The 41,519-nt window shown below is 65.3% G+C and carries 37 protein-coding genes and 4 tRNA genes; 25 read left to right on the forward strand and 16 right to left on the reverse strand.

The window, feature by feature from the left end; translation table 11 throughout:
• The first annotated feature begins 136 nt into the window (after positions 1-136).
• From CSC78_RS17270 to CSC78_RS17295, 6 genes are read left to right on the forward strand one after another with little or no spacing between them, the layout of a single operon-like run.
• Entirely contained in the window at positions 137-694 is a 558-nt protein-coding gene (locus CSC78_RS17270) for a GspH/FimT family pseudopilin (protein ID WP_238391327.1), read from the forward strand.
• Complete coding sequence (gene pilV, locus CSC78_RS17275) at positions 691-1,176, forward strand: type IV pilus modification protein PilV (protein WP_162339110.1); 486 nt, start codon at positions 691-693, stop codon at positions 1,174-1,176. The genes CSC78_RS17270 and pilV overlap by 4 nt, the downstream gene beginning before the upstream one ends.
• On the forward strand, positions 1,173-2,000 hold the full coding sequence (locus CSC78_RS17280; RefSeq protein ID WP_162339111.1) for a prepilin-type N-terminal cleavage/methylation domain-containing protein: 828 nt from the start codon (positions 1,173-1,175) through the stop codon (positions 1,998-2,000). Before pilV ends, CSC78_RS17280 begins: the two co-directional genes overlap by 4 nt.
• The gene (locus tag CSC78_RS17285; protein ID WP_162339112.1) at positions 1,997-2,536 is read left to right on the forward strand and encodes a pilus assembly PilX family protein; all 540 of its coding nucleotides are present in this window, start codon (positions 1,997-1,999) and stop codon (positions 2,534-2,536) included. The genes CSC78_RS17280 and CSC78_RS17285 overlap by 4 nt, the downstream gene beginning before the upstream one ends.
• Positions 2,533-6,141, forward strand: coding sequence for a pilus assembly protein (locus CSC78_RS17290; protein ID WP_238391328.1), 3,609 nt, complete (start codon positions 2,533-2,535; stop codon positions 6,139-6,141). Before CSC78_RS17285 ends, CSC78_RS17290 begins: the two co-directional genes overlap by 4 nt.
• A gap of 3 nt (positions 6,142-6,144) precedes the next feature.
• Positions 6,145-6,576, forward strand: a complete 432-nt coding sequence (locus CSC78_RS17295) for a type IV pilin protein (RefSeq protein ID WP_274379371.1) — start codon at positions 6,145-6,147, stop codon at positions 6,574-6,576.
• Between the two features lie 161 nt (positions 6,577-6,737).
• Here CSC78_RS17295 and CSC78_RS17300 read toward each other — a convergent pair.
• Together CSC78_RS17300 and CSC78_RS17305 are read right to left on the reverse strand one after the other, a co-directional pair.
• Positions 6,738-6,814: transfer RNA gene (locus CSC78_RS17300), tRNA-Asn, on the reverse strand.
• A gap of 88 nt (positions 6,815-6,902) precedes the next feature.
• The gene (locus CSC78_RS17305; RefSeq protein ID WP_162339113.1) at positions 6,903-7,469 is read right to left on the reverse strand and encodes a GspH/FimT family pseudopilin; all 567 of its coding nucleotides are present in this window, start codon (positions 7,467-7,469) and stop codon (positions 6,903-6,905) included.
• Positions 7,470-7,621: 152 nt separating this feature from the next.
• On the opposite strand from CSC78_RS17305, the gene uvrB reads away from it, so the two are divergent.
• The 13 genes from uvrB (at position 7,622) to CSC78_RS17370 (ending at position 19,757) form a co-directional block, all read left to right on the forward strand.
• Positions 7,622-9,643, forward strand: coding sequence for an excinuclease ABC subunit UvrB (gene uvrB / locus CSC78_RS17310; RefSeq protein WP_162339114.1), 2,022 nt, complete (start codon positions 7,622-7,624; stop codon positions 9,641-9,643).
• 76 nt (positions 9,644-9,719) lie between these two features.
• A tRNA-Val gene (locus CSC78_RS17315) sits at positions 9,720-9,794 on the forward strand.
• Between the two features lie 316 nt (positions 9,795-10,110).
• Complete coding sequence (gene thrS, locus CSC78_RS17320) at positions 10,111-12,018, forward strand: threonine--tRNA ligase (protein ID WP_162339115.1); 1,908 nt, start codon at positions 10,111-10,113, stop codon at positions 12,016-12,018.
• A gap of 47 nt (positions 12,019-12,065) precedes the next feature.
• The gene (gene infC / locus CSC78_RS17325; protein WP_162339141.1) at positions 12,066-12,590 is read left to right on the forward strand and encodes a translation initiation factor IF-3; all 525 of its coding nucleotides are present in this window, start codon (positions 12,066-12,068) and stop codon (positions 12,588-12,590) included.
• A 355-nt stretch (positions 12,591-12,945) separates the two neighbouring features.
• Positions 12,946-13,143, forward strand: coding sequence for a 50S ribosomal protein L35 (gene rpmI, locus CSC78_RS17330; RefSeq protein WP_014160066.1), 198 nt, complete (start codon positions 12,946-12,948; stop codon positions 13,141-13,143).
• Between the two features lie 10 nt (positions 13,144-13,153).
• Complete coding sequence (gene rplT, locus CSC78_RS17335) at positions 13,154-13,513, forward strand: 50S ribosomal protein L20 (protein WP_162339116.1); 360 nt, start codon at positions 13,154-13,156, stop codon at positions 13,511-13,513.
• A gap of 220 nt (positions 13,514-13,733) precedes the next feature.
• Complete coding sequence (gene pheS, locus CSC78_RS17340; protein ID WP_162339117.1) at positions 13,734-14,729, forward strand: phenylalanine--tRNA ligase subunit alpha; 996 nt, start codon at positions 13,734-13,736, stop codon at positions 14,727-14,729.
• An 86-nt stretch (positions 14,730-14,815) separates the two neighbouring features.
• The gene (gene pheT, locus CSC78_RS17345; RefSeq protein ID WP_162339118.1) at positions 14,816-17,209 is read left to right on the forward strand and encodes a phenylalanine--tRNA ligase subunit beta; all 2,394 of its coding nucleotides are present in this window, start codon (positions 14,816-14,818) and stop codon (positions 17,207-17,209) included.
• A 56-nt stretch (positions 17,210-17,265) separates the two neighbouring features.
• A complete protein-coding gene (locus CSC78_RS17350; protein WP_055936063.1) occupies positions 17,266-17,565 on the forward strand; it encodes an integration host factor subunit alpha in 300 nt (99 codons plus the stop codon).
• A complete protein-coding gene (locus tag CSC78_RS17355) occupies positions 17,546-17,902 on the forward strand; it encodes a MerR family transcriptional regulator (RefSeq protein ID WP_055936060.1) in 357 nt (118 codons plus the stop codon). Before CSC78_RS17350 ends, CSC78_RS17355 begins: the two co-directional genes overlap by 20 nt.
• Positions 17,903-17,988: 86 nt before the next feature.
• A tRNA-Pro gene (locus CSC78_RS17360) sits at positions 17,989-18,065 on the forward strand.
• 102 nt (positions 18,066-18,167) lie between these two features.
• A complete protein-coding gene (locus CSC78_RS17365) occupies positions 18,168-18,638 on the forward strand; it encodes a cupin domain-containing protein (RefSeq protein WP_162339119.1) in 471 nt (156 codons plus the stop codon).
• An 87-nt stretch (positions 18,639-18,725) separates the two neighbouring features.
• Entirely contained in the window at positions 18,726-19,757 is a 1,032-nt protein-coding gene (locus CSC78_RS17370) for a TraB/GumN family protein (protein ID WP_162339120.1), read from the forward strand.
• Positions 19,758-19,778: 21 nt separating this feature from the next.
• On the opposite strand, the gene dxs is transcribed toward CSC78_RS17370, so the two are convergent.
• From dxs to CSC78_RS17395, 5 genes are all read right to left on the reverse strand, one after another.
• The gene (dxs, locus tag CSC78_RS17375; RefSeq protein ID WP_162339121.1) at positions 19,779-21,686 is read right to left on the reverse strand and encodes a 1-deoxy-D-xylulose-5-phosphate synthase; all 1,908 of its coding nucleotides are present in this window, start codon (positions 21,684-21,686) and stop codon (positions 19,779-19,781) included.
• A gap of 432 nt (positions 21,687-22,118) precedes the next feature.
• Positions 22,119-22,772, reverse strand: coding sequence for an HNH endonuclease (locus CSC78_RS17380; protein ID WP_162339122.1), 654 nt, complete (start codon positions 22,770-22,772; stop codon positions 22,119-22,121).
• A gap of 94 nt (positions 22,773-22,866) precedes the next feature.
• Positions 22,867-24,660 (reverse strand): acyl-CoA dehydrogenase C-terminal domain-containing protein, encoded by a 1,794-nt coding sequence (locus tag CSC78_RS17385; RefSeq protein WP_162339123.1) that lies wholly within the window; start codon positions 24,658-24,660, stop codon positions 22,867-22,869.
• 38 nt (positions 24,661-24,698) lie between these two features.
• Positions 24,699-25,172 carry an NDR1/HIN1-like protein gene (locus CSC78_RS17390; RefSeq protein WP_162339142.1) on the reverse strand — a complete coding sequence of 158 codons (474 nt, stop codon included), beginning with the start codon at positions 25,170-25,172 and terminating at the stop codon, positions 24,699-24,701.
• An 83-nt stretch (positions 25,173-25,255) separates the two neighbouring features.
• Complete coding sequence (locus CSC78_RS17395; protein WP_162339124.1) at positions 25,256-26,707, reverse strand: glycoside hydrolase family 30 protein; 1,452 nt, start codon at positions 26,705-26,707, stop codon at positions 25,256-25,258.
• A gap of 221 nt (positions 26,708-26,928) precedes the next feature.
• Here CSC78_RS17395 and CSC78_RS17400 point away from each other — a divergent pair, with 221 nt between their 5' ends.
• The 4 genes from CSC78_RS17400 to CSC78_RS17415 all read left to right on the forward strand — a co-directional run bounded on the left by CSC78_RS17400 (position 26,929) and on the right by CSC78_RS17415 (position 35,133).
• Positions 26,929-29,688: a TonB-dependent receptor gene (locus CSC78_RS17400; RefSeq protein WP_162339125.1), complete on the forward strand. Its 2,760-nt coding sequence runs from the start codon at positions 26,929-26,931 to the stop codon at positions 29,686-29,688.
• 130 nt (positions 29,689-29,818) lie between these two features.
• A complete protein-coding gene (locus CSC78_RS17405; protein ID WP_238391329.1) occupies positions 29,819-32,362 on the forward strand; it encodes a glycoside hydrolase family 3 protein in 2,544 nt (847 codons plus the stop codon).
• A gap of 124 nt (positions 32,363-32,486) precedes the next feature.
• On the forward strand, positions 32,487-33,941 hold the full coding sequence (locus CSC78_RS17410; protein WP_162339127.1) for an MFS transporter: 1,455 nt from the start codon (positions 32,487-32,489) through the stop codon (positions 33,939-33,941).
• Positions 33,942-34,092: 151 nt separating this feature from the next.
• Entirely contained in the window at positions 34,093-35,133 is a 1,041-nt protein-coding gene (locus CSC78_RS17415) for an alpha/beta hydrolase (protein WP_202924215.1), read from the forward strand.
• A 7-nt stretch (positions 35,134-35,140) separates the two neighbouring features.
• On the opposite strand, the gene CSC78_RS17420 is transcribed toward CSC78_RS17415, so the two are convergent.
• From CSC78_RS17420 to CSC78_RS17430, 3 genes are all read right to left on the reverse strand, one after another.
• Complete coding sequence (locus CSC78_RS17420; protein ID WP_162339129.1) at positions 35,141-35,452, reverse strand: hypothetical protein; 312 nt, start codon at positions 35,450-35,452, stop codon at positions 35,141-35,143.
• A gap of 136 nt (positions 35,453-35,588) precedes the next feature.
• Entirely contained in the window at positions 35,589-35,915 is a 327-nt protein-coding gene (locus CSC78_RS17425) for a putative quinol monooxygenase (RefSeq protein ID WP_162339130.1), read from the reverse strand.
• A 160-nt stretch (positions 35,916-36,075) separates the two neighbouring features.
• Positions 36,076-36,465, reverse strand: coding sequence for a hypothetical protein (locus CSC78_RS17430; RefSeq protein WP_238391330.1), 390 nt, complete (start codon positions 36,463-36,465; stop codon positions 36,076-36,078).
• Between the two features lie 338 nt (positions 36,466-36,803).
• Here CSC78_RS17430 and CSC78_RS17435 point away from each other — a divergent pair, with 338 nt between their 5' ends.
• The gene (locus tag CSC78_RS17435; protein ID WP_162339132.1) at positions 36,804-37,052 is read left to right on the forward strand and encodes a hypothetical protein; all 249 of its coding nucleotides are present in this window, start codon (positions 36,804-36,806) and stop codon (positions 37,050-37,052) included.
• Here the strand turns inward: CSC78_RS17435 and CSC78_RS17440 are convergent.
• From CSC78_RS17440 to CSC78_RS17450, 3 genes are all read right to left on the reverse strand, one after another.
• On the reverse strand, positions 37,049-37,333 hold the full coding sequence (locus CSC78_RS17440) for a hypothetical protein (protein ID WP_162339133.1): 285 nt from the start codon (positions 37,331-37,333) through the stop codon (positions 37,049-37,051). The two genes, CSC78_RS17435 and CSC78_RS17440, sit on opposite strands and share 4 nt — an antisense overlap.
• Positions 37,334-37,453: 120 nt before the next feature.
• Positions 37,454-38,164 carry an rRNA pseudouridine synthase gene (locus CSC78_RS17445; protein WP_162339134.1) on the reverse strand — a complete coding sequence of 237 codons (711 nt, stop codon included), beginning with the start codon at positions 38,162-38,164 and terminating at the stop codon, positions 37,454-37,456.
• A gap of 68 nt (positions 38,165-38,232) precedes the next feature.
• A tRNA-Phe gene (locus tag CSC78_RS17450) sits at positions 38,233-38,308 on the reverse strand.
• Positions 38,309-38,485: 177 nt separating this feature from the next.
• On the opposite strand from CSC78_RS17450, the gene CSC78_RS17455 reads away from it, so the two are divergent.
• The gene (locus tag CSC78_RS17455; protein ID WP_162339135.1) at positions 38,486-38,938 is read left to right on the forward strand and encodes a DUF6491 family protein; all 453 of its coding nucleotides are present in this window, start codon (positions 38,486-38,488) and stop codon (positions 38,936-38,938) included.
• A 102-nt stretch (positions 38,939-39,040) separates the two neighbouring features.
• On the opposite strand, the gene CSC78_RS17460 is transcribed toward CSC78_RS17455, so the two are convergent.
• From CSC78_RS17460 to ftsY, 3 genes are all read right to left on the reverse strand, one after another.
• On the reverse strand, positions 39,041-39,310 hold the full coding sequence (locus CSC78_RS17460; protein ID WP_162339136.1) for an oxidative damage protection protein: 270 nt from the start codon (positions 39,308-39,310) through the stop codon (positions 39,041-39,043).
• A 35-nt stretch (positions 39,311-39,345) separates the two neighbouring features.
• Positions 39,346-40,431 carry an A/G-specific adenine glycosylase gene (mutY, locus tag CSC78_RS17465; RefSeq protein WP_379609451.1) on the reverse strand — a complete coding sequence of 362 codons (1,086 nt, stop codon included), beginning with the start codon at positions 40,429-40,431 and terminating at the stop codon, positions 39,346-39,348.
• A 96-nt stretch (positions 40,432-40,527) separates the two neighbouring features.
• On the reverse strand, positions 40,528-41,519 hold a 992-nt coding region (ftsY, locus tag CSC78_RS17470; protein WP_238391331.1), incomplete at its 5' end, for a signal recognition particle-docking protein FtsY.

The following is a 41,519-nucleotide window of genomic DNA, read 5'->3' on the forward strand; positions in this document are numbered from 1 at the left end:
AGGGTAGCCGGGGCCTCGAGCAGGGTGCCATTGGCTGGAAGTCGCCATTGGGGTGGCGAATCGCGCCGTTCATTCGGGAAGAACTGGCCGGAGCCCCAGGTTGAGGCTAGGGTAAGCCGTCAACAAGGGGAAGGGTATGTCCGTCTCACACCCAAGCGATGCCGGCAGCGGAGGCGCAGTGCACCGTCGCCGGCAGCGCCAGAGGGGCTTCACACTGATCGAGCTGATGGTGACCATCGCGGTGATCGCGATCCTTTCGGCCATCGCCGCACCGTCGATGGTCTCGCTGATGAACTCCAACCGCCTTTCCAGCACGGCCGGCGAACTGACCGCTGCCGCACAATTGGCGCGTGTGGAGGCCATCCGGCGCAATTCGCCGGTGCGTCTGTGTCGGAGCACCGATGGCACGACGTGCTCGAACGGGGCCGACTGGGGGGGCTGGGCCATCGTGGGAAACAACAACCTCGACGATAGCGAGGAAGTTGTGCGGGGTGGCCTGTTCCCGGGCAACGTGCAACTCGCAGGGCCCGCGGGCGGCATCACATTCAATTCGGCGGGGCTGATTCCTTCGGCGCAAGTGCTCACCGTCTGTATCCCGACGACTCGTCCCGTTGAGAACCAGCGGGTGATAACCATAAGCGTGGCAGGACATATCACGACCGAAAGGGCAGATGGAGGAGGTGCTTGCTCATGAGTCATCGCATCCACAGTGTTGCGGCTTCTCGTCGCCGGCCATTGCCAAGCGCGCGGTCTTTGCGCGGTATCAGCCTGATCGAAGTGCTGGTGGCCGTGGTGGTGTTGAGCATCGGCCTGCTCGGGGTGGCCGCCATGCAATCCGTCGCCCTGCGCGGCGGCCAGAGTTCGCTCGAAACCAGCCAGGCGGTCATGCAGACCAACGCCATCCTCGATGCCATGCGCGCCAACCGTGCTGCCGCGGAGGACTACAACACCGACGGCATGATGTGTGCCGCGGAGGCCGGCAGCAGTGTGGCCGAGAGCGACCTGCAGACCTGGATCACCGATCTTAAGAACAACATCGCCAATACCGACGACGATGACACGACATGCGGCCAGATCACTGGCTGCCCGGAGGCTTGCGTCATTACCATTCAGTGGGATGACTCGCGTGCCGGCGGTGGCAACGAGCGGCGAGTGGTCACGAGGACGACCATATGACATCGCGCCGTCTTGCCGCTGGCTTCAGCCTGATCGAACTGATGGTGGCCTTGGTGCTGGGCTTGCTGGTCACCGGCGCTGCCTTCGCGATCCTGCAGTCCAATCAGGCCACCTATCGCTCGAACGAAGGCTTGAACCGCATCCAGGAAAATGCCCGTATCGCGTTCGAGTTGATGTCTCGCGACATCCGCGCCGCCGGTGGCAGTGCCTGTTCACGGTATTCGGAAATCATGGGTGCCAACGCGGAAGCTGCTCAGTTCAGCGGTTCGCCCATCCAGGGGGATGCCACCTCGCTGCGCGTGTTCTCCGGCGACGATACCGCCTACCGTGTGGAGAGTACGACGTCCAGTTCCGTCACGCTGGATGACGAGGAACTCGATACTGCCTCCGACGCGTTTTCCGTCGGAAACCTCATCATGCTGTGCAACAGCAGCCGTACTCACGTCGTCGCAGCCACTGGCGTGACCGGGATGACCGTCAGTTTCGATGGTCTGCCGGACTACCCGGTGACCGATGCTGCTCTGCTGCCGTCAGTCGTCTTGGCTCGTTTTCGCGACGTGCAATGGTTCGTGCAGGAAAATGGTCGCGGAGGCAGTTCCCTCTACATGTCGCGTTTCGGCGGGGCGGCCGAGGAAGTGATCGACGGCGTGCAGGACATCGATTTCGGTTATCGCCAGCGTGGCCAAGCCAACTACGCCGATACGCCGGGTGACGATGTGGTGGCCGTACGGATCAACATGACCTTGCAGGGCGCGGACGTCGATGGCCGCGACCTGACGCGGCAGGTATCCAACATCGTCAGCTTGCGGGGGCGCACGCTATGAAATCCGATCGTTCCCGTTCCGTCGGCATGAGCCGCGATCAGCAGGGTATCGCCTTGATCGTGGTGCTGGTCCTGCTGGTGGTGACGGCTATCCTCGGCCTGGCGATCATGCGCAGTTCCGCCATGCAGGAGCGCATGGCCGCTAACCTGCGTGACCGTAGCATTGCTTTCCAGGCGGCCGAAGGTGCGCTTCGATTCGCGCAGGATCAGGTGCTTGGTGCAGGGGACTGGGATCGCCGCATTCCCACGGCGGCGGACTGCACGTCTGACAGCATCTGCCCCAGCGGCTCCGTGCCCGCATGGCGTCAGGTACCCGACGATAGCTACGACAACCAGATGGTCGCGGAGAATCCCGAATACTGGATCGAGTACATCGGCACCGGCCCCGGCCAACCCGGTGGTTGCGATACCACTTCAGGCTCCACGCTCAATTGCGCCAATCCCTTGTACCGCGTGACCGCACGCAGCCGTGCCGCAGGCCGCGCCGACGTGCTTGTGCAAGCCACCGTCATCAGTCGCATCCCGGATGAGCCATGAACACTTTTTCTTCTTCTTCTCTGTGCTCGCCTCGTCAGAATACCAGCCACCGTCCGTGGTGGAGCACACCTGTGGCTTTCCTGGCGACACTACTGGCTCTCCCAGTCAATGCCGGCGTCGCGATTCCGGACGAGCCGATGACCACCGGTACACGAATACCGCCGAACATTCTGCTGGTGCTCGATAATTCTGGCTCGATGTCCAATGATTACATGCCGGACAGTGTGCCAAGAATTGCCGGCACTGCCGATAACAGCAACGGCGACACGATGGCGTTGCAAGCCTACACCCGCAACACCATCTACTACGACCCGCGCAAGACGTACTTGCCCTGGGTGAACCCCGATGGTTCCGAAATGACGGGTGGCAAGAGTTATGCCGCCGCCTACAGCGACGCCAACAGGGTTTGGCCATTCGCTACCGCGACCATCAACCTGTCAAATCAGATCAGGACGTTCTACTACCCCAGAAATCCGAATGATCCGACGACGTTCGGCAACGTTTCCGGCTACTACCGTTACCAGATCCTTACCAACGGCGTCGTTGAACGTTCGGAGTGGGGTGGCGTTGCCAGTTTCACCGTCGCGCCTGACTATCCCGTCGCGAACGTTTCGGGGGCAAATGGGAGCTTCAGGACGGATTTTCCAGTCTTCACGGTTCCAGCCAACGCGAACCGTGTAACCATCACGGCCACTACAGCGGGCAATGTCGACCTGTTCATGAGGGTCAATGCCACCCCGACAGCCGCGAACTCCACGAGTAACGTGGCCAACGGTAATGCCACCAAGACCATCGTCCGCAACAATCCGGCGACCGGCGAACAGATCAACGTGGGACTTCGGGGCAGAAACAACTACAGCGGCGTGACGCTGACCATTACATATCAGCTCGATAGATGTAGTGGATATGGTTGGGTGAATTGCACCACGGCGACTCCGACCGGACGTAGCGCTGCAGCGGAATTGGAGAATTTCGCTACCTGGTATTCCTACCACCGCACTCGTTATAAGGTCGCGAAATCAGGCGCCGGGCGCGCATTCGCCCAGATCGGCACCAATTATCGCGTCGGCTATCGCAATATCTGGAACGACATGCCGACGACCACCGCTGTCATTCCCGGCGGGGGCGTATGGCCGGCAGGGGGCCGGTGGAGAGATCATCCGATGTCACCTGCGAAACCCATTCCGGTGACGCGCAACCAAGGCTTGTTCGATGATCCGAATGGCACCAACGGTGCAGACAACAACCGAACTGCCTGGTTCCAGCGCTTGTATTCCGAAAATGGCGGCGGCGCCACACCGTTGCGCTCCGCAATATGGAATGCTGGCAATTACTTCGCCACGGACCATGCATCGGACGGCCCTTGGGGCCCTGGCGAGCCGGTGGAGCAATTCAGCTGCCGCCAGAGCTACATGATCCTGACCACCGATGGTTACCGTAACGACTCGGATGCCGCGACCTACGATTACACGAATGAAGGCCTGGACAAAAAAGTCGGCGAGCAGGATGGTTCTTTCCCTCGGCCATACAAGGGCGATAACCAGGCCGATACCTTGGCCGATATCGCCATGTATTACTGGAAGACCGACTTGCGCGAGGATCTGGCAAACAACGTGCCGGCGTCGATCGACGACCCGGCCAGCCACCAGCATATGGTGACGTTCTCGGTGTCGCTGGGCGCCGCGGGTAGCCTGGATCCGGAAACGGATTTGCCGGCTATCACGGATGGTACAAAGAGCTGGCCAATCTCTGTCAACAATAAAGCCAGCAGCATCGACGATCTGTGGCATGCGGCGGTGAACGGGCGTGGCAAGTACGTACTGGCCAACGATGCCGACAGGTTCACCAAGGCCTTGCTGGACGCATTGACTGAAATCGAGCGACGCAGCAGTTCCTACTCCAACGTCGCGTCCACGTCCGTATCGCCGGAGGCCAGCACGCTGGTGTTCAACGCCAGCTACGAGCAGGGCAGTTGGAAAGGTGGTCTGAGGGCCAGCAGGGCGTCGGACGGCGCTGAGATGTGGAATGCGAGTGTCGGCAGTTGGAATGCGCGTAATGTCCTGACTTCCGAAGACGGCACAGGACACACTTTCCCGACTGATAATCAGAGGACTGCTCTCGCCAGGACCGGTGGCACGTTCAACTATCCGGTAACTGGCGCGAAGAATGCCGACTACATCAAGGGCGATACGAGTCTGGAAGGCAACGAAGCGCCGCACCTGCGCAGGCGTACCAGCGTGTTGGGCGACATCGTCAATTCATCGCCCGCGTATGACGCGGAAACCAATACGCTCTATGTGGGCGCCAACGACGGCATGCTGCATGCCTTCGACGCGAGCAGCGGCGAGGAACTGTTCGCCTACATTCCCAGCATCATCAACTTGGGCCTGCTGTCCACCCTGAGCCGCGGCGACTACGCACACAGGTATTTCGTCGATGGTCCTATCGCAGTCAGTCGTCGCTCTCTGACGCCGGGCGGCGAGAACATCCTGGTCGGGAGCTTGGGGCGTGGCGGCAAGGGACTGTACGCGCTGGACGTCACCAATCCCGCATCGATGGCGGCCTCAAACTTCAAGTGGGAGCGTGCTGAAACCACAAGCAACAACATGGGCTTGGTGCTCAGCAAGCCGTTGCTGGCCAGCGTGAATGCCGGCACGCGCACGCCAGCCGTGGTCGTTGGCAATGGTCCCAACAGTACCAATGAGCGCGCCGTGCTGATCGTGCTGGACCTGGATACGGGCAGCGTCATTCGCGAAATCGATACTGGGGTTGGAAGTGCGCTTGCACCCAATGGCCTGTCCTCGGCGACGGGCGTCTATGGCGTAGATGGCAAGACGCTGGCCTATGTCTATGCCGGCGACATGCAAGGCAACGTCTGGAAGTTCGACATGACCTCCTCTACCCCGGCTGATTGGACCGCTACCCGCCTGTTCACGGCGCAGGACGAAGATGGAAATGCGCAGCCCATCAGTGGTGGTGTGGCGGTGGGTGTCCATCCGCTCACACGGAAGCGCTGGGTCTTCTTCGGCACCGGCCGCTACCTCACCGCTGAGGATGCCCAGCCAGGAAGCACTGACGTACAGAGCATGTACGGGTTCATCGATGAAAATACTACCCGCACACGTGATGAGCTGACCGAACGATCCATCCAGGTGACGGAGGGCAATGTGCGCGCATTTGAATCGCGCGCAGCGCTGCCGTCCAGCTCGAAGGGCTGGTATCTGGATCTTCCTGTCAGCGGTGAGCGGATCGTGCAGGACGCACAGTTGGCGGGCCGTTTCCTGGTTACTGCCAGCATCATCCCCTCGGGTGGTGCCTGCAGTTCCAGCGGTACCGGCTACATCAATGCGCTGGATGCCTTCACCGGCACCAGCGGCAGCCTCTCGTATTTCGACTTGAATGGCGATGGAGCTACGGAGGATACGGCGGTTACTGGCGGCTTGCCGGTGGGATCGGTGAACCTGGGTAACGGCATGCCTACCTTGCCGAATCTATTGCGCGGTTTGCTGGGGGTTGGTGGCAGCGGTGGCGCCGGATTGAATACGGTGCGTACGGCGGCGCCGCGCTGGGACCGCGCCTCATGGCGCGAGATCCGCAGGGACTGACACATGGAGAGCGAACATATGATGGTTTCCGTCAAGGCCGCGCCACGTGCGCTAGCTGGGTTCACCTTGATCGAACTGATGGTGGTGGTGGCCATCATCGGCATCCTGGCCTCGATCGCCTTGCCCAGCTACCTCGAACACGTGCGAAAGGGCCGGCGGGCTGCTGGCACTGCCTGCTTGTTGCAGGCAGCGCAGCAGATGGAGCGCTTCTACACCACGGCACTGGCGTACGACGCTGATGACAGTCCGACCGTCTTTACCTGTGATGCTGACGCGAGCAGGTTCTACACGGTCTCAGTGGATACCGACAGTTTGGCACCAAGGACTTACTTGCTGATTGCTACCCCGCAGGGAAGTCAGGCGAGTGATCGCTGTGGCAACCTCTCGATCGATCAGGCCGGCAATCGCTTGCCCACGACGCAAGGCTGTTGGTGAGAAAAGCCTAACGCTTTAGCATGTCGCGCACGCGATACGTCTGGGTCCGGTCATCGTCGGTGGCGAGACCTGTCATTTGAGGTCGCTGTATCGCCATCGCCGCTGGGGTGGAGAGGGCAACAAAAAAGCCGCATCTTTCGATGCGGCTTTTTCTTTTGATCTGGCGCCCGAAGTTGGACTCGAACCAACGACCCCCTGATTAACAGTCAAGTGCTCTAACCGGCTGAGCTATTCGGGCGGGGCGCGTATTGTAGCCAGCGATTCCCGTGGCGACAAGCCTCAGGGGCTGAGGGCATGCGGGATCTGGCGCCCATGGCGCTGGATCATCAGCACGGCGTCTTCAGGTTGCCTCGCACAGCGCGTGGGCGGCCTGTGTTGTTCAGGACAACGCTGCTTGCCACGCGGCCGTCGTAGCAGATCCGGATGGTCAGGTTGGTGCCGTAGCTCATCCCGGTCGGCTGATAGCGGACATGCCGGCGCCCTTGGCTGGATACCACCCGGATGCTCGGCGCGCTGGGCGCCGGCTCGTTCCGGTAGATGTCGTTGCTGTCGTCGGGCTCACGGTTCCCGTCCGGGTCGCGGAAGGACAGCCAATGGCCTCCCCAGTCGGTGCCGTTGCGGCAGTTGCCGGCGCCATCACTGGGGCAGACCACGACCGGCACGTTGTGGCTGATGGCGGTCATCCGGGCCGAGGCGAAGTGGGACATCAGCAGGTTCGTCATCGCGCTGGCCTGTTGGCGGGCCCGGAACTCCCGCAGCGACGGCAGGCCAATGGCGACCATGAGCGCCAAGACAGACAGAGTGACGGAGATTTCCACCAGCGTGAAGCCATGGGTGGATACGGGACGACGTACGTGACTCCCCTGATGGGGCGGCGAAGGCATCCGTGCCATCGACAACTCCTTGCGGATAGGACGGGATCAGGTTCGCGGCGCTGCCCCATCGCCCGCCATCAGGTCCGGGCCTGTCCGCATGTAGGGATTCGCCGCGGCGGCTGTCACACGCCCATCGCTATACTCGTCCGCTTGTCTCCGGGTTGTGCGCCATGACCGACCGTTTCCAGCTCGTTTCCCCCTATTCCCCGGCCGGCGACCAGCCGCAGGCGATCAAGAAACTCACCGAGAATTTCGAGGCGGGCCTGGCGAAGCAGACGCTGCTGGGCGTGACGGGCTCGGGCAAGACCTACACCATCGCCAACGTGGTGCAGCAGGTGCAGAAGCCGACCTTGATCATGGCGCCCAACAAGACGCTGGCGGCGCAGCTGTATGGCGAGTTCAAGGCGTTCTTCCCGCACAACGCGGTCGAGTACTTCGTCAGTTATTACGACTACTACCAGCCCGAGGCCTACGTGCCTTCGAGCGATACCTTCATCGAGAAGGACAGCTCGATCAACGAGCACATCGAACAGATGCGGCTGGCGGCGACCAAGACGCTGCTGTCGCGACCGGATGCGCTGGTGGTGGCCACCGTGTCCGCCATCTACGGCCTGGGCGCGCCGGAAGACTACCTGTCGCTGCGGCTGATCCTGTCGCTGGGCGAGCGGATCGACCAGCGCGAACTCATCCGCCACCTGACCCAGCTGCAGTACACCCGCAACGAGTACGAACTGCAGCGCGGTACGTTCCGCGTGCGCGGCGAGATCATCGACGTGCACCCGGCCGAAAGCGATGCAGAAGCCATCCGCATCGAACTGTTCGACGGCGAGGTCGAGGGGCTGAGCCTGTTCGATCCGCTCACCGGCGAATCGCTGCGCAAGCTGCAGCGCTACACCGTCTACCCCAAGACCCACTACGCCACGACCCGCGAGCGCGTGCTGGCGGCGATCGATACCATCAAGGTCGAACTGAAAGACCGCCTGGAGAACCTGTACGCGCAGAACAAGCTGGTGGAAGCGCAGCGGCTGGCGCAGCGCACCCAGTTCGACGTGGAGATGATGGCGGAGGTCGGCTTCTGTTCCGGCATCGAGAACTACTCGCGCCACCTGACCGGCAAGGCGCCGGGCGAGCCGCCGCCGACGCTGTTCGACTACCTGCCTGCCGATGCGCTGCTGGTCATCGACGAGTCGCACGTGACCATTCCGCAGATCGGCGCCATGTACAAGGGCGACCGCTCGCGCAAGGAGACGCTGGTGGAGTTCGGGTTCCGCCTGCCGTCGGCGCTGGACAACCGGCCGCTGCGCTTCGAGGAATGGGAGGCGCGCTCGCCACGCAGCATCTATGTCTCCGCCACACCCGGCCCTTACGAGCTGCGCGAGTCCGCCGGCGAGATCGTCGAGCTGGTGGTGCGCCCCACCGGCCTGATCGACCCGGAAGTGGAGATCCGCCCCGTCGGCACGCAGGTGGACGACCTGTTGTCGCAGATCAACGAGCGCGTGTCGTGGGGCGACCGCGTGCTGGTCACCACGCTGACCAAGCGCATGGCCGAGAACCTGACCGAATACCTCGGCGAACACGGCATCAAGGTGCGCTACCTGCACTCTGACGTCGATACGGTCGAACGCGTGGAGATCATCCGCGACCTGCGGCTGGGCAAGTTCGACGTGCTGGTGGGCATCAACCTGCTGCGCGAAGGCCTGGACATGCCGGAGGTATCGCTGGTGGCGATTCTCGACGCCGACAAGGAGGGCTTCCTGCGCTCGACCGGCTCGCTGATCCAGACGATCGGCCGCGCCGCGCGCAACCTGCGCGGCAAGGCCATCCTGTATGCCGACAAGATCACCCGGTCCATGCAGGCGGCGATGGACGAAACGGCCCGCCGTCGCGAGAAGCAGGTGGAGTACAACCTGGAGCACGGCATCACGCCGAAGTCCGTGGCCCGTCCCATCGTGGATATCCTGGAGGGCGCCCGCAGCGAAGCGACCAGCGAGGGCAAGTCCGGGCGGGGCAAGTCGCGTCGGGTGGCCGAGGAGCCGGCCGAGTACGGTGTGATGGATCCCGCCCAGGCGGTGGCCCGCATCAAGGCGCTGGAGCAGCAGATGTACCAGCACGCGCGCGACCTGGAATTCGAGGACGCCGCGCGCCTGCGCGACCAGATCCAGCGGCTGAAGGAAGCCAGCCTGGGCGGCTGATACGCCGGATTGCATGCCCCGGTTGTCGGCGACCCTCCTTCCGGGCTAGAATTCGCGCCCCTGCAAAGGGCAGACCGGGCGGTTAGCTCAGCGGTAGAGCACTACCTTGACATGGTAGGGGTCACAGGTTCGAACCCTGTACCGCCCACCACGCTTCCACAGCGTGGATTCCGGACTTCTGGGGCCAGCCCGATGCGCCATCTTCCTCACGAGGTGGTCCGCGGCAACGCCGGCCGAGCGTGCGACATGAGCACTACCACCGCCTGAATCTGGTACTGCCCGAGGCACTGCATCCCGTAGGCGCCCTCGTGGCGCTTTTTTGTTGGCCGCAGGACGGCGAGGGAATCGGGAATGGGGAGTAGGGAATCGTCGCAACCACCGCGCTGGGTCCCGATGCTCCCCTTGAATCCCGCCCGCTTTTGCCGCCGCCGATTCCCCACTCCCGATTCTCCATTCCCGGCCCTTACATGATCACCATCACGCTCCCCGACGGCAGCCGCCGCGAGTTCGACAATCCTGTCTCCGTCATGGAGGTCGCGCAGTCCATCGGCGCCGGCCTGGCCAAGGCCACCGTGGCCGGCGCGGTCGACGGCGTGCTGGTCGACGCCAGCGACGTCATCGACCACGACGCGTCGCTGCGCATCATCACGCCGAAGGACGAGGAGGGCGTTGAGATCATCCGCCACTCCTGCGCCCACCTGGTCGGCCATGCGGTGAAGCAGCTGTACCCGGACGTGAAGATGGTCATCGGCCCGGTCATCGCCGAAGGCTTCTATTACGACATCTACAGCGAACGCCCGTTCACGCCCGAGGACCTGGCGGCGATCGAACAGCGCATGCAGGAACTGATCTCGCAGGACTACGACGTCATCAAGAAGATGACGCCGCGCGCCGAGGTCGTGGACGTGTTCAAGGCCCGCGGCGAGGACTACAAGCTGCGCCTGATCGACGACATGGGTCCCGAAGTTACCGCGATGGGCCTGTACTACCACCAGGAATACGTGGATATGTGCCGCGGCCCGCACGTGCCGAACACGCGTTTCCTGAAGGCGTTCAAGCTGACGCGCATCTCCGGCGCCTACTGGCGCGGCGACGCCAAGAATGAGCAGCTGCAGCGCATCTACGGCACCGCCTGGGCCGACAAGAAGCAGCTTGAGGCCTACATCCAGCGCATCGAGGAAGCCGAGAAGCGCGACCACCGCAAGATCGGCAAGCAGCAGGAGCTGTTCCACCTGCAGGAAGAGGCGCCGGGCCTGGTGTTCTGGCACCCGAAGGGCTGGGCCATCTGGCAAGTGGTCGAGCAGTACATGCGCAAGGTCTACCGCGACAGCGGCTACCAGGAGGTGCGCTGCCCGCAGATTCTCGACGTCGCCCTGTGGAAGAAGTCCGGCCACTGGGACAACTACAAGGAAAACATGTTCTTCAGCGAGTCGGAGAACCGCACCTACGCGGTCAAGCCGATGAACTGCCCGGGCCACGTGCAGGTGTTCAACCAGGGCCTGCACAGCTACCGCGACCTGCCGATCCGCTACGGCGAATTCGGCGCCTGCCACCGCAACGAGCCGTCGGGTGCGCTGCACGGCATCCTGCGCGTGCGCGGCTTCACCCAGGACGACGGCCACATCTTCTGCACGGAAGACCAGATCGAGGCCGAGGTCACCGCGTTCCACCAGCAGGCGCTGAAGGTCTATTCGGACTTCGGCTTCGAGGACATCCAGATCAAGATCGCCCTGCGCCCGGAATCGCGCCTGGGCGACGACGCCACCTGGGACAAGGCCGAGGCCGCCCTGCGCGCCGCGCTGCGCAGCTGCGGGGTGGAGTGGCAGGAACTGCCGGGCGAGGGCGCCTTCTATGGTCCCAAGATCGAGTACCACCTGAAGGACGCCATCGGCCGGACCTGGCAGCTGGGCACCATGCAGGTCGATTTCATGATGCCGGGCCGCCTGGGCGCCGAGTACGTGGACGAGAACAGCCAGCGCCAGCACCCGGTCATGCTGCACCGGGCCATCGTGGGCTCGATGGAGCGGTTCATCGGCATCCTGATCGAGCACCACGCTGGTGCATTCCCGTCCTGGCTGGCCCCCCAGCAGGCGGTGGTGATGAATATCACCGACGCCCAGGCCGATTATGTGGCCGAGGTCCGGAAAACCCTTGCAAATCAAGGCTTCCGGGTGGCGGCGGATTTGCGGAACGAGAAGATCGGCTATAAGATTCGCGAGCACACGCTGCAGCGGGTGCCTTACCTGCTGGTGGTCGGCGACCGCGAGAAGGACAATGGCGCCATCGCCGTGCGTACGCGTTCAGGGGAAGATCTTGGCAGCATGTCCGTTGCCGCCTTTGCCGAACGTTTGCGGAACGAGCACGCTGCACACTAAGTTCCGGCCCCTGGTCGACCGGTACAACCCTCCCTGGAGACTGCAACATCAGCACCCCTGACAACAAGCAAAACCGCAAGAACCACGAAATCCGCGTGCCGCGGGTGCGCGTGATCGGTTCCGATGGCGAGATGATCGGCGTGCTTTCGCGCGACGAAGCCCTGGCCAAGGCGGAGGACGAAGGTCTGGATCTCGTCGAGATCCAGCCCAACGCCGAGCCGCCCGTCTGCAAGATCATGGACTTCGGCAAGTTCAAGTTCGAAATGCAGAAGAAGGCCAACGAGGCCAAGAAGAAGCAGAAGCAGGTCGAGATCAAGGAACTCAAGTTTCGCCCGGTCACCGACGAGGGCGACTACCAGATCAAGATGCGCAACATCCGCCGCTTCCTGGAAGAGGGCGACAAGGTCAAGGTCAACATCCGCTTCCGTGGCCGCGAGATGAGCCATCAGGAGCTGGGTCGCGAGATGGCCGCGCGCATCGAGGCCGAGCTGGGCGACGAGATCGTCATCGAGTCCCGTCCGCGCCTGGAAGGCCGCCAGATGGTCATGATGATCGCCCCCAAAAAGAAGTGATGTCGGCGGCGGAGCCGCCGACATCACCCGTTCCCCTCGCCCCGCATGCGGGGAGAGGGCAAAGGGTGAGGGGAAGGCGCCGCAAGGCGCCTTTCGCTTTTGGCGCCCTCCGGTTCCCTCGCTAAGTAGCCGGATTTGCAAGAGAAAACGCCAGCGGGCATAATACGCGGCCCGGTACGCCGGGAGGCTGCTCGCAGCCGATGGACCCGTCGCAGGTTCCGTTCTGGAATCAACGACTTACAAGCCGATATGGGCATGGATGGAAAGAGTGGCCTTTCAATCTTCGCGGCGAAGCCGCAAAGCATTGAAAGGGCGCCGCCCGGATCAGTGACATAAACCCGTCAAGGACATAGCAATGCCCAAGATCAAGACCCACCGGGCGGCGGCGAAGCGTTTCCGCAAGACCGCCTCCGGCAAGTTCAAGGCTGGCCACGCCAACCGTAGCCACATCCTCACCAAGAAAGCGACCAAGCGTAAGCGCGGCCTTCGTGCGACGAACATCATTCGCGCCGAAGACAGCGGCCGTCTGAACCGCATGCTTCCCTACCTCTGAGGACTGAGACATGGCACGAGTTAAGCGTGGCGTGATGGCGCGTCGCCGTCACAAGAAGATCCTCACCCTGGCCAAGGGTTACTACAACGCGCGCCGCAAGGTGTTCCGCGTCGCCAAGCAGGCGGTCATCAAGGCGCAGCAGTACGCCTACATCGGCCGCAAGCAGAAGAAGCGCAACTTCCGTTCGCTGTGGATCACGCGTATCAACGCGGCGGCGCGCATCAACGGCCTGAGCTACAGCCGTTTCATGAACGGTCTGCTGAAGGCTGGCATCACCCTGGACCGCAAGGTGCTGGCGGACATCGCCGTGCACGATGCGGCCGGTTTTGCGGCCCTGGCTGAAAAGGCGAAGGGCGCACTCGCGGCGTAAGCCGCGTCTCCACCGTACAGCACTCCGGCAGTCCATCGCCGGGAACACGTGGGGAAGGGCGCGAGTCCTTCCCCATTGTTTTTTGTGGGTTGCCGTCATTTCGGCGAAAGCCGGAATCCATCTTGATCTTCGCGCGCAAGGCCGCCAGACGCGAAGCGGATGCAACGGCAGAATGGATCCCGGCTTTCGCCGGGATGACGACACGAGGCCCGATCAAGAAATGAGCGAAATCGAATCCCTGTCCACCCAGGCACTGGCCGACATCGCCGCCGCGCAGTCGCCCGAGGTGGTGGAACAACTGCGCGTCGCCCTGCTCGGCAAGAGCGGCAGCATCACCACGCAGCTGAAGCAATTGGGTGCATTGCCTGCCGACCAGCGCAAGGCGGCCGGCGAAGCCATCAACCGCGCGCGCGATGCGATCGGTGAGGCCTTGTCGATGCGCAAGTCCGTGCTGGAGGACGCCGCGCTCGACGCGCGCCTGGCCGGCGAGACCATCGACGTGACGCTGCCCGGCCGATATGGCGCGCGCGGCGGCCTGCATCCGATCAGCCGCACGCTCGAACGTATCGCCGACATCTTCGGTCGCCTGGGCTACGAACTGGCCGACGGTCCGGAAATCGAGGACGACCAGCACAATTTCGAGGCGCTGAACTTCCCGCCGCACCATCCGGCGCGCGCCATGCACGACACGTTCTACTTCGGCGACGGCCGGCTGCTGCGCACGCACACCTCGGGTGTGCAGGTGCGCTACATGGACACGCACCAGCCGCCGCTGCGCATGATCGCCGCCGGCAAGGTCTACCGCAGCGACAGCGATCAGACGCATTCGCCGATGTTCCACCAGGTGGAAGGCCTGCTGGTGGACGAGCACTCGACCTTCGCCGATCTCAAGGGCACGCTGGCCGAATTCGTTCGTGCGTTCTTCGAGCGCGACTTCGAGATGCGTTTCCGTCCCAGCTACTTCCCGTTCGTCGAGCCCGGCGCCGAAGTCGACATCGCCTGGCAGCAACCCGATGGCAGCACGCGCTGGCTGGAAGTGCTGGGCTGCGGCATGGTGCACCCGAACGTGCTGCGCAACTGCGGCATCGATCCGGAGCGCTATACCGGCTTCGCTTTCGGCCTCGGCGTGGAGCGCTTCGCGATGCTGCGCTACGGCGTCAACGACCTGCGCGCGTTCTTCGAGAACGACGTGCGGTTCCTGAAGCAGTTCGCGTAAGCGACCTTCGACGCGGCGCCTTTCCGGCATCACGACATCCGACACATGGCAATGGCGGGCCGGGCCCGCCCTACGGTAACGAGACGATGAAATTCTCCGAAAACTGGCTGCGCAGCCACGTCCCCACCCAGGCTTCCCGCGATGAGTTGTCCGCGACGTTGACCGCCATCGGCCTGGAGGTCGAAGACGTCACGGCGCTGGGCGATGGCCTGGCGAACGTGGTGGTGGCGCGTATCGTCGAGTGCGCCAAGCATCCCGAGGCCGATCGCCTGCAGGTCTGTCAGGTGGATGCCGGACAGGGCACCCTGCTGCAGATCGTCTGCGGCGCGCCGAACGCGCGTCCGGGCCTGCTGGCGCCGCTGGCGATGGTCGGCGCGAACGTCGGGGGCATCGCCATCAAGGCGGCGAAGCTGCGCGGCGTGGAATCCAACGGCATGCTGTGCTCGGCCAAGGAGCTCGGCATCGATGCCGATGCCTCCGGGCTGCTGGAACTGCCGGCGAATGCGCCGGTCGGTACGGCGATCGGCGACTATCTGGGTCTGCCGGACGCCAGCATCGAGATCAAGCTGACGCCGAACCGCGCCGACTGCTTCAGCGTGCGCGGCATCGCCTACGACGTCGCCGCCTCGCTGGGCAGCGAAGTCAAGCCTTTCGACACCACGCCCGTGCCGGCGCAGAGCCCGTCCGTACTGAGCATCGAGCTGGAGGCGGGCGAGCGCGTACCCCGCTTCGCCGGTCGCGTGATCGAAGGCGTCGACGCCACTGCGCCGTCACCGGTATGGATGACCGAGCGCCTGCGCCGCAGTGGCGTGCGTCCGATCAGCTTCCTGGTCGACGTCACCCAGTACGTGATGCTGGAGCTGGGGCAGCCCATGCATGCCTTCGACAAGGACACGCTGGAGGGCGGCATTGTCGTGCGCCCCGCGCGCAAGGACGAGACGGTGGCGTTGCTGGATGGCCGCACCGTGACGCTCGATGACGAGTTCCTGGTGGTCACCGATGGTTGCGGCGGCCGCGCTGCGCGTGCCGTTGCGCTGGGCGGGATCATGGGGGGGCTCGACACCAAGGTTACCGACACGACCCGCAACGTGTTCCTGGAAGCCGCGCACTGGATTCCGTCGGCCATCATCGGTCGCAGCCGCAAGCTCGGCCTGCATACGGACGCTGGCCATCGCTTCGAGCGTGGCGTCGATCCGGAACTGCCGCGCATCGCGGTGGAATACGCCACCCGCCTGATCCTCGAGATCGCGGGAGGCACGCCCGGCCCGACGACGGTGGTCGAGCATGCGGAGCATCTGCCCAAGCCGAGCGCCATCCTGCTGCGGCGCGCGCGCATCGCCCGCGTGCTGGGCGTCGATATCCCGGATGCGGAAGTCGAACGCATCCTGCGCGCGCTCGGCCTGCAGGCGGCCGCGGTTGCCGAGGGCTGGAGCGTGGTCGCGCCGAGCCGGCGCTTCGACATCGCCATCGAGGAAGACCTGATCGAGGAACTTGCGCGCATCCACGGCTACGACCGCGTGCAGACCACGCTGCCGGGTGGAGCCACCCGTGTCGCGGCACCGAGCGAAACGCGGGTCGAGGACGGCGTGGTGCGCCGGCAACTGGCGGCACGCGATTACTTCGAGACGGTGAACTTCGCCTTCGTCGACGCGCACTGGCTGGCGCAGTGGGGGGCTGACGAAGGGGCCGTACCGCTGGCGAATCCGCTCAGCGCCGAACTGGCGATCATGCGCACCCGCCTGCTGCCCGGCGTGGTGGCGGCGTTGCAGCGCAATGCGGCGCGCCAGGCCGGGCGCGTGCGCCTGTTCGAGATCGGCAACGTGTTCCAGGCACCGGCGCAGCCTGGCGATGCGCCGGTCGAATCGCTGCGCATCGCCGCCGCGATCACTGGCGATGCCGCGGCCGAGCAATGGGGTGTGCCCGCGCGCAAGGCCGACTTCCACGACCTCAAGGGCGACCTGGAGAGTGTGGCTGCCCTGGCGGGTGCGACGCTCGAGTTCCGTCCTTCGCAGGCGGCGCACGGCCATCCGGGCCGTTCCGCTGATATCTACCGTGACGGCGCCCGCATCGGCTGGATCGGCCAGCTGCATCCTCGCCTGCAGCGCCAGCTGGACCTGGACGCCGACGTGGTCGCGTTCGAACTGGACCTGGCGCCGCTGACCGTCCGCGCGCTGCCGCGTGCGGCGGAGCTGTCGCGGTATCCGTCCGTCCGTCGGGACCTCGCGTTCGTCGTGGCCGAGGACGTGTCGTGGGCCCAGCTCGCGGCGACGGTCAGGCGCGCCGCCGGCCCGCTGCTGCGCGACGTCCAGCTCTTCGACCGCTACGTCGGGCAGGGGGTCGAATCGGGTCAAAAGAGTCTCGCTATGGGCTTGATTTTGCAGGACAACTCACGCACTCTCACCGAAGGCGACGTGGCGCAGGTAGTGGCGACTGTCGTGGCCGCGATCGACGAAGCGCACGGCGCGAAGATCCGCGGATGAATGATATGAAGGCAGTGGCGAGGCCGGCGACGGCCGCAATGGGGACGCAGTAATCCATGGCATTGACGAAGGCGGAGATGGCTGAGCGTCTGTTCGACGAGGTCGGCCTGAACAAGCGCGAGGCGAAGGAATTCGTCGATGCGTACTTCGACGTGCTGCGCGAGGCCCTGGAGCAGGGCCGGCAGGTGAAGCTGTCGGGGTTCGGCAACTTCGACCTGCGCCGCAAGAACCAGCGCCCGGGCCGCAATCCGAAGACCGGCGAGGAGATCCCGATCTCGGCACGGACGGTGGTGACCTTCAGGCCAGGCCAGAAACTCAAGGAGCGGGTGGAAACGTATGCTGGATCCGGGCAGTAACCGCGAGCTTCCGCCGATTCCGGCCAAGCGCTACTTCACCATCGGTGAGGTGAGCGAGCTGTGCGACGTCAAGCCGCACGTGCTGCGGTACTGGGAGACCGAGTTCCCCAGCCTGGAACCGGCCAAGCGTCGCGGCAACCGTCGCTACTACCAGCGCCACGACGTGCTGATGGTGCGCCAGATCCGCGGCCTGCTGTACGAACAGGGCTACACCATCGGCGGTGCGCGCCTGCGTCTGGAAGGCGAGGGCGCCAAGCAGGAGTCCGCCATGAGCGCGCAGATCGTGCGCCAGGTGCGGATGGAGCTGGAAGAAATCCTGCAGTTGCTCCGCCGGTGAGGCTCGACGGCGCTCCCGCTGGGAGTCGCCGAGGAATTCCGGCTATAATGCGCGGCCCGTCGCAAGGCGGGCCGATCCGCGAGATTCGGGGCGTAGCGCAGCCTGGTAGCGCATCTGCCTGGGGGGCAGAGGGTCGTCGGTTCAAATCCGGCCGTCCCGACCAATCGCGGTTCGACATCAAGCCTGCGCCGATGCGTGGGCTTTTTTGTGCCCGTCGTTCGCCGCGGGCGAGGACGGTTCACCACCACCGGCTGCAGGATCGTCCATGACTTCGATGACCGACGCGTTGATCCGCGACCTGCAACTGACGCCGCACCCGGAAGGCGGCTACTTCCGGCGCGTCTACGAGTCGGCCAAGCGCACCGAGGTCAACGGCATCGAGCGTCCCGCACTGACGGCGATCAAGTTCCTGCTGCCGGAAGGCGTGGTGACCCGCTGGCATCGCGTCGACGCGACCGAGGTCTGGGACTGGCATGACGGCAGTGCCATGGAACTGTCGATGTTCGATCCCGACCAGCGCACGCTGACCCGCGTGCAACTGGACACGTCCGCGCGTGGCGGACAGTCGAACCAGGTCGTGCCGGCGGGCGTCTGGCAGAGCGCGCGCTCATTGGGCGAGTTCACCCTGGTGGACTGCTCGGTGTCCCCGGGCTTCAGCTGGCAGGGATTCGAGCTGATGCAGAGCGGCAGCGACGTCGCGCGCACCTTGCGCGAAGCGGGCGGCAAGGTCGCCTGAACGGATCCCCCATCGGCTGTGCCGCAGTGCGTACCACGGCCGCCTTGCACGGGCACACTCGCGGCTCTTCCGTCTGGAGTCGCCGGAATGCGTTTGCCGTTCTACGGAATGCTGTGGCTGTCGTTGCTGGCCTGGTCAGCGCCTGCGGATGCGCAGGAGGCGCCGGAGAACGCATCGGCGCTTGCGGCAAAAGACGGCGTGATCGACATGGATGCGGTCGTCGTCGCCGGCGTACAGCCGGGTCCGGGCTTGTGGAAGGTGCGGCGGGGCGATCATCTGCTTTACATCCTGGGTACCCAGTCGCCGCTGCCGAAGAACATCACGTGGCGGTCGGACGAGGTCGATCAGGTGCTGCAGCTTGCCGATGAGGTCCTCGCATCCCCGGGGATCACGGTCGATGCCGATGTCGGCTTCTTTCGCGGGCTGACCCTGCTTCCATCGGCACTGAAGGCATCGAAGAACCCGGACGGACAGAAGCTGCAGGAGGTACTGCCGGCGGATCTCTATGCCCGCTGGAGCGTGCTGAAGCAGCAGTACGCGCGGCGCGACGGAGGGATCGAGAAGAAGCGTCCCCTGATCGCCGCCTACCAGCTTTATACCGAAGCGCTCTCTGATTCCGGCCTGCGCGAAGGGGGGGTCATCGATCCCGTCATCGACGCGGTACTGAAGCAGCGCAAGATGAAGCGCACGCCGACGCTGCTGAAGATCAAGCTGGAGGATCCGCGCGCGGCGCTGGCGGATTTCCGCAAGGAAAGCCTCAAGCCCGAAGACCTCGTCTGCTTCAGCAAGACGCTCGATGTCATTGAGCGCGACCTGCCGCAGGTCGCGGCGCGCGCTAACGCGTGGGCGGTCGGCGACTGGCCGGCGCTGCGATCCGGCGCCCGCCAGGATTGGCAGCAGGCTTGCGCCACGGCCTGGTTCAACACCGAGACGGCACGCAAGCGCGGCATCTCCGATATCGAGTCGCGCATGCAGGCGCGCTGGATGGAGGTCGTCGAAGGTGCGTTGCAGAAGAACCGGATCACCTTCGCCACGCTGCCGGTCTGGCAGCTGGTCAAGCCGGATGGCTACCTGGCCGCGTTGCAGGCCAAGGGATACGAGATCGAAGCGCCGGAGTGATCCGGCGCCGCACTTGCCGACTCAGCCCGCCGCGGTCAGCGGCGGCTGCGTAGCGCCCAGTGCAGGCCAGCGCTTCAGCACGCTGGCACGGATGCCGGCCGCATCGATGCCCGCTTCGGCCAGCAGGTCTTCGCGGCTGGCGTGATGCTGGAATTCGTCCGGCAGGCCAAGGTGCAGCACGGGTAGCGATATGCCCTCGGCATTGAGCAGTTCGGCCACGCCGGAACCCGCACCGCCCATCACCACGTTGTCCTCGATGGTGACGAAGCCTTGATGCGTCTTCGCCAGGTCGAGCAGCAGTTCGCGGTCCAGCGGCTTCACGAAGCGCATGTTCACCACGCTCAGGCCCAGCTCGCGCCCCACCTGTTCGGCGGCCGCGACGGTGGAGCCGAACGCGAGCAGCGCGACGCGGTTGCCGCGCACGCGCAGGTCCGCCTTGCCGATGGGCAGGGTATCCAGCGTCGTCTGCAGCGCCACGCCGGGGCCGGTGCCGCGCGGGTAACGCACCGCGGCCGGGCCATCGAAGTGGTAGCCGGTGCTCAGCATCTGCCGGCATTCGTTTTCATCGGCCGGTGCCATCACCACCATGTGCGGCACGCAGCGCAGATAGCTCAGGTCCAGGTTGCCAGCGTGCGTGGCGCCATCCGGGCCGACCACGCCGCCGCGGTCGATGGCGAACAGCACATCGAGTTTCTGGATGGCGACGTCGTGCACTAGCTGGTCGTAGCCGCGCTGCAGGAAGGTCGAATAGATCGCCACCACCGGTTTGCTGCCTTCGCAGGCCATGCCCGCCGCCAGCGTCACCGCATGCTGCTCGGCGATGGCCACATCGAAGTAGCGCTCCGGATATTCCTTGCTGAAACGCACCAGGCCGGAGCCCTCGCGCATCGCTGGCGTGATGCCCAGCAGTTTCGGTTCGGCGGCGGCCATGTCGCACAGCCAGTCGCTGAAGATGTCGGTGTAGGTCGGCTTCTTGGCGCCGCCCTTGCTGACCAGGCCCTTCTCCGGATCGAACGGACCGACGGCGTGGTAGCCGATCTGGTCGCCCTCGGCCAACTCGTAGCCCTTGCCCTTGGTGGTCAGGATGTGGAGCAACTGCGGGCCCTTCAGGGTCTTCAGCGTCTTCAGCGCGCCAACCAGCGCCTCGACATCGTGGCCGTCGATCGGACCGGTGTAGTGGAAGCCCATCTGTTCGAACAGCGTGGAGGGAACGAACATGCCCTTCCAGTGTTCTTCCCAGCGTCGCATGAAGCGCGCCGGTGGCTTCTTCTTGTCGCCCAGCAGTTTCTTGCCGCCCTCGCGCAAGGCGTTGAGCGTGCGGCTGCTGCTCAGCCGGCCCAGCATCTTGGTGAGGCCGCCGACGTTCTCGGAGATCGACATCTGGTTGTCGTTGAGGATCACCAGCAGGTTCGGCTCCGGCTCCATGCCGCCGGCATGGTTGAGCGCTTCGAACGCCATGCCGGCCGTCATCGCGCCATCGCCGATGACGGCGACCACCTTGCGGTCGTCGCCCTGCTGCTGCAGTGCGATGGCCATGCCGAGCGCCGCGGAGATCGAGGTGGACGAGTGGCCGACGCCGAAGGTGTCGTACTCGCTTTCCTCGCGCTTCGGGAACGGCGCCACGCCGTCCTTCTGCTTCACCGTGTGGATGGTGTCGCGGCGACCGGTCAGGATCTTGTGCGGGTAGGTCTGGTGGCCGACGTCCCACACCAGGCGGTCGCGCGGGGTGTCGAACAGGTAGTGCAGCGCCACCGTCAGTTCGATCACGCCCAGGCCCGCGCCGAAATGTCCGCCGCTCCTGCCGACCGACTCGATCAGGTAGCCCCGCAGTTCCTCGGCGATGGCGGGCAGTTCGGACTCGTCGAACTGGCGCAGGTCGGCCGGGACGTGGATGCGGGAAAGACGGGGATAGCGGTCGGGGGCGATCATCGGCAGCAGGCTGGTTCTGAGCCGGTATTGTCCCCCCCGGATGTGAAGTGGGGCAAGCAAACACGTGAAGCCGGCGTGGACCCGGCCCGGGTGGTTCAGGAAGGTTCTCGCGGCGTCGTGACGCTCAGGCAGACAGCTTGGACTTCCTGGGCAACTGGGCCTTCAGGAAGGCCATCTGGTCGGCCAGGGTGAGCGGGCGCGCTTGCGATCTGCCAGTGGCAGATCGCGCGTCAGCGAACGCACGCGCGCAAGTGCGGGCGGGGCATCCTGGCAATGAATCACGCCGAGAGCTTCGACTTCTTCGGCAGTTGGGCCTTCAGGAACGCCATCTGGTCGGCCAGGGTGAGCGGGCGCGCTTGCGATCTGCCAGTGGCAGATCGCGCGTCAGCGAACGCCCGCGCGCAAGCGCGGGCGGGGCGTCCTGGCAATGAATCACGCCGAGAGCTTCGACTTCTTCGGCAGTTGGGCCTTCAGGAACGCCATCTGGTCGGCCAGGATGTTGCGGTTGGACAGGATCAGGTGCTCGATCCAGCTCGGCCGGTACGGCACGGCAAGCAGCGGCATGTGGGCCTGCTGCGGGGTGCGGTTGCTCTTGCGCGAGTTGCAGTGGAAGCACGCGGTCACCACGTTTTCCCAGATGTCCTTGCCGCCCTTGGACAGCGGCAGCACGTGGTCGCGGGTCAGGTGTGGGCGGGAGTATTCGTGCCCGCAGTACAGGCACAGGTGGGCGTCGCGGGCGAACAGGGCGGTGTTGGTGAGCGTCGGGGTGGGCGAGAGGGCATGCGCACGCGCGTGGCCGCGCGAGGCCACGATGGGATGCAGCTCGATCAGGCTCTGCTCGCCGGTCAGGCGGGAGACGCCGCCATGCACGTGCAGGCAGGGGTCGCCCAGCGTCCAGGCGACCGCGCCGCGCGCGTACAGGCAGGTCGCGTCCTGCCAGTTGATCCAGTCGAGCACGCGCCCATGCGCATCGAGCGACAACAGTCGCAGGGCGGCGGGGTGGGGGCGGGGGGACGACGGCGACGGGACCGGCGAGGAAAGGGAACCGGTCTGGACCAGGTGAAGCTGAGCGCTGTCTGCTTCCATGGAGAAGCAGGTTATACCCAAATGTTGACGAAATGTGTATCCGGCGCGGCTTTTGTCCGGAGGAGCGCGATACCCGCGCTCCTCCGATACCGGGTCAATCGCCGAAACGCGCGTCGTCCATCGCCATCAGCGTGTCCGCGCCGGACTCGATGGCGGCGGCATGGGACAGCGTGCGGGGCAGGATGCGGGCGAAGTAGAAGCGCGCGGTCTCGCGCTTGGCCTGCTTGAAGGCATCGCCATGCGGGGACGCGGCTGCGGCCGCGACACTGCGCGCCCACCAGTAGGCCAGCACCACGTAGCCCGAATAGAACAGGTAGTCCGTGCTTGCCGCGCCGATTTCCTCTGGATTCGCCGCCGCGCGCTGCAGGATGTTCTTCGTCAGTCCCGCCCATTCGGCGGCCTTCTGCTGCAGCGGATCGATGAACTCGGTCAGCGACGCATCGTCCTTGTGCTGCTGGACGAAGGCGTGCACGTCGGCGAGGAACAGCTTCAGGCCGGCAGCCTGCGTTGCTGCGGTTTTGCGACCCATCAGGTCGAGTGCCTGGATGCCGGTGGTGCCTTCGTACAGCGTGGTGATACGGGCATCGCGCGCCAGCTGTTCCATGCCGTGTTCGTGGATGTAGCCGTGGCCACCGAAGCACTGCAGCGCGTGGTAGGTGTTCTCGATGCCCCATTCGGTCTGGCAGGCCTTCGAGATCGGCGTGAGGAAACTCACCAGCGTGTCGGCGCGTTCGCGTTCCGTCGGATTTTCCGCGTGGTTGGCGATGTCGATCAGCGTGCCGGCATGCAGGGCGAGCAGGCGGCTGCCTTCCACCAGCGACTTCACCGTCAGCAGCATGCGCCTTACGTCCGGGTGGACGAGGATGGGATCGGCCGGCTTGTCGGGAAACTTCGCGCCGCTGAGCGAGCGTGTTTGCAAACGCTCGCGCGCGTAGCGCAGTGCGTTCTGGTACGCGCGTTCGCTCAGGCCGATACCCTGCAATCCGACGCCGAGGCGCGCCGTGTTCATCATGGTGAACATCGCCTGCAGGCCCTTGTGCGGCTGGCCGACCAGATAGCCTTGCGCGCCGTCGAAATTCATCACGCAGGTAACGGACGCCTTGATGCCCATCTTGTGTTCGATCGAGCCGCACGACAGCGCGTTGCGCTCGCCAACCGTGCCGTCGCGCGCCACCTTGAATTTCGGCGTGACGAACAGCGAGATGCCCTTCGCGCCCGGCGGCGCGTCCGGCAGCTTGGCCAGTACCAGATGCACGATGTTGTCGGTCAGGTCGTGCTCGCCCGCCGTGATGAAGATCTTGGTGCCGGTGATGGCGTAGCTGCCATCGGCGTTCGGTTCGGCCTTGGTCTTCAGCAGACCGAGGTCGGTACCGCAGTGTGGTTCGGTCAGGCACATCGTGCCGGTCCAACGGCCTTCGACGAGCGGCTTGAGGAAGATCTCCTGCTGCCACGCCTCGCCGTGGTGCTTGAGCGCTTCCACTGCGCCGTGCGACAGCAGCGGGAAGTTGCCCCAGGCCAGGTTGCTGGCGTTGACCAGCTCATTGAGCGGCACGCCCATCGTGTGCGGCAGGCCCTGGCCGCCCAACTCGGGCGAGGCCGTCAGCCCGGTCCAGCCGCCTTCCACGAACTGCGCGTACGCCGCCTTGAAGCCCGGCGGTGTGGTGACCTCGCCGGTGGCCTTGTCGAGCTGGCTGCCGATCTCGTCGCCCACGCTGTTCAGGGGGGCGAGCACGGTTTCGGTGAAGCGCGCCGCCTCGTCCAGCACGGCATCGAGGATGTCGCGGGTGGCGTCGGTGTAGCCGAGGCGCTGGAACAGCGGTTCGACGCCCAGCACGTCATACAGGGCGAAGCGGAGATCGGTCAGGGGAGCTTTATAGGACGCGGGCATGCGGGTTCTCGGAATCGCGGATGTGGGAAAGGCCGCGCTCAGCGCAGCACGCCGTCCAGGCCGGGGACGGGATTGAGGGTGCTGCGGGTATCGATGTCGAAGCTGCGCTGCTTGGCTTCGTCCGGCGTCGCCGCGGCAGTGCCCTTCAAGGTGTAGGGAAGGGTGCGACGGCCGGCGAGTGCGTCCGCCACCCCGATGCGGCCGGCGCTGCTGGGTGCGAAGGTCACGGTGACGACATCCGCGGATTCGGGACCCACCGACAGGCCGGGCGTGGCGCGAAGCTTGCCGGCGTCCTGGTCGCCGACCTGCACGTCGACCTCGACGGTGTCGAAGCGCATCGGGATGCTGCTGTAGTTCTGCAGTCGCAGGTCCACCGCCCATTGGCCGTCGGCCTTCACTGTCAGTTGCTGGACGCTGACGGCCGGGTCGGAGACGCGGCGGACCACGCCATCGCCGCAGCCGCCCAGCAGGGCGGTTGCCGCCAGAAGTGCCAACAGGGAAGTACGTCGCATCATGCCGCGGCTCCATGAGGGAATGCGGCAGGATACTACGGCGTATGGCGGCCGGAATGACAGTCCGGCCGGTCATGGACGGATCAGTCGTGTTGCGCTGCGGCAGGCTTCCACACGAAGGTGGCGACGCTGCGCGCGGGCAGCGTGTAGTCGAACGACCGGTCGCCTTGTCCGACGCTGAAGCGACGGGTCTGCTTCGCCGAGTTCGCGACGAGGAGTACCAGCGAACCGTCATCGGCGTTGAGGAACGCGACGTTGTCCAGGTCGTCCCCGGACTCGCTGGACGCGATCCGGTGCGCGCCCGGTCGCACGAACCGGCTGGCATGCGCCAGCGCGTAGTACTCGTCGGTGCGCGTGATGTCGCCCGTGCGCGAGTCGATGGTCACCACGCCGCGGCAGGTATCGCAGCCGCCGGCGTAGGGGCCGTTCTTCTCGTCCAGTGCCAGGTTCCAGAACAGCGCGCCGCGTGCCCAGTGGCGAGCGCTGCGGATGATGATGTTCTTCATCTGCAACGGCAGGCCGCCGCTGCGCACCGGCTCCCAGTCACCGCCGGAGCACTCGGTCATGTAGGCGTCCTTGTCGGGGAACGCGTCGTGCACGGGCGACTGCGCGGCGACGTCACCGCCATAGCAGTGCCAGGCGACGGCGGCAACATGCGGGTTCGCCTTCGCGTCGCCCAGCACGCCCAGCGGTTCCTGCGGTTTGTCCCAGTTGTGGTCCCAGTCGAAGATCAGCGGACCGTTGCCGCGCGCGGCGATCATCGGACCCAGATGGTCGCCGATCAGCCGCGCACGCGCCGGCGCGTTGAGCCGCATGCCGGGATAGTCCTTGGGCTCGTAATCCGGTTCGTTCTGCACGGTCAGCGCGAAGATCGGGATGCCCTCCGCCGCATACGCATCCACGTACTTCAGCAGGTAGCGCGAGAACGCGTCGTAGTACTGCGGCAGCAGCGTGCCCTGGATCAGGCTGTTGCTGTCCTTCATCCAGCCGGGTGCGCTCCATGGCGAGGCCATGATCTTCAGCTGCGGATTGATCGCCAGCATCGCGCGTGCCACCGGGATCACGTCGCCGCGGTTCTTGTCGATGCTGAAGTGCTCCAGTTCCGGATCAGGCTTGCCATCGGGCGTGTCGGCGAGGCTGTAGTGATAGCGGGAAAAATCCGATGCGCCGATGGTCAGGCGGGAGAAACTCAGGCCCAGGCCATTGCCGTCGCGGCCGAACAGCTCGTTCAGCAATGCCTCGCGTTGCCGAGGATCCAGCGTGTGCTGGATCAGCCATGCCGACGAGTCGGTGAGTGACGCGCCGAAGCCGACGATTTCCTGGAAGCGCTCGCCGTCATCGACCTCGATGCGCGGGGTCGCCAGGACCGCACCGGACTCGAATCGCGCAGGGGTTGACGCGGCGAGGGTGGTCTTGTGGTCGGCCGTCGTGATCCATACGGCGACGTCCTGAGCATGCGCCAGAGGCGTGAGTGCCAGCAGCAGCGGGACGAACAGGTGGCGGAAGCGGAGTCGTAACGGGGCGCATCGGCGCATCGGGATTCCTCATAGGAAAGGGTCTGGATATGACGCGAATTCCTGGTGGAATCCACGCAAAGCGGGTGCTGCAACGCAGCGAAACTTCGTTGTCCGGTCGCCGAACGGCAAGCGAATTCAATGCTGAGTGCGACAACATGTCGCACGCGTTAGGAATTTGTTGACAGTGCATTGGAGCTTCGATATGACAGCGCTGTCAACACGGGTCGGAGAGGGACCACATGAAGTACTCGAATCACATTTCCAGCGCATCGTCGCGTCGCGCGCCTCGCAAGCAGCATCTGGCTGTCGCGTGCTGCATGGCGCTGGCGCTTCCGATGGCCGCAAGCGCCCAGCAGGCTGCGTCCTCGGCCGATCCTTCCGTGGAAACGCTCGACGCCGTCAAGGTCACCGGCATCCGGGCTGCCATTGCCTCGGCAGTGGAGACGAAAAACGAATCCACCTCCATCGTCGAGGCGATCTCCGCCGAGGACATCGGAAAACTGCCGGACATCAGCATCGCCGACTCGATCTCGCGTCTGCCGGGCCTGACCATGCAGCGCGTCGACGGACGCGCGCAGGTGATCCATATCCGCGGCATGTCCGAGCAGTTCGCCGGCACGCTGCTCAATGGTCGCGAACAGGTCACGACCGGCGACAACCGCGGTGTCGAGTTCGACCAGTACCCAGCCGAACTGGTCAGCGGCGTAACCGTGTACAAGACACCGGATGCCTCACTGGTCGGACAGGGCCTGTCCGGTACCGTCAACATGCAGACCGTGCGGCCGCTGGATTTCAGCGAACGCAGGATCGTGTTCAGTGGCCAGGGGGAGTCCAACTCGCTGGGCGACCTGACGGCCGGTGGCGACGACAAGGGCTATCGCGTTTCCGCGTCCTACATCGATCAGTTCGCCAATGACACGGTCGGCCTCGCCATCGGCGTGGCACGCATGAATTCCCCTTTCCAGGAAAAGCATTACAAGTCCTGGTGGTGGGCCAACACCGACATGTGGGGCACGCCGCAGGACGGCAAGCCGGCCGATGCGATCGCTTTGCAGGGAGCCGAGGGCTGGGTCAAGTCGCGCGACATGACGCGCGACGGCGTGATGGCGGTGCTGGAATTCAAGCCCAGCGACACCTGGCACAGCGTGCTGGATGCCTATCACTCCAAGTTCGACCAGGGTGAGTGGATGCGGGGCGTGATGTGGACCAACGATCCGTGGTGGAACGGTGGGGCGGCGGACTACTCCAACGTCGGCACGACGGACTACCACGGCACGCCGGTCGTCACCAGCGGTACCTTGAGCGGTATCCAGCCCCTGGTGCGCAACGACGACAACCGGCGCGAATCGAAGCTCGATTCCTTCGGCTGGAACAACGAATTCAAGTTGGGAGCATGGACCCTGGGAGCCGATGCGAGTTACTCGCGCGCCGAAATCGAAGAGTCCAAGCTGGAGGCCTACGCGGGCATGCTGGGCGGAGTGACGACGGATTTCCGCATCCCGTTGTCGCCGGGTTATGCCCACTATGCGTTGCCCGACATGTCCGATCCAAACGCCGTATACCTGAGCGATCCGCAAAGTTACGGGCGTGAAGCACGCCTCGAGGACTCGCGGCAGAAGGACGAACTGAAGGCCTTCCGGCTCTCGGTCAACCGTGCGGTCGAGTCGTCCGATTTCCTTCGCAGTTGGGATGCGGGCTTCAACTACAGCAAGCGGACCAAGAGCAAGAGCGCTGACGTGTACTTCGGCCTCCTGCGGAATGATCGCGAACCCACCCTGGTCGATCCGTCTCTGCTGCTGGCGCCGACCGATCTCGGCTTCGCAGGAATGGGCCGGGTGCTGACATTCAATCCCCGCGCGCTGCTGTCCCGTTACTACGATGTCGCCCTGAACGAGGACAACAACGACCTGCAGAAGGACGCGATCACCGAAGAGCAGATCAAGACTTTCTATTTCAAGGCCAACCTGGACATGGACATCACGGATGCCGTGCGCCTGCGCGGCAACGCCGGCGTCCAATACATCCGCACCGAGCAGACATCCCAGGGCGTCTATTTCGACCCGACCGGCATGCACATCGGTTCGGCAGGGGCATCGTACGGCGACATCCTGCCCAGCCTGAATCTTGTGCTGGACTTCGGAAACGGCTGGAACGTGCGGTACGGCATGGCCAAGGAACTGATGCGTCCGCGCATCAACGACATGGGCGCCTACGCCAGCGTCGGCCTGTCGGATGGCAGTACTGGTCCCCGCGTGTGGTCCGGCAGCGGCGGCAATCCGTCGCTGGAACCGTATCGCGCCAATGCGATCGACCTCTCGATCGAGAAGTACTTCGGTGTCGCCAGCTACGTGGCACTAGCCGGCTTCTACAAGAACCTCGATTCGTACGTTTATACCCGGAACATTCCTTGGGATTTCTCCGGTTACGATTACACCGGCGCCGCGCCGCCGTCGAACTTGGGCGAATTCTCCACACCGGCCAACGGCACCGGCGGTTACATGCGTGGCGTCGAAGTCAGCACCGCACTCGGTGGCGACCTGATCAATCCGGCGCTGGATGGCTTCGGCCTGCTGGTGAACGCCTCCTACACCGAGTCGTCGATCGATCCGGATGGTCCCGACCAGGGTTCCAGCACCGACACGTTCCCCGGCCTGTCCAAGATCGTCGCCAATGCCACGGTCTACTACGAGAAGCATGGGTTCTCGGCGCGAGTCAGCCAGCGCTATCGCGACAAGTACCGCGGCGAATACAGCAGCCTGTTCGGCCAGCGCGTGTACCGATACACGCTCAGCGAGCGCACCGTCGACCTGCAGCTGGGCTACGACTTCCCGGAATCCAGCCGTCTGTCGGGCCTGTCGCTCCTGCTCCAGGTGAACAACGTCAACAACGAGCCTTTCCGCACGGAAGTCAGCTCCGGCACGCATCCGGACCTGTTCTTCCCCGAGGAGTACACCGAGTACGGCCGCCAGTACCTGCTCGGCTTCCGCTACAAGCTGTGATCGCCGCACGTCATCGATAACCGCAGTACCTGACGGGATGCGGGGCCTGGCCCCGCGTCCCGTCGGACTTTTCGTCCAGGCGCGGATCCTGTCGGGGATGCTGTACGCGCCGCCATTCCGGGAGAAACGAGTGAATCCGATCCGAGTGACCCTGCTGGGGGCCAGTCTTCTGGCGTGCCTGTCGTGTACGGCGCAGAAGGATCCAGAACAGAAACCCGCCAGTGCAACGGCGAACGATGCCGCTGAACTGAAGGACTGGCCTGCGCTGAAAAGCAGCTTCGCCAAGGATCCAGCCATCGAGGCACGCGTGGCGGAGATCCTCGCCAGCATGACGCTGGAACAGAAGATCGGGCAGATGGTACAGCCGGAGATCAAGGCCATCACGCCGGCCGACGTGCGCAAGTACTACATCGGCTCCGTGCTCAACGGTGGCGGCTCCTGGCCGGCGATGAACAAGCACGCCAAGGTCGAAGACTGGGTCAAGCTCGCGGATGCCTACTACGACGCGTCCATGTCCACTGACGCGAAGATCCCGGTGCCGGTGATCTGGGGCACCGACGCCGTACACGGCCACAGCAACGTCTACGGCGCGACTATCTTCCCGCACAACATCGGCCTGGGGGCCGCGCACGACGTCGAACTGATTGAGCGCATCGCCGAAGCCACCGGCCAGTCCACGCGCGCCACCGGCGTCACCTGGACGTTCGCGCCCACCGTCGCCGTTGCACAGGACGCACGCTGGGGCCGCACTTACGAAAGCTATTCCTCGCAGCCGACGCTGATCCGCGAGTACGCAGCCGCCTACGTCAAGGGCATGCAGGGCCTGCTCGACAAGGACGGCAACGTCGTCGCCACCGCCAAGCACTTCATCGGCGATGGTGCCACCGACGGCGGCAAGGACCAGGGCAATGCCACGGTCACGCAGTCGACGATGATCAACGTCCACGGCCAGGGCTACTACGGCGCCATCGAGGCCGGCGTGCAGACGGTCATGGCGTCCTTCAACAGCTGGAACGACGTGGCCGCCGGCAAGGACTACGGCAAGATGCATGGCACACGCGACCTGCTGACGGTCGCGCTGAAGGAGAAGATGGGCTTCGACGGCTTCGTCGTCTCCGACTGGAACGGCATCGGCCAGGTCACTGGCTGCAGCGATGACAGTTGTCCGCAGGCCATCAATGCCGGCATCGACATGGTGATGGTCCCCGACAAGTGGAAGACCTTCATCGGCAACACGATCGCGCAGGTGAAGTCGGGCGAAATCCCGCAGGCGCGCATCGACGATGCCGTCACCCGCATCCTGCGCGTCAAGCTGCGCGCCCGCCTGTGGGAGCACAAGCCGTCGGCCAGCCAGTTCGCCGGCAAGCCGGAATCGCTGGTGCATCGCGATCTCGCGCGTCGTGCTGCACGCGAATCGCTGGTGCTGCTGAAGAACGACGGCGGTGCATTGCCGCTGAAGAAGGGCCAGCGCGTGCTGCTGGTGGGCAAGAGCGCCGACAGCATCTCCAACCAGACCGGCGGCTGGTCGCTGACCTGGCAGGGCACCGACAACACCAACGCGGACTTCCCGAATGCCGACAGCATCGCCGCCGGCCTGCGCGAGCAACTGGGCGAGGCGAATGTGCTGTTGCGCGACAACGCCGAGGGGGTGGATCCGGCCAGCTACGACGTCATCGTCGCTGCCATCGGCGAAACGCCGTATGCGGAAACGAACGGCGACATCGTGCCGTCCGACACGATGGCGCACAGCCGTCGCCATCCGGAAGACCTGGCGACGCTCAAGGCCGCGGCCGCCACCGGCAAGCCGGTGGTCACCGTGTTCCTGTCCGGCCGCGCGCTGTACGCCAACGATCTGATCAACCTGTCCAACAGCTTCGTGGCCGCATGGCTGCCGGGCACGGAGGGCAAGGGCGTCACCGACGTGCTGGTGGCCGGCGCCGATGGCAAGCCGGCGAATGACTTCCGCGGCAAGCTGACGTTCCCATGGCCGGCCGTTGCCTGCCCGAAAGCCGACAGCACGCCGCAATTCGCGCTGGACACCGGCCTGCGTTACGGCGACAGCAGCAAGGTCGGCAAACTGCCGGAAGACAGTGCGGCGAGCTGTGGCGACGCCACGGCGATGGGCGTATTCAACCAGTCCGACGTCGCACCCTTCAGTCTGCAGATGGGCGCAGGCAGCGAAGAGAAGGCGGTGGGTTCGGACATGAACGCCACCCAGCGCTGGCCGCAGGCCAAGCCCGCATTGCAGGTCGCCACCGTGCAGGTCAACACGCAGCAGGATGCCAAGGAAGTGACCTGGCTGGCGCCGGCACGCTTCTTCGCCCGCAATCCGTCGAAGAACAACCTCACCTCGATGGCGACCGCACGCGGTGCCGTGCAGTTCGACGTGATCGTCAGACAGGCGCCGACCAAGCCGGTGCAGTTCACCGTCGGCTGTGGTGCGAACTGTGGCGCCAGCCTTGACCTGACCGCCAGCTTCTCCGGCGCCGCCGTCGGCAAGAAGCAGACGGTGAAGGTGCCGCTGGCGTGCTTCGGCAAGCTGGGGGCCGACCTGAGCGGCGTGGATACGCCTTTCAGCATCACCGCCGACGCGCCGTTCGCTGCGGCCTTCACCAACATCCAGGTGGTGGCCGGTGCGGCCGACGCACCGGATGCGGTGAAGTGCGCGCAATAAGGTGGTCCACCCGGCGCCCCGCAGTTTCCCTGCGGGGCGCTGACGCAGTGCAAGTTGCAATCGCGCGGCGGCTCCGTAGGCTGGCCGTTCCGTCCGGATCCCATACCAGCAGGCATACCAATCCATGACCACCCAACCCACCCGATGGTCGCAGTTCGGCGTGCTGATCACCGTCTTCTTCTTCTGGGGTTTCGTTGCCGCCAGCAACGACATCCTGATCCCGGTGTTCAAGAAAGCCTTCAACCTGACGCAGGCGCAGAGCCAGTACGTCGCCGTCGCGTTCTACGTCGCGTATACCGTCGGCTCGTTGATCTACGTGGCGGTCTCCAAGATCATCGGCCTCGATCTGCTCAACAAGATCGGCTACAAGAACGGCATCTGCCTGGGCCTGGTGATCTCCGCGCTGGGTACGCTGCTGTTCTATCCGGCGGCCAACGCCGGGTCGTTCAACCTGATGCTGTCAGGCCTCTTCATCGTCGGCCTGGGCTTCTCGCTGCAGCAGATCGCGGCCAATCCCCTGGCCATCGTCATCGGTGATCCCAAGACCGGTGCGCAACGGTTGACGCTGGCTGGCGGCATCAACAACTTCGGCACCACCATCGGGCCGTTGCTGGTCAGCGTGGCGATCTTCGGCAGCGTGCTTTCGGGCGGCACCGAAGCGAGTATCGAAAGCGTCAAGACGCCCTACCTGGTGCTGGGCGTGGCGTTCATCCTGGTGGCGATCTTCCTGAAGTTCTCCTCGGTGCCCAACCACATCGACCTGGAGAAGCTGTCGGAGAACGAAGCGCAGGACAGCAGCAAGCTGATCCACAAGAAGTCGGCGCTCGGCTATCCGCAGCTGGTGCTGGGCATGATCGCCATCTTCGTCTACGTCGGCGTGGAGGTGTCCACCATCAGCAATCTGCCGGCCTATCTCGAGTCCCCGGAAGGCCTTGGCCTGGATACCTCGCAGATCGCGCCGTTCGTGTCGCTGTACTGGGCCAGCCTGATGATCGGGCGCTGGGGCGGCGCGGCGGGCGCATTCAACGTCGGCTCCGGTGCCAAGCGCTGGCTGACGCTGTTGCTGCCGTACGTGGCGTTCGGTGTGTTCCTGGCTGTCAACGCGATCATGAAACATGAGGTGTCGCAGTTCTTCGGCTACGCCGCCGTTATCGTGCTGATGATCCTGGCCACGCTGGCCAGCAAGGGCAACCCGGCGCGCATGCTGCTGTATTTCGCTGCCTGCGGCATCGCTGCGCTGCTGATCGGCATGTTCACCACCGGCTGGACCAGCGTGGTGGCCTTCATCAGCGTGGGCCTCTTCTGCAGCACCATGTGGCCGTGCATCTTCGCGCTGGCGATCACCGGCCTGGGCGACAAGACCAACCAGGGCAGCAGCCTGCTGATCATGATGATCATGGGTGGCGGCTTCGTCAGCCTGGCGCAGGGCCTGCTGGCCGACAAGGTCGGCGTGCACTTCAGTTTCATCGTCGGCGTGGCCTGCTTCGCCTATCTGGCGTTCTACGCCATCGCCGCGACGCGCACGCTGCGCAACCAGGGCATCGATCTGGACAAGCTCGCCGCCGGCAGCGGCCACTGAGTGCGGTGCGCGCCGGAGAGAGGCCGGCGCGCATCCCCCAAGCCACCGGGCCACTCTCCGCCCGGTGGCTTTTCTTTTGCCGGAGCTCTTTGCGCCATGCCAGCGAAGGCGCACCATCGCAGCCTGGGTTCATGCACCGGGGGCGGCGATGGTGACGGAGAGGCGTGGTGGAAGGGGCAAGCGCTGGGTGGTCGGATTGCTGCTGGTGCTGTTAACGCTCGCGATCGCGACCTGGGCGGCATTCCGGCTGAGTCCATGGCCGTCCGTCCTGCTGATCCGCTGGACGTTCGACCGGGGTGCCGCCGAGACCTCCGCCGCCCTGCAGAAGCACCTGCCTGCCAGCGTCTCCGAACGGCGGGGGCTGGCCTACGATCCGCGCGATCCGGAGGCGCTGCTGGACGTGTATTACCCGCCGGAGGGGCAGCGCGGCGCGCAGCGGCCGACCACGGTGGTGTGGGTGCATGGCGGCGGCTTCGTGTCCGGTCGCCGCGACGATGTCGCCAACTACCTGCATGTGCTCGCCGCGCGCGGCTTCGTGGTGGTCAACGTGGACTACCGCATCTCACCCGGCGCGACGTGGCCGACGCCGGCGCGTCAGCTCAATGCGGCGCTTGCCTACCTGCAGGCGCATGCGGACGAACTGGATATCGATGCGACGCGCATCGTGCTGGCGGGCGATTCGGCGGGCGCGCAGATCGCGGCCGAGGTCGCCAACCTCACCACCTCACCGGTCCATGCACGGCACATGGGCATCGTGCCCGCACTGAAGCCCACGCAACTCGTGGGCACGTTGCTGTTCTGCGGTCCTTACGACGCGGCGCTGGTGGACTGGGACAGCGCGTTCGCCGGCTTCATGCGTACCGTGCTGTGGTCCTATTTCGGCGAGAAGGACTTCATGGCCGATCCGCGCGTCGATACCTTCTCCGTGCTGCGCCACGTCACGCCGTCATTCCCGCCTTCCTTCATCAGTGCCGGCAACGCCGATCCTTTGGAGCCGCATTCGCGTGCACTGGCGGCATCACTGGAAGCGCAGGGCGTAAAGGTGGACGCGCTCTTCTTCCCCGACGATTACGTGGACGCGCTGCCGCACGAGTACCAGTTCAACCTGGACAACGAGGCAGGGCAACACGCGATGGACCGCAGCGTGGCCTTCCTGCAAGGCCTCGGACGCGGCGCAGACCCGCGTCACTGATACCGCATCAGCCAGCCAGGGCGAGCTCGGCGTCGGCCTGCAGTGCGCGCTGGCGGTCGGCATGCCGGTACAGCAGGTTGGCCCGCTGTCGCGCCCATTGCGTAGCCCATCCGATCGCGCGTTCCTCGCAGCGGACTGCCATCTCGAATGGCGCGATGTCCCCCATGTCGACGAGGATCCGCAGCACGATGCCGTCGCGCAGCGGCCGCACTTCGGCAATCGTCGTGCCGTCCACGCACAGATCATGGCCTGCGTCGGTACGGTGCCAGGCGAAGCGGTCGGGAAGGATGTGGGAAACGGGCTTAATGGCGATGTTCACGTGGATGTTCCAACGGGGGCGGCGGAGCGACCTTGGGGCGCCGTACGTGAAGGCGACATCAACGTGTACTAGCACGCGCCCGTAGCGCGTACGGGTCGACAGAGGCTGCGTCCGCTCGACAGCCAGTTGGTACGAATCAGCCCAGCGGTATCAACGGCGTCTGGTCGAAGCGGTCTATCAGCGGATTGCAGCGGTCGATCAGAGCCATGATGGCGGGAGACTGTAGCGCTCCCCGCTGATCTTCTTGGCTGCGCCAGAACTCGGTAACAAACACACCGTCCGGATCATCTTGCACGCCGCTGACCAAATAATCGATGCAGCCGGGACTCAGGCATGCGGCACTCGCGACTTCATCCATGACTTCGGTGAAGGCGCCACGCGAACCTGTCTTCACTCTGATGAAGGTCGCCAAGCCATAGCCATAGCCATTCGTGGGGGGGCGTGCATCTTCGTACATATACATGGTGGCGAACCTATACATGCTCGCGACTATCGCCTGACCCGTGTCAGTGTGCGTGGGTCAGAAGTCACATATGGCGTGCTGCCGGCCCGCTATCACGTCAACAAGAACGCGCAGGCCTCGATCAAGTGAAGCCGCGCCGCCAGCATCGGCGCGCGGGCCGTCAGTCGTTGCGCCTGGCCAGCATCGTCTCGATCAGGTCGAGGATCTCGGCCAGCGGAATGCCGTAGGAGCCGGCCTGGCCGGCGTCGAATGCCTGCTTCCACTGGTGGTATCCATCCAGGTAGGCCGGGTCGGGCGTAGCCGCGCCGACGAGTTCGGCGCCGCTGCGCTCCAGCACCTGGCCGATGACGGGCAGGTGGGCGAAGGTGGTGAGGAAGCCCTCGCGAAGGCTCGGGTGACGGATGCGCGCGTGGGTCACGCTGACATGCAGGATCTCGCCGCCCAACGGATGTGCGTCGATGCGATTGATCGTCAGCACCGGGGTCTCGGTGGCATGGCGGCCGCGGCAGCGCCAGCGCTGGCCGATGGCGTAGGGGGACGTGGCAGGCATCATGGCGGCGCGGGAGGACGGGCGGGGCCCGCAGGATAGGCAGCGCATGCCGGCTTGTCCGTTACGCCGGGCCTTACCGGCGCGAATCGCCCGATCCGGCAAAGCGCAGAGGCGGCGTTCGCCTCCGCGCGGGACAGGGCGGGACGGGCTGTGCTCCCACGCCCGGTACCGCGATCCATGCGTCGGGCGACCGTGAGCGAGGGCATCGGCATGCCACCTCGTCCGATTGTCATTGTCCTGAACGCTCCGCGCCCCGCGATATCCCGTATCGACGCCTCCGCTGTGCACATTGCGTGCCTGCCAGTGCACGCACCCCGTACGCTCCGCGAGTCAACGACATGCGCCTCGATTCAAATTCCCTTTTCATTGCCAGGGTGTGCGGTGTTGCCGTCCTCGTGCTCGTCGCCTGGCTGCACTGGAATGGACAGGACGTCACGCGCAGCACGCCACGCTGCGAACCAAGCGAGCTGCCGCCAGGCCAGACAAGCGACTGCGCACGCTGTCAGCAGGACATGGCGATGTCGCGCACGACCGATGATGTGCCGCCGGTGCCTGCACGCGGCGGCACCGCGGCGCCGCGCTCCTAGTCTTCCGGGCAACGCCCCGCGGCCTGTTCGGCCTTGGCGGTGTCGAGTGCGGCCTTGGCGGCCGCGGACTCCGTCGCCATGTCCGCGAGCTTCTGCTGGTTCTTCTCGGTGGGCGAATCCACGATGCGTTGGCGGAGCTCTTCGTAATCCTTGTCGATCCTGTCGACGGCCTTCTGTTTGGACGCGACGCTGGCGCACGTCGGCGCATCGCCTCCGCGTGCAAGGCCACCGCCGCCGCACGCGGACAGCATCAGGAAGGAAAGCAGGATGAGCGGTCGCATGGAGGATCCTCGGAAGAGCGTGCGACCAGCGTAGTCAGGCAAGGCGGAGAGCTGCGTGAAGCGACGGGCCAGGGCGGCTGGTGCGGCAGATGTCCTGCTGCGGCCTTGCGGGCAGTGCCCCTAGAAGCGTTCGCCTGCGGGCAGGTAGCGCCATTGCCCCAGGGGCAGCTTCGAGAGCGAGATGCGACCTATCCGCAGGCGCCTGATGGACACCACGTCGAGGCCGCCCTCGCGGCAGCGATGCCGGAGCTCGCCAGGCTGCACGTCCTTGATCGCAAAACGCAGGCGCACTTCGTTCTGCCAGCTCACCTTGCAGGGCGCCAATCCACGGCCCTGGTAACTGGAGGCATGGCCGATGCGGCCGAGCGTGTAGGGGTGGACGTTGCCGCGGATCTCCACCACGAACTCCTGTTCGATCTGCGCGTAGTCCTCGGTCAGCTTGCGCCACACCCGGCCATCCTGGCTGAGCACCATCAGGCCGCTGGCCTCAGTGTCCAGCGGCACCAGCGGGGTCAGGCGTTGCAGGTGGCGCTTGAGTGCGCGCACGCCGCTGTCGTCGTCCGGCAGACGCGTTGCCGGCGTGGCCAGGGCCGCTGCGTCCTGCCAGGCCACGCCTGCCGGTTTGTGCAGCAGCAGCGTCGCGGGCTCGGCGATGCGGAGTTCGGCGGCGGGATCGATGTCCACGCGTTCGTCGGTGACCGGATGCTGTGGCGTTTCCACGATCTCGCCATCGACGGTCACCCAGCCGCCTTCGATGTACTGCTCGGCTTCCGAGCGCGAACAGCCGAGCAGTTCGACGACGCGCCTGGCGAGGCGGATGGGCTCTGGCATGGGGGGGCACCGGGATTTTCAGCGGACGCGAAAAAGGCCTGCATCGCTGCAGGCCTTCTCGGGAAAGGTGGTGGCCCGGGGCGGATTCGAACCACCGACACGCGGATTTTCAATCCGCTGCTCTACCAACTGAGCTACCAGGCCAGAATGTTCCGCAGGACGGCCGAGCCGGTGCGAAGGCGACGAATGATACGGATCGCGGTCGGGTATGGCAAGCCGTACCGTCGGCTGAATGCGGGCGCCGGCTGCCGGTACCCGCGGCCCACCACGGGCGCATCATCGGCACCCGGAGAGAGCCCCGCACGCCCGAGGAGGCCGCGCATGAAACCCCTACTTCCCTTTGCCCTGCTGGCGGCAGCCGCACTGTCCGGCTGCGCCACCGACGGCAAGCAGACCGACGCCGAGAAACTGGCCTTCTACCGCGACCATGCCGGCGAACCGGTCAAGGACTTCCAGTACTTCGGCCGCCTCAACGGCTGGACGCCGCTCGGCGACGGCGCGCTGGCCGTCTGGACCAGGCCCAGCGAAGGCTACCTGCTGGAACTGACCGGCCCCTGCCAGGACCTCGACTACGCGATGTCCATCAGCGTCACCCAGTTCGGCAACCGCGTGTCCGCCCGCTTCGACGATGTCGTGCCGCTGGGCGCGGGCACGTCCAGCATCAAGATTCCCTGTCGCATCGAAACCATCCGTCCGTTGGACGTGAAGGCCCTGCGCGCCAGCGAGAAGGAAATGCGCGAGGCGGCACTCGAAGAGCGGAAATCGACCCCGTAGAGCGGAGCTTGCTCCGCTGCCCGTGGCGATGGTTCATGTTGTGGGTGAGCGTGCGGACCCGGGCAAGCTCGGTTCTACGGAAGCGGGTCGAGGTGGTGCGGCTTACGGCGTGGGCACGTAGCCGGCCGGCTTGTCCGCGCCGCCGCCGAACAGGAACTTCTCCAGTTCCGTTTCCAGGAAGGCGCGGTGCTTGGGGTCGCGGGGCGACAGGCGGTTCTCGTTGATCAGCATGGTCTGGTGCGCCAGCCAAGCCGCCCACGCGGGCTTGCCGACGTTCGCGTAGATGCGCTTGCCCAGCTCGCCAGGGTAGGGGACGAAGTCCAACCCTTCCGTATCGCGTTGTTCGTGTTGGCAGTAGACGGTGCGCGACATCGAAGACGTCCTGTGGTGAGTCACTGGATCCCCGCTTACGCGGGGATGACGGCAGAAAGCAGTTTGCGGATCGGCGCGGGCAGGCCCAGCGTGGCGAGGTCGCCACGCGCCACCCAGCGCAGGGCCTGCCCCGTACCGGATACGGGGTCGTCATTGTCTCGCACCGCGTCGCGCAGGGCGACCTTGCGCAGGCGCAGCGGCTGCAGGTGCAGGCGGTAGTGGCTGAAGGTGTGCACGACCACGGGCAGTTCTTCGGCGTTGTCGTACGTGCCCTTCATCTCGCGCGCGAACCAGTCGCGCATGTCTGAATCGGTGTCGGCCTGCGGCAGCGTCCACAGCGAGGCCCAGATGCCGGTCTCCGGACGGCGCTGCAGCAGGATCTCGCCATCAGCGTTCTCAAGCCACAGGGCCACGGCCTCGCGTTCGGGCAGGATCTTCGATGGCTTGGAGGTGGGCAGGGCGGCAACGAGGCCATCGCGGCGCGCGGCGCAGTCGTCCTGTAGGGGGCACACCACGCACGCCGGCTTCGCGCGCGTGCACAGCGTGGCGCCGAAATCCATCTGCGCCTGCGTGTAGTCGGCAAGCCGTCCGTCGGGCACGTCGCGCAGGTGCTGTTCCGCCAGCGCCCACAGCTGTTTCTCCACCGCCGGCAGACCCGGCCAGCCGGCGATGCCGTGGAAGCGCGTCAGCACGCGCTTGACGTTGCCGTCGAGGATCGGGAGCCGGTCGTTCCACGCCTGCGACAGGATCGCGCCGGCGGTGCTGCGCCCGATGCCGGGCAGCGCGTGCAGCGCATCGAAATCGCGAGGAAGTTCACCGCCGTGCTCGGCAACGCAGACTTTCGCAGCGGCGTGCAGGTTGCGGGCGCGGGCGTAGTAGCCCAACCCTGCCCAATGCGCCATCACGTGGTCGGTGGTGGCAGCTGCAAGGTCGGGCAGGGTGGGGAAGCGTTCGATGAAGCGCAGGAAATACGGCGTCGCCGTGGATACCTGCGTCTGCTGCAGCATGATTTCCGACAGCCACACGCGGTACGGTGTGCGCGGATGCTGCCACGGCAGGTCGTGGCGCCCGTGCCCGTCGAACCAGCTGAGCAGGCGATGCGCGAAGGAGTCGGCGCTCACGTGCAACGTCCTGTGGGAGCGACGTCAGTCGCGATCGACCACCGCGATGGCGTCATCGCGACTGGCGTCGCTCCCACAACGGCGGTGGAACTGATGTCAGCCGCCACCCAGCGCTTCCGGCAGCAGCGCGTCGACGAAGGATTCCGCATCGAACACGCGCAGGTCTTCCACGCGCTCGCCGATGCCCGCGTAACGGATCGGAATGCCGAACTCGCGCGCCAGCGCGAACACCACGCCGCCCTTCGCCGTACCGTCCAGCTTGGTGACCACCAGGCCGGTGACGCCGACCGCGGCATGGAACTGGCGCAGCTGCGAGAGCGCGTTCTGGCCGGTGGCGCCGTCGATGACCATCAGCACCTCGTGCGGTGCATCCGCGTCGATCTTGCCGAGCACACGGCGGATCTTGCCGAGCTCGTTCATCAGGCCGGTCTGCGTGTGCAGGCGGCCGGCGGTATCGGCGATCAGCACGTCGAAGCCGCGCGACTTGGCCGACTGCAGGGCGTCGAACGCGACCGAGGCCGCATCCGCATCCTGGCCCTGCGCGACCACGGGCACACCGTTGCGCTCGCCCCAGGTCTGCAGCTGCGCGACGGCGGCGGCGCGGAAGGTGTCGCCGGCCGCCAGCATCAGGCTGTGGCCGTCCTGCTTGAAGCGGCGCGCCAGCTTGCCGATGGTGGTGGTCTTGCCGACGCCGTTGACGCCGACGGTCAGCACGACGAAGGGCTTGCGGCCGGCATCGATGACCAGCGGCTTCGCGACCGGCGTGATCAGCGCGATCAGGTCCGCGCGCAGCGCCTTCAGCAGCGCCTGCGCATCGGCGAACTCGCGCTCCTTCATGCGCTTGCGCAGGTCCTCGATGATCGCGGTGGTGGCGGGCACGCCGACGTCGGCGGTCAGCAGTGCGGTCTCGATCTCGTCCAGCAGGTCGTCGTCCAGGCGCGGGTTGCGCGTGAACAGGCCGGCCAGGCCCAGCGCGGCGCTGGTGCGGCGCAGGCGGTCGCGCCAGCCCGACTTGCCGGCAGCGGCAGCGGGCGCCGCGTTGCTCTCGAGCTCCCTCTCTTCCGCCTGCGGGGGAGAGGGCGGGGGTG

It is taken from the genome of Pseudoxanthomonas japonensis, assembly GCF_010093445.1.
Lineage (GTDB): Bacteria > Pseudomonadota > Gammaproteobacteria > Xanthomonadales > Xanthomonadaceae > Pseudoxanthomonas_A > Pseudoxanthomonas_A japonensis.

Coding starts and splice junctions, on each gene's coding strand:
- pilV (WP_162339110.1), top strand. CDS start 691: ATGAGTCATCGCATCCACAGTGTTGCGGCTTCTCGTCGCCGGCCATTG.
- uvrB (WP_162339114.1), top strand. CDS start 7,622: ATGACCGACCGTTTCCAGCTCGTTTCCCCCTATTCCCCGGCCGGCGAC.
- dxs (WP_162339121.1), bottom strand. CDS start 21,686: ATGATCGCCCCCGACCGCTATCCCCGTCTTTCCCGCATCCACGTCCCG.
- CSC78_RS17290 (WP_238391328.1), top strand. CDS start 2,533: ATGAACACTTTTTCTTCTTCTTCTCTGTGCTCGCCTCGTCAGAATACC.
- CSC78_RS17445 (WP_162339134.1), bottom strand. CDS start 38,164: ATGCCAGAGCCCATCCGCCTCGCCAGGCGCGTCGTCGAACTGCTCGGC.
- CSC78_RS17395 (WP_162339124.1), bottom strand. CDS start 26,707: ATGCGCCGATGCGCCCCGTTACGACTCCGCTTCCGCCACCTGTTCGTC.
- CSC78_RS17440 (WP_162339133.1), bottom strand. CDS start 37,333: ATGCGACCGCTCATCCTGCTTTCCTTCCTGATGCTGTCCGCGTGCGGC.
- thrS (WP_162339115.1), top strand. CDS start 10,111: ATGATCACCATCACGCTCCCCGACGGCAGCCGCCGCGAGTTCGACAAT.
- CSC78_RS17455 (WP_162339135.1), top strand. CDS start 38,486: ATGAAACCCCTACTTCCCTTTGCCCTGCTGGCGGCAGCCGCACTGTCC.
- CSC78_RS17305 (WP_162339113.1), bottom strand. CDS start 7,469: ATGGCACGGATGCCTTCGCCGCCCCATCAGGGGAGTCACGTACGTCGT.
- CSC78_RS17350 (WP_055936063.1), top strand. CDS start 17,266: ATGGCATTGACGAAGGCGGAGATGGCTGAGCGTCTGTTCGACGAGGTC.
- CSC78_RS17380 (WP_162339122.1), bottom strand. CDS start 22,772: ATGGAAGCAGACAGCGCTCAGCTTCACCTGGTCCAGACCGGTTCCCTT.
- pheS (WP_162339117.1), top strand. CDS start 13,734: ATGAGCGAAATCGAATCCCTGTCCACCCAGGCACTGGCCGACATCGCC.
- CSC78_RS17410 (WP_162339127.1), top strand. CDS start 32,487: ATGACCACCCAACCCACCCGATGGTCGCAGTTCGGCGTGCTGATCACC.
- rpmI (WP_014160066.1), top strand. CDS start 12,946: ATGCCCAAGATCAAGACCCACCGGGCGGCGGCGAAGCGTTTCCGCAAG.
- CSC78_RS17295 (WP_274379371.1), top strand. CDS start 6,145: ATGGAGAGCGAACATATGATGGTTTCCGTCAAGGCCGCGCCACGTGCG.
- CSC78_RS17460 (WP_162339136.1), bottom strand. CDS start 39,310: ATGTCGCGCACCGTCTACTGCCAACACGAACAACGCGATACGGAAGGG.
- CSC78_RS17285 (WP_162339112.1), top strand. CDS start 1,997: ATGAAATCCGATCGTTCCCGTTCCGTCGGCATGAGCCGCGATCAGCAG.
- CSC78_RS17270 (WP_238391327.1), top strand. CDS start 137: ATGTCCGTCTCACACCCAAGCGATGCCGGCAGCGGAGGCGCAGTGCAC.
- CSC78_RS17400 (WP_162339125.1), top strand. CDS start 26,929: ATGAAGTACTCGAATCACATTTCCAGCGCATCGTCGCGTCGCGCGCCT.
- CSC78_RS17355 (WP_055936060.1), top strand. CDS start 17,546: ATGCTGGATCCGGGCAGTAACCGCGAGCTTCCGCCGATTCCGGCCAAG.
- rplT (WP_162339116.1), top strand. CDS start 13,154: ATGGCACGAGTTAAGCGTGGCGTGATGGCGCGTCGCCGTCACAAGAAG.
- CSC78_RS17280 (WP_162339111.1), top strand. CDS start 1,173: ATGACATCGCGCCGTCTTGCCGCTGGCTTCAGCCTGATCGAACTGATG.
- CSC78_RS17385 (WP_162339123.1), bottom strand. CDS start 24,660: ATGCCCGCGTCCTATAAAGCTCCCCTGACCGATCTCCGCTTCGCCCTG.
- CSC78_RS17390 (WP_162339142.1), bottom strand. CDS start 25,172: ATGCGACGTACTTCCCTGTTGGCACTTCTGGCGGCAACCGCCCTGCTG.
- CSC78_RS17370 (WP_162339120.1), top strand. CDS start 18,726: ATGCGTTTGCCGTTCTACGGAATGCTGTGGCTGTCGTTGCTGGCCTGG.
- CSC78_RS17365 (WP_162339119.1), top strand. CDS start 18,168: ATGACTTCGATGACCGACGCGTTGATCCGCGACCTGCAACTGACGCCG.
- CSC78_RS17425 (WP_162339130.1), bottom strand. CDS start 35,915: ATGTATATGTACGAAGATGCACGCCCCCCCACGAATGGCTATGGCTAT.
- CSC78_RS17435 (WP_162339132.1), top strand. CDS start 36,804: ATGCGCCTCGATTCAAATTCCCTTTTCATTGCCAGGGTGTGCGGTGTT.
- pheT (WP_162339118.1), top strand. CDS start 14,816: ATGAAATTCTCCGAAAACTGGCTGCGCAGCCACGTCCCCACCCAGGCT.
- CSC78_RS17430 (WP_238391330.1), bottom strand. CDS start 36,465: ATGCCTGCCACGTCCCCCTACGCCATCGGCCAGCGCTGGCGCTGCCGC.